The organism is Neorhizobium phenanthreniclasticum (assembly GCF_040066075.1).
Taxonomy (GTDB): domain Bacteria; phylum Pseudomonadota; class Alphaproteobacteria; order Rhizobiales; family Rhizobiaceae; genus Neorhizobium; species Neorhizobium petrolearium.
In genome coordinates, this window is the sequence record NZ_JBEAAL010000026.1 from 56,528 (window position 1) to 103,543 (window position 47,016).

Consider the following 47,016-nt stretch of genomic DNA (forward strand, 5'->3'; position numbering starts at 1 on the left):
TCGATCGCATGCGGGTCTTCATGACCCGCGACAAGGATCGGCCGCGTGTCATCGTCGCGCTCGATACCGACGACGGGCTCACCGGCTGGGGCGAATGCTATAACCATGGGCCGGACAAGGCCTTGCCGCCGCTCTTGGACTATCTCTACGGCTTCATCGCAGGGCAGGACCCGACGCGGGTGGATTTCCTGGTCAACCTGATGATTCAGCAGAGCCGGTTTCCGCCGGGCGCGCTGGGTCTGGCGGCGATTTCCGGGCTCGACCATTGCCTCTGGGACCTCGCGGCGAAGGCGGCGGGCGTGCCGGTCTACAAGCTTTTGGGCGGCGAGGTGCGCGACCGGGTCAAGATCTATGCCGGCGTCTACACCGCGCCGGACGTACCGGCGGCGAAGGAGGAGCTGGACCGGCTGAACGAGGAATGGGGCTTCACCGCCTTCAAGCTCAGCCCGTGGCGGATCGATATCCACGCCAATCGCTGGGGCGAGGTGGTGCGGAGCTCGGCGGAATATTTCCGGACTTTGCGGGAGGCCGTGCGGCCGGAATACGAGATCGCCTTCGACGCACATGCCAAGATCTACGAGCCGGCGGCGGCCCGCCAGCTCGGCAACGCGCTGGCGCCCTACGACCCGCTATTCTTCGAAGAGCCGCTGCGCCCGGAAAACATCGACATGTGGGGCGACCTGAAACAGGGCCTGAACTGCACGCTGGCGACGGGGGAATCGCTCTATAACCGCAACGAATTCCTGCGGTTGCTGCAGGTGAAGGGCGCGGACCTGATCCAGCCGGATATCTGCGTCGTCGGCGGGATATCGGAGATGAAGCGGATCGCGACGCTGGCCGAGGCCTTCTTCGTGGGCGTCGCGCCACACAATCCGATGGGGCCGCTCGCGACGGCGGTCAACGTGCATTTTTCCGCCGCGCAACAGAATTTCAAGATTCTCGAATACCGGCTGCCGAAAGGTCAGGCCTATGTCTATGGCGGCACGGAAGTCGAAAAGCGGGAAGGCGAAACGCGTTATGTCGTCGATCCCTACCTGCCGAAGGACGGCTATCTGGAACTCCGGCCGGATCGACCCGGCTGGGGCGTCGAGCTGGACGAGAAGGCGATGCAGGAAGAGGGCTATATCCACTGGCAGCGGCGCGTGCCGAAGCGCCCGGACGGGTCCTATGCCTTCGCCTGATTGGCCCGGGAGCTGGACAAGCATAAGGAGCGGGCCTCTTGACGCCCGCTTCCTCCCCGAAAATGGCGGACGGATGACCCATCTCGTCCACGAACGGTTCGGCGACATCCTCATACCGACCACCGGCCCGGAATTCGATCCGCTGAACTGGCCGAAGGCCGGCGCCTATCCACTGTTCCCCTATCATAACCGGCTGGTCGGCGCTGCCTTCGAGCATGAGGGCAGGCACTATGAAGTCCTGCCGCATCCAGCACTTGGGAGCGATGCACAGCACGGGCCGGCCCACCGTCGGCGCTGGCATGTGGTTTCGCATGAACCAGACCGGATCGAATTGGCCCTGAACTATGAAGCGGATGCCGACTGGCCTTTCGATTTCCGCGCCGTGCAGCGCTTCGTACTCGCCGACGGCCGGCTGGATGTGGAACTCGCGCTGACGAACACGGGAAATGGCACCATGCCGGGTGGTTTCGGCTGGCATCCCTATTTCGCGGCCGGCCTCGGGAATGCTGTCTCCTGCGTTGCGGCAGAAATCTGGCCGGTAAGCTCGATGGGCATCCCGAGCGGAGCAGCACCGCAAACGCGCGACGCCAACAAGCCGTTTCCTAGCGAGGGCTTTACGGTTTTCCTGTCGGAGTGGGGGGCTGCGACGGCCACCCTTGATGGCGGCGCCGAGATCACGCTCACCGCCGGTCCGGAACTGCCGCATCTGGTGGCGCACCGCATGCCGGCCTATGTCTGTCTCGAACCCGTCTCGCATGTTGCCGGGGCCTTCGGCTTCCCGCCGGAAGCAAAGGCGGCCGCGGGCCTTTTTGTCCTGCAGCCGGGGGGAGAGCGGTCGGCCCGCCTTTCGCTTGGCGTCACCGGCAGCACTGCCTGATATCCATCGCCCTCCGGATCAAACCTTTTCCGCGGCGTTGGCCGGAGCTGCCTGCTTGAACGATGCAAGATCGTTCTCGTCCAGCGTCTCCCTGTCGAGCAGCAGCCTTGCGGATTTCTCCAATGCGCTTCTGCGCTCGGTCAGAATGGCAACCGCCCGGTCGAAGGTTTCGTCGACGATGCGACGCACTTCCTCGTCGACCGTCGTGGCGGTCTCGTCGGAATATTCATGCTCCTCCGGTCCGTAATAGGGCTGATCGGTGGCGAGGAAGGAGCGCCGGTCCCTTTCCAGCGCCACGTGTCCGAGCTTTTCGGTCATCCCGTAGCGGGTGACCATGGCGCGAGCGATGTCGGTCACCTTGACGAGATCGTCCGCAGCACCTGTCGAAAGATGATGATAGATGATCCATTCCGCCGCCCGCCCGCCGAGCAGCACGGCCATCTTGTTTTCGAGCTCTTCGCGGGTCATCAGGAAACGGTCCTCGGTCGGGCGCTGGATCGTGTAGCCGAGCGCGCCGATGCCGCGCGGGATGATCGAGACCTTGTGGACGGGATCGACTCCCGGCAGCGCCATGGCGACGAGGGCATGCCCCATCTCATGGTGGGCGACGATCTCGCGCTCCTTGGGGTTGAGCAGCCGGTTGCGCTTTTCCAGCCCCGCGACGATGCGTTCGATGGCGTTGTTGAAGTCCTCCATGGTGACTGCGGCCGCCTTCCGGCGGGTGGCGAGCAGCGTCGCCTCGTTCACCAGATTGGCGAGGTCTGCGCCGGTAAAGCCGGGTGTCAGCGCGGCGATCTCTTCGACATTGACTTCCGGTGCAAGCTTCGCCTTCTTGATATGCACGTTGAGGATCTGGATGCGTCCTACCTTGTCGGGACGGTCGACGAGCACCTGGCGGTCGAAGCGTCCGGCCCTAAGGAGGGCCGGGTCGAGGATTTCCGGCCGGTTGGTGGCCGCAAGCAGCACGAGCCCGGTCGAGGAATCGAAACCGTCGAGTTCCACCAGAAGCTGGTTGAGCGTCTGCTCCTTCTCGTCGTGGCCGCCTGCAAGCGGGCCGATGCCGCGGGCGCGCCCCAGCGCGTCGAGCTCGTCTATGAAGATGATGGCCGGGGCCTTGGAGCGTGCCTGTTCGAAGAGGTCACGTACGCGGGCAGCCCCGACGCCGACGAACATTTCCACGAATTCGGAGCCGGAGATCGAGAAGAACGGCACCGCGGCCTCGCCCGCGACGGCCCTTGCCAAAAGTGTCTTACCGGTCCCGGGCGGGCCGACGAGCAGAATGCCTTTCGGCATGCGTCCGCCGAGCCGGCCGTAGCCGACGGGGTCCTTGAGGAAGTCGACGATCTCCTTCAATTCGTCCTTGGCCTCGTCGACGCCAGCCACGTCCTTGAAGGTCACGCCTGTATCGGACTGGACATAGACCTTGGCGCGGCTCTTGCCGATCTGCATCAGGCCGCCGCCCAGGCCGCCGGCACCCATGCGCCGCAGCATGAACATCCACACGCCGACGAAGAGCGCCACGGGAATGACCCAGGAAAGGAGGTCTCGCAGGAAGGTGTTTTCCATTTGGCCGGTCACCACCACGCCGTATTGCTGGAACTGCTGGGCGAGGTCGGGTTGAACGCGCGTGGTGATGAAATAGGGGCGTTCGTTCTGCGGTTCCTTGTATCGCCCCTGGATATAGTTGTCGGAGACCGACACTTCGGCGATCTTGCCGTCCTTCAGGTCCGTCTCGAACTGGCTGTAGGGTATCTGCGCAACCTGCGTCGCGGTCGTGAAGAGGTATTGGAACAGCATCAGCCCGAAGAAGGCGGCGACCCAATACCAGACGTGGAACTGCGTCTTCTTGTTCATAAGCATCCTCGCTCCGGAATCCGATTTCATGACTGCCCACGGCTTCCGCCACCGCGGATTAATCTAGGGCCAGTGAGCGCCATTATCCACAGCAGCCGAAACTCCGGTAGACTCTGCCGGGTAACCTCTGGTTCTGGAAAATCCCCTACCGGAAGGTGGTGCGCCGTCCTTTGATCTATGTCATGAATGGGGAAGGGAGGCAGTCTCCGCATTTGGCTTGCTCGGAAGGCCAGACCGGCGAAAACATGTGTGATAGGATTGCACCGGCCCATCCGCAGCGGAAGAGATCGCATGCCCGTCCAGCGTATCAGTTTCTATGTGCTCCTCGTCCTGGTGAGCATCGCCTTCATCGCCATCGTCCTGCCTTTCTATTCCGCGATCTTCTGGGCCGTCGTTCTTGCGATCATCTTCTTTCCCCTGCATGCGAGGCTTGAAGCGGGGCTGCACGGGCGTTCGAATGTTGCCGCGGCCATCTCGGTCCTTATCTGCCTTTGCCTCGTTATCATTCCGGGATTGATCGTCCTCAGTTCCCTCGTTCAGCAAGGCAACAACCTCTATCAGCGCATCGACAACGGAGAAATCGACGTCCGGCGGCTTCTCCAGCAACTGCAGGGCGCGTTGCCTCTATTCGTTCAGGATTGGCTTCACAGGCTGGAGTTGAATGGTTTCGGCGAGTTGTGGACTCGCGTCTCCGGCGCGCTCATGCAGGGCGGCGGCTTTTTTGCCGGCAGGGCTCTAAGTCTCGGGCAGAACACGCTTCAGTTTTTCGTCGCATTCGGTGTGATGCTGTATCTGCTGTTCTTCCTGTTTCGGGATGGACGTTCGCTGGCGCGTGTCGTCGGACGTGCGCTTCCGTTGAGCGACGCGCATACCCACCGGTTTAGTTCAAAGTTCATTTCTGTGATCCGGGCGACGGTAAGAGGTAATGTCATCATCGCACTTATCCAGGGATCGATCGGTGGCGTCGCGTTCTGGGCACTTGGGGTTGAGCCGGCCTTGCTCTGGGGTGTGTTGATGAGCCTTCTTTCGTTGCTTCCGGCGGTGGGCGCCGCGCTGGTCTGGGTGCCGACTGCAGCCTACCTCGCGCTCTCCGGGTTCTGGATCAAGGCGGCGATACTGGTGGCGATCGGTGTCCTGGTCATCGGCCTTGTCGACAACCTGCTGAGGCCGCCACTTGTGGGCAAGGAAACCCGCCTGCCGGACTATGTCGTATTGATTTCCACGATCGGCGGGATTTCCCTGATGGGAATAAATGGTTTCGTGATCGGCCCCCTGATCGCGGCGCTCTTCATGGCGGCCTGGGGCATCTTTGTGGAAGAGCAGGACAGGTCCGACACCGAGAGTGGCTGACGCGGAAATAGGCCCGGCTTCATGGAACCATGGATCGGCATCCTTGTTGAGGGATCGCCGGCCTGATCGACAGGCCGCATGATGCATGGAGGAACAGGACATGGCTATGACGCTGACGAGTCCGGCCTTCGCCGAGGGCGAACGTGTGCCGGACAAATATACCCGGCTTGGCGAAAACCAGATGCCGCCGCTGAAATGGAGTGGGGCACCGGAGGGCGCCGGGAGTTTCGCGCTGATCGTCGAGGATCCCGATGCGCCGCGCGGAACGTTTCGCCATTGCGGCATGTTCAACATCCCGAAGGATTGGAGCGAACTGTCGCGGGGCGTCCATGTGAAGTCGAAGGGCGGCGTGCGCTTCTCCCGCAACGACTTCGGCAATACCCGTTATGACGGGCCGCAGCCTCCGAAGGGGCATGGCACGCACCATTACCGTTTCCGCATTGCCGCTCTCGATGTGCCGGAGCTGGAAATGTCGGATATGGCGGACGCGAAATCCATGTGGGATGAGGTGCGCAAGCACACGCTGTCGGAAGCCTCGCTCACCGGCACTTTCGACGTGCATTGAAACACCTCGTCTGAAAACGGCGACCGGCGTTTCACTGACGGCATGCGCAGACCAACCGGCCCAGGCCCGCTGCCGGAATCCGATTGAAGAAAGCGGGCTTCAGCGCAGCTTGTAGGGCGTGGTTTCGCGTATGTTGTGGTCGACGGCGATCTTGCGGCGGAAGGGGGGCACCGCTCGGCTCGTGCAGTTCGGCCGCTCGCAGATGCGGCAGGATATGCCGATCGGATCGAAGCCGGCGCGATCCGCAAGGTTCAGGTCGTCGGCATAGACGAAGGCTTCCGCATAGGAAATCTCGCAGCCGAGCGCCAGCGCGTAGACCGGCTGGTGCGACCGGAAGCCGCCGATGCCCTTGCTCACCTGCGTGGCGAGACAGAGGTAACGCACGCCGTCCGGAGTTTCGGCAAGCTGCCGGATGATGCGCCCCGGCGCCTCGAAGGCCTGGTGCGCGTTCCAGAGCGGACAGGCCGCGCCGAAACGGGCGAACTGCAGCTTGGTGGCGCTGTGCCGCTTAGTGATGTTGCCGGCCCGGTCGATCTTGGCGAAGAAGATAGGCACGCCCTTGAGGCCCGGCCTCTGCAGGGTGGAAAGCCGGTGGCAGACCTGCTCCAGCGAGGCACCGAAGCGCGCTGCCAGAAGCTCGATATCATGCCGGAGCTCCCGCGCCGCCTTGAGGAACGTCTGGTAGGGCATCAGCAGCGCGCCGGCGAAATAATTGTGGAGGCCGATGCGACAGATGTCCACCGCTTCCTCGGTCCGGAAACCCGCATTGCGGGCGATCGTATCGGCGATCGTTCCCGCATGGAGCTGGGCGATCTCCACCGCCACCTGGAAGAGGCGGGTCTGAGCCGGCGCATAGGGGTTCAGCGTCAGCACCCGGGAGGCCGGATCGTAATGGCGGATGGCATGCGCCGCCATCGGCCCGTGCACCACGCGCACGCCGAATGCCTTTTCCAGGTAGTCCGTCAGCAGCGGATGGCTGTCGGCGGCCGGGAAACCGAGGTCGAGCGCCAGTTTCTCTGCGGAGATATCGAGTTCGTGCAGATAGTTGTCAACGAAGTGGAAGAAGTCGCGCACCTCGTCATAGGGCGTGGTTTCGGCCGCAGCCGTCCGCCCCAGCCGGTCGTCCATGCCGGCGAGCTGCTCGCCGTTGCGGCGATAGGCCTGGTGGCAGGTGATCAGCGCGTGCGCCAGCCCCGGCGCGTTCTGGGTTACCAGCTTCAGTTCCTGCAGGCTCGGCTGGTAGGTCTCGAACAGCGGGTCGGACAGCGCCTCGGAAAGAGCGGAGAGAAGCCGGTCCGTCTCTCCGGTCGAGATCTCGGCAATGTCGAGCTGGAACTTGTCGGCGAGCGCCAGAAGCACGGCCGCCGAAACCGGCCGCTGGTTGTTCTCGATCTGGTTGAGATAGCTGGTCGATATGCCGATGCGTTCGGCGAACTGGCTCTGGGTCGCATTGCTCGCGGCCCGCAATTCCCGTACTTTCCTGCCGATAAAGAGCTTTCCGATCGCCATGTTCGCAAATTCGCATTTTCAGGTTTGCGATTTTATAATTCCACAAATGCACGCGTTCAACGGTTTTCTGGAATGGGCCGACGGAATAAGGGAAGAGCGAACGCATTCGGGAGTAGTCATGCGCGCAGTTCTGAACGAGGTGGAGAAGCGACGGGCGGAAGCACGGCTCGGCGGCGGCGAGAGACGCATCGCCGCACAGCATGCCAAAGGCAAGCTGACGGCCCGCGAGCGTATCGATGTCCTGCTCGACGAGGGCTCCTTCGAGGAGTTCGACATGTACGTCACCCACCGCGCGGTGGATTTCGGCATGGCGGAACAAAAGGTGGCGGGCGATGGCGTCGTCACCGGCTGGGGCACGATCAACGGCCGCCAGGTCTATGTCTTCTCCCAGGATTTCACCGTGCTCGGCGGCTCGCTCTCCGAAACCCACGCTCAGAAGATCTGCAAGATCATGGATATGGCGGTCCGCGTCGGCGCGCCGGTGATCGGGCTCAATGATTCCGGCGGCGCCCGCATCCAGGAAGGGGTCGCCTCGCTGGCAGGCTATGCGGAAGTGTTCCGCCGCAATGCCGAGGCGTCGGGCGTGATCCCGCAGATTTCCGTCATCATGGGCCCCTGCGCCGGCGGCGCGGTCTATTCGCCGGCGATGACGGACTTCATCTTCATGGTGCGTGATTCATCCTACATGTTCGTCACCGGCCCGGACGTGGTGAAAACTGTGACCAATGAGATCGTCACCGCTGAAGAACTCGGCGGCGCCGGCACTCATACGAAAAAATCCTCGGTCGCCGATGCCGCCTTTGAAAATGATATCGAGGCGCTGGAGGCGGTGCGTCAGCTCTTCGACTTCCTGCCGCTCAACAACCGCGAAAAGCCGCCGGTCCGGCCCTTCCACGACGATCCGGCCCGGGTGGAGATGCGGCTCGACAGCCTCATCCCCGACAGCCCGACCAAGCCCTACGACATGAAGGAACTGATTTTCGCGATCGCCGACGAGGGCGATTTCTTCGAGATCCAGGAAGCCTTCGCGAAGAACATCGTCACCGGCTTCATCCGGCTTGAGGGACAGACGGTCGGCGTCGTCGCGAACCAGCCGATGGTGCTCGCCGGCTGCCTCGATATCGACAGTTCGCGCAAGGCCGCCCGTTTCGTCCGCTTCTGCGATGCCTTTTCGATCCCCATCCTGACGCTCGTCGACGTGCCGGGTTTCCTGCCGGGCGTCGCGCAGGAATATGGCGGAGTCATCAAGCACGGCGCCAAGCTGCTCTTCGCCTATTCCGAAGCGACCGTGCCGATGGTGACCCTGATTACCCGCAAGGCCTATGGCGGCGCCTATGACGTGATGGCCTCCAAGCATATCGGCGCCGATATCAATTACGCTTGGCCGACCGCGGAGATCGCGGTGATGGGCGCCAAGGGTGCGACCGAAATCCTTTACCGCTCCGAGCTTTCCGATGCGGAAAAGATCGCCGCCCGCACGAAGGAATACGAGGAGCGGTTCGCCAACCCGTTCGTGGCGGCCGAGCGCGGCTTCATCGACGAGGTGATCATGCCGCATTCGTCCCGTCGTCGCATCGCCCGCGCCTTTGCCTCGCTGAGGGGCAAGCAGGTGACGACGCACTGGAAGAAGCACGATACGATCCCGCTTTAGAGGACGGAGGAATAGCCATGGCCACTCTTCCCGACATGACGAAGCATCGGGGCTTTCCCTCCGGCATGCCGGGCACGGGAATCCAGTTCGTCATCCGCCGCGCGAACCCGAAGGGCGTGACGCCGATCAAGGCTCTTCCCCGCCGTGCCCGGCCGGGCTCCCAGGAACATCAGGTCGACGCGGCCTTCCTGCATGCGCTCTGGCACCATTTCGGGCCTGAACCGTTCGAGCGCGGCAACCTCGATGCCGCGCGTCTCAGCCTCCTCTTCGGCCGCGAGGTCGTGCCGGCAGAGAAGGATTTCGGCCCGGCCTCCTATGAGGCGTTATTGATGATCAACGAGAAGACCGCGCGCCAGAGCTTTCCGGAATCTTTCGAAGACGTGATGGAGGTCTAGGGCGATGCGGGAGAAAATCGTCGTCGCTCATCCCCTCAAGGCGAGCATGAGCAGGCTTTTCGATCCGGAGCGCTGGCTCCGGAAAAGGCTGGAAAGGCAAAGGGCGCACCATGCGTTTGGCGATGATCGTCGCAAGCCCGAGTTGACGCCGGAGGAAGTGCGCCGCGATCATTGGCAGATGCTGCGCTTCATGGGCCTTCATGCGCTTGCCGGCGCGCTCATCGGCGCGGGCGTCGGCACTGCGCTCATCCTGTTCGACATTGGCGGTCTTGGCACACTGGTTGCGCGTTCGGCCAATCCCGTCCTTCCCGTTCTCCTTGTGATCGTCCCCTTTGCCTCGATCTTCGGCGGCGCGGCTGCCGGTTCCGCCATTCTCACCCTTCCTTATGAAAAGAAATACCGCGAGGACGATGATCGCGGTCCGGGAAACTGACCTGATGTTCAAGAAAATCCTTATTGCCAATCGCGGCGAAATCGCATGCCGGGTCATCAAGACGGCCAGGAAGATGGGCATTGCGACGGTCGCCGTCTATTCGGACGCCGATCGTGACGCGCTGCATGTGCGCATGGCCGACGAGGCGGTTCATATCGGTCCTGCGCCGTCGTCCCAGTCCTATATCGTCATCGACAGGATCCTTGATGCGATCCGCAAGACGGGTGCGGATGCCGTCCATCCAGGTTATGGCTTCCTGTCGGAAAATGCCGCTTTCGCCGCAGCGCTCGAAAAGGAAGGCGTCGCCTTCATCGGCCCGCCGGTGAAAGCCATCGAGGCGATGGGTGACAAGATCACCTCCAAGAAGATCGCCGCGGAGGCGGGCGTCAACACCGTGCCCGGCCATATGGGCCTGATCGAGGATGCCGGCGAGGCGGTGAGGATCGCCTCTTCGATCGGCTATCCGGTGATGATCAAGGCGTCGGCCGGCGGCGGCGGCAAGGGCATGCGCATTGCCTGGAACGATCAGGAGGCACGCGAGGGTTTTCAGGCTTCGAAGAACGAGGCGAAAAGCTCCTTTGGCGACGACCGGATCTTCATCGAGAAATTCGTCACCGAGCCGCGCCATATCGAGATCCAGGTGCTCGGCGACAGGCACGGCAGCACGCTTTACCTCGGCGAGCGCGAATGCTCCATCCAGCGCCGCAACCAGAAGGTCATCGAGGAGGCGCCGTCACCCTTCCTCGATGCTGCCACCCGGCGTGCCATGGGTGAGCAGGCAGTGGCGCTGGCAAAGGCGGTCGGCTATTTCTCCGCCGGCACGGTGGAGTTTATCGTCGACGGCGCTCGCCAATTCTACTTCCTCGAAATGAACACCCGCCTGCAGGTGGAGCATCCGGTGACCGAACTCGTCACCGGCATCGACCTCGTGGAACAGATGATCCGCGTCGCCGCCGGCGAGAAATTGTCCTTCGGCCAGGACGACGTGAAGCTGAATGGCTGGGCGATCGAAAGCCGGCTCTATGCGGAAGACCCGTATCGCAACTTCCTGCCGTCGATCGGCCGGCTGATGCGCTATCGCCCGCCGGTGGAGGGCCGGCAGGATGACGGCACGGTGATCCGCAACGATACCGGTGTCTTCGAGGGCGGCGAGATCTCCATGTATTACGACCCGATGATCGCCAAGCTCTGCACCTGGGCTCCCGATCGCGAAAAAGCGATAGACGCGATGGGTGCTGCGCTCGACGATTTCGAGGTGGAAGGCATCGGCCACAACCTGCCCTTCCTCTCGGCGGTCATGGGGCAAGAGCGGTTCCGCTCCGGCCGGCTGACGACCGCCTATATCGCCGAGGAATTCCCGGACGGTTTTGCGGGCATCGAGCCGGATGCATCGTCGGCCCGGTCGCTTGCGGCCATCGCGGCATTGATCAATCAGGCGCTTCAGGAAAGGGCGGTGCAGATTTCGGGCACGATCGGCAATCACCGCCGCGTCGTCGGCCGGGAATGGGTGATGGCGCTCGCCGGCCTTACGGAGGCCGTGACGCTCGAAACCGGCCCGGATGGCGCCTCCGTGATCTTTTCCGATGGCGAACGGCTTTCGGTGGCGAGCGGCTGGGTGCCGGGCCAGAGCCATGCGAGTTTCCATGTCGGCAGCGAGTCGATGGGCGTGAAGGTCGATCTCGCCGGCTCCGCCATCCGCCTTCGCTGGCGCGGCATGGACGTGACCGCCCGTGTCCGCTCCCCGCGTGTCGCCGAGCTTGCCCGCCTGATGCCGAAAAAACTGCCGCCGGATACGTCGAAAATGTTGCTGTGCCCCATGCCTGGCGTCATCACGTCGGTTGCGGTCAAGGTGGGCGATTCCGTGGAGGCCGGTCAGACGCTGGCGACCGTGGAAGCCATGAAGATGGAAAACGCGCTGAAGGCGGAGAGACAGGGCGTGGTCAAACGCGTCGCCGCGGTGGTCGGCCAAAGCCTCGCGGTCGACGAACTGATCATGGAGTTCGAGTAGCCAGGGGCAAGTACGGGAGACGAGGACAGAAATGGAATGCCGGATGATAGAATCAAGGACTTGTGGGAAATTTAGCCTCTCATTATCCCCATGATCATGTCCGGTGCCATGCTGTGTCCGTCCCGCATCGGATACACCGGAAGGCGTTCCGGCGGTCCGAAGGACGGGCCGGCGCGGGCGGTGAGGGTAGGACGCGAAACCTCATCGTCCGGGTCCGCGGAAAATGGTCTCCCTCCGGCGACACGGGGGAAGCGAAAAGGTTACGGACCGGCCTTTCGCTTCTGGTGCTCGAACAGCGTGCCGGGCGTGCCTGTGCGGCACACATAGTGGCCCGACGGATGGTTTCGCCGGATTTTTGTCCGTCCGAACACATCGAGAAACCGGCGGCAAAAGACCGTCCGGAAGGGCCAAGGCAGAGGGACCGGAGTCGCGGGCACAAACCGCCGAACGGGGCGCTGAGAGGTGTCACCTAAACTAAAAACTTAAGAGGCAGCTTTCAGCGCCCCGTCCGAACACTAGATAAACCACGGATCGAAAGATCGCGTGTCCAAAGGCGCATGTCGAGGAGCATTCGATGTCCAGGAAGACCGTAAAAGACTGGGAAACACTGGCCGAAAAGGAGCTGAAGGCGTCGCCGGAAACGCTCGTCTGGCACACCGCCGAGGGCATCGACGTCAAGCCGCTCTATACCGCTGAGGACCTCGAGGGCATCGAGCATCTGAACTCGCTTCCCGGCTTCAAGCCCTTCGTACGCGGGCCGCGCGCCACCATGTATGCCGGCCGCCCCTGGACGATCCGGCAATATGCCGGCTTTTCGACGGCCGAAGAGTCCAATGCCTTCTATCGGCGCAATCTCGCCGCCGGCCAGAAGGGCCTTTCCGTCGCCTTCGACCTTGCCACCCATCGCGGCTACGACTCGGACCATCCGCGCGTCGAGGGCGATGTCGGCAAGGCGGGCGTGGCGATCGACAGTGTCGAGGATATGAAGATCCTCTTCGACGGCATTCCGTTGAAGGAAATGTCCGTCTCCATGACCATGAACGGCGCGGTGATCCCGATCCTCGCCTCCTTCATTGTCGCCGGCGAGGAACAGGGCTGTTCGCGGGCCGAGCTTTCCGGAACCATCCAGAACGACATTTTGAAGGAGTTCATGGTCCGCAACACCTATATCTACCCGCCGGAACCCTCGATGCGGATCGTCGCCGACATCATCGAGTATACGGCGAAGGAGATGCCGCGCTTCAATTCGATTTCCATATCCGGCTACCATATGCAGGAAGCGGGCGCGACGCTGGTGCAGGAGCTCGCCTTCACGCTCGCCGACGGCCGCGAATATGTGCGCGCTGCCCTCGCCAAGGGTCTGAACGTCGATGATTTCGCCGGCCGGCTTTCCTTCTTCTTCGCGATCGGCATGAACTTCTTCATGGAGGCGGCGAAGCTTCGCGCTGCGCGCCTGCTCTGGTCGCGCATCATGGAGGACTTCAAGCCGCAGAAGGCGTCATCCCTGATGCTGCGCACTCATTGCCAGACGTCGGGCGTGTCGCTGCAGGAACAGGACCCCTACAACAACGTCATCCGCACCGCCTATGAGGCGCTGTCGGCGGCGCTTGGTGGCACGCAGTCGCTGCATACCAACGCGCTCGACGAGGCGATGGCGCTGCCGACGGATTTCTCCGCCCGCATCGCCCGCAATACGCAGCTCATCCTCCAGCACGAAACAGGCGTTACGAAAGTGGTCGATCCGCTGGCCGGCTCTTATTATGTCGAAAGCCTCACCAACGAGCTTGCGGAAAAGGCCTGGGCGCTGATCGGGGAAGTCGAGGCGATGGGCGGTATGACCAAGGCCGTCGCCGAAGGCCTGCCGAAACGGATGATCGAGGAGGCGGCTACCCTTCGCCAGGCTGCCGTCGACCGTGGCGAGGAGATCATCGTCGGGGTCAACAAATACCGGCTGGAGAACGAGGACGAGCTCGACATTCTGGCGATCGACAATACCGCCGTGCGCAAGGCGCAGGTGAGGCGGCTGGAAGAGGTCCGCCGCCGGCGCGATCCGAGGAAAGTCGAAGAGACGCTTGGTGTGCTTTCCGAGGTCGCCCGTACCGGCAAGGGCAATCTCCTCGAAGCGGCGGTCGAGGCGGCTCGCGCCCGCGCCACCGTCGGCGAAATTTCCGACGCCATGCGAAAGTCCTTCGGCGATCATTCCGCAGTGCCGGAAGTGGTGGGAGATATCTACGGCCCGGCCTATGACGGGGATCCCGAATACAAGACGCTCGTCAGCCGCCTGAGCGGCTATAGCAAGGCGTCCGGCAGGCCGAAGGTCATGGTCGCCAAGCTCGGCCAGGACGGCCACGACCGCGGCGCCAAGGTGATCGCGTCCGCCTTCGGCGACATCGGCTTCGACGTGCTGGCCGGCCCGCTCTTCCAAACACCGGAGGAGGCGGCCGATCTCGCGGTGAAGGAAAAGGTGCAGGTGGTCGGCATGTCCTCGCTCGCCGCCGGTCACAGGACGCTGGCGCCGCAGCTTGTCGAGGCGCTGAAGAAGAAAGGGGCGGACAATGTGATCGTCGTGGTCGGCGGTGTCGTGCCCCGCCAGGACTATGATTTCCTTCTGGAACACGGTGTTTCAGCCGTCTTCGGCCCCGGCACCAATGTGCTGGACGCCGCCAACAAGGTCCTCGACCTGCTTGAGGGCAAGCGGAGGAACATCTGACGGCTCGAGCGGGATGCCGAAAAGTGTGGGCGGTTTTCGGTTAAGATCCCGCTCTAACTTTTTGATCTATCGCGCCAGCATGGCGCGGGCGCTGCCGGCATCGGTGATCAATACGTTGATCAGGCCGCTTTCCGCCACGGCGTGCAGGATCCTGTGTTTGTGCGCCCCGCCGGAGGCGACGATCCGGCAGTCGATCCTGCGGAAATCCGTGAGTTCCGGCGAGAGCACCTGGCGGTTCAGCGGATGGTCGATCTCCCGCCCGGAAGTGTCGAGATAACGGCCCATCAGGTCGCCCACCGCGCCGGCATCTCTCAGGATCGCCTCGTCCATGCCTTCCGGCAGGCCGTAGCGCACCTGCAGCGATTGCTGCGACACGTCGCCGACGCTAAGGTAGGCGACATCCACCTCGCAGATCTGCTTGAACGTCTTCTGGAAGACGCCCTGCGAGATGATCGCGTCGCGCGATTCCGCGCTGTCGGCATAGATCGGCGCTGCAAAATAACGGCATTGGGCGTTCAGCACCTGGGCAAAGCCGCGGACGATCTCGAACGTGTTGATCTCCGAGCCGTGGGTCAGCCCGCCCATCATCGAACGCACCCTGATCTGCGGCTCGTTGAGCGAAGGCATGTGGTGGATTGTCTCGCGCAATGTGGAGCCCCAGCCGATCCCGATCGAGGCGGGCTTCTGCGTCTGGATCAATCTGCCGAGAAAACCCGCGGCACCCCGCCCGAGCACGGAATGAAGCAACCCCGGATCGCTTGGGCTCGGCACCACCACGGCGTCCTTCAAACCAAACCGTTTCCTGAGCTTGGCTTCCAGTTCGACGCTTTCGGAAAGCACGGCATCGAAGCTGATCCGCACCACACCTGTTTCCAGTGCTTCCGACAGAATTTCGTTGACCCGCCGCCGGGTGACGTTCATCCGCTCGGCGATCTGCTGCTGGGTCAACCCTTCCACGTGGTAGAGCCAGGCCGCTCGCACCATCAATTCGCGATTTTCCATCTTAAAGCCCCATTGTGCTCATATGTCACATGCGTGTAACATATGTAACGTAACCCGCTCGTGTCATGGCTAACCCAGAGCGGGAAAAATGGCCAGAACCTAACAGAGGCGGGCCACGCAAGGGGCCCAGGAAACCCAAGGAACCGAAAACATGGCTTCGACATATGTGAAATCGGTGGCCGGCCTGCTTGCCGCCGGCGCGCTGCTGATGGGCGCGACGGGCGCTGCGGCTGCGGAACGCGTCAAGATCGAATGGTGGTATGCGATCTCCGGCAAGCTCGGCGAGACCGTTCAGCAGCTCATCTCGGACTTTAACAAGTCGCAGGACAAGTACGAGGTCGTCGGCACCCACAAGGGCAATTACGAAGAGACGATGGCGGCCATGGTCGCCGCCTACCGCGTCAACCAGCAGCCGGCTATCCTTCAGTCGGCCGAACGCGGCTTCATGACCATGCTGAATTCCGGGGCCATCATTCCGGCCGACGAACTGATGGCCAAGCAGGGCTACAAGATCGACTGGAACGATTTCGTCAAGCCGGTTGCCGGCTTCTATATCGTCAACGGCAAGCCGGCGGCTCTGCCCTTCAACTCGTCGACCCCAATCCTCTGGTACAATGCCGATGCCTTCAAGGCAGCGGGCTTCGATGCACCGGCCGACACCTGGCAGGATCTCGAAAAGCAGCTCTATGCGCTGAAGGAAAAGAAGGTCACCGATTGCCCGATGGCGCTTCCGGGCGACTACCAGTGGAGCCTGATCGAGAACTATTCGGCGATCAATGATCAGCCCTTCGGCACCAAGGCCAACGGTTACGGCGGTCTCGATACCGAATTCGTCTACAACAAGACCTCCGTGGTTGGTCAGGTCGCGCGGCTGAAGAAGTGGATCGACGACGGTGTGTTGAAGATCGCCGGCCAGGGTGTTTCCCCGATCAGCCTCTACACCTCGGGCACCTGCGCCTCGATCATCAATTCTACGGCCAGCCATTCGGCCGTCGAGGCGGATGCCAAGTTCAAGTGGAGCGCAGCTGTCATGCCGCATGAGGAAGGCGTCCAGCCGAAGAACAGCACGATCGGCGGCGCTGCGCTCTGGGCGATCAAGGGCAAGCCGGAGGAGGTTCAGGCCGGTGTTGCAGCCTTCTTCAACTATGTCGCCCAGCCGAACGTTCAGGAATGGTGGAGCAAGTCGACCGGCTATGTTCCGGTGACCAATGCCGCCTACGCCAAGATGAAGCAGGAAGGCTATTTCAAGGATCATCCGACCCGCGAGATCGCCATCGAACAGCTTTCGCGCGGCGAGCCGAACGACAATTCGCGAGGTTTCCGCTTCGGCAACCATAACCAGGCGACGGCGATCCTGCTCGAGGAGATGCAGGCGGTCTGGACCGGCAAGAAGACGCCGCAGGAGGCTCTGGACTCTTCGGTCAAGCGCGGCAATGAAATCCTGCGCCAGTACGAGAAGCTCCATGCCGGCAAGTGATGCCTTGAGACTGGACGAGGGCGCGGCGACGCGCCCCCGTTTTCCGTTGCTGCCCTGGTTGGGTTCGCTTGTCGGGTCGTCCGAAACCGGGCTCAAGGCATCGCATTTCCGGCGGCCCTGGCTGGCGGCGGGCCTGGTTGCTCCGCAACTTCTGATCCTGCTCTTTTTCTTCTTCATTCCGACTTGGAAGGCGCTGTCGCTTGCCTTCGTGCAGGTCGATCCGTTCGGCGGGACGATGATCTTCGTCGGGCTGGATAATTTTACGACCCTGTTTTCGAGCCCGGAATATCGCGACAGCGCGGTGCTTACCCTCTGGTTCACCACCGTCCAGTCCGTCGTCACGCTTCTGGTCGCCGGTCTGCTCGCCTTCGCCACCGATCAGGTCATGCGCGGCAAGGCGATCTACAAGGGCGTCATCCTCCTGCCCTACGCCATCGCGCCGGCAATTTCGGGCGTGCTCTGGGCCTTTCTCTTCAATCCGACGGTCGGCCCGCTGGCGCACATGCTGCATGACCTGGGCTTCGCCTGGGACCCGAACCGCCGGCCCTTCGATGCATTGCTGCTGGTCTCGGTGGCGGCGGTCTGGAAGCATATCTGCTACGACTACATCTTCCTTGTCGCGGCCTTCCTCGCCGTACCGGCTTCCGTCATCGAAGCCGGCGCGATAGACGGCGCCCGGCCGGTAAGGCGCTTCCTGACGATCACGCTGCCGATGGCCGCGCCGACGATCTTCTTCCTGATCGTCATGAATTTCGTCTACGGCCTCTTCGAGACCTTCGGCATCATCGACACGATCACCCATGGCGGCCCGGCCGGCAGCACCAACACCCTGGTCTACAAGGTCTACCAGGATGGTTTCCGTCAGCTCGACCTCGGCTCGTCGGCCGCGCAATCCGTGGTGCTGATGGCGATCGCCATCCTTTTCACCGTCCTGCAATTCCGCGCCGTCGAGCGCAAAGTCAATTACCAGGTGTGATCATGGTCGAACGTCACATTGGTCTCTCCATCTTCTGTCATGTGGTGCTGCTGCTTGGCGCCGCCGCGGTCGGCATGCCGCTCTATTTCGCCTTCGTCGCCGGTTCGCTGACGGTCGGTGAGGTGCAGCAGGTGCCGTTCCCGCTGCTGCCGGGTGAACATTTCGTCGAAAACACCATAGGTGCCTGGAATGAAGGTGATTTCGGCCAGCTCTATATCAACTCCCTCATCGTCACGGTCGGCATCGTTGTCGGAAAGCTTGCGGTCTCGATCATCGCCGCGTTTGCGGTCACCTACTTCCGCTTTCCCTTCCGCATGACTGCCTTCTGGCTGATCTTCATCTCGCTGATGCTGCCGGTCGAAGTGCGCATCATCCCGACCTACGAGGCGGTGGCGGATGCCGGCGGGCCGCTCCGCTCCTTCTTCCAAGCGATCGGCCTGACCGGTTTTCTTGCCAACACCACCGGTTACCAGCTGGATGCGGCGTTGCAGTGGAACATGGTCAACACCTATGGCGGTTTGATCCTGCCGCTGATCGCCTCGGCCTCGGCGACTTTCCTGTTCCGCCAGTTTTTCCTGACCGTGCCGGACGAGCTCTGCGAGGCGGCGAAGCTCGACGGTGCCGGGCCATTGAAATTCTTCCGGGACGTGCTTCTGCCGCTCTCCAGCGCCAACATCGCGGCGCTGTCGATCATCCTCTTCCTTTACGGCTGGAACCAGTATCTCTGGCCGCTGCTCTTCACGACCGAGAAGGAAATGTACACGGCGATGATCGGGCTGAAGGACCTGATCCCGGTGGCGGATGCGCAACCGGCCTGGAACATCGCCATGGCGGCTTCCTTCTTCGTCATGGCGCCGCCCGCCCTCGTCATTCTGCTGATGCAACGCTGGTTCACCAAGGGTCTGGTGGATTCAAGCAAGTAAGGAGGTATTTCCGATGCCCACACCCATCATCGTCGGCCATCGCGGCGCCCGCAATCTCTGGGCCGAGAACAGCCTCACCGGCTTTCGCAATCTGCTTGCGCTTCCGGTGGAATCCGTCGAGTTCGACGTGCATCTGACCGCCGCGGGCGAGCTTCTCGTCATCCATGACGCGACGCTCGACCGCACGACGGAACGCACCGGCCGCGTCGCTGATCTCGCCGCCGGCGAATATCGCTCGGTCATCCTCAAGGGCACGGACGAGCGCATCCCGACGCTTGCCGAAGTGCTGGAAATCTACGCCCCGACCGGCCTCGAACTGCATGTGGAGCTGAAGGCCGATGCCGATGGCAAGCCCTACGAAGGCCTCGAAACCGCCGCTGCTGCGGAGATCGACCGCTTCGGTCTTGCAGACCGTTCCTTCCTGACGAGCTTCAACAGCGACGTCCTGAAGAAGGTCGGCGAGGTAGCGCCACATATCCGCCGGCTCTCCTCGCTCAGCCACAAGTCCGTCGAGGCCCGAGGTCTGCGGCAGTCGGTCGAAGCCATGCTGCGGGTCTCGGATGTGCTTGCCGTCGAAAAGGCATTGCTGTCCGAGGAATGGGATCTGCTCTCGGCGCTGATTCCTGCTGAAAGGCTTGGTGCCTGGGTGCCGAACGACCTGGACGACCTCTCATTCTGGCTGAAGCAGCCGATCCGCCAGATCACCACCGACCGGCCGGATCTGGCCGTCAAGGCACGCGAAGGACTACTTGATGCTGCGCATTGACCGGCGGAGCTTCCTGGCAAGCGGACTGGCAGCGGCGGCCGTCTGGCGGCCGCTCGGGTCCGCGCGTGCGGAAAGCTTCAAGATCGATCCGTTCGCGCTCGGCGTCGCATCGGGTTCGCCGAGAACCGATAGCATCGTGCTGTGGACCCGGCTGATCCTGGAGGATGCGTCGGCGGCCGTATCCGCCGATCCCTTCGCGCCGGCGCCGCAGTCGGTCGCCGATCCGATCGACGTGGAATGGATGGTGGCCGAGGACGAGGCGTTTTCCAAGCCTGTCCAGTCCGGCCTCGTCCGTGCCGTGCCGGAATTCGCCCATTCGGTGCATGTGGAGGTGAAGGGGCTGCAGCCCGGCCGCTGGTATTTCTACCGGTTCCGTTCGGGAGATGCGGAAAGTCCGGTCGGTCGCACCAAAACAGCGCCCGAAAGTACCGATGCCTTCCGTTTCGCCTTCGCTTCATGCCAGCAATACGAGCAAGGCTTCTACAGCGCTTATGGCGACATGGCGGGAAAAGACCTCGATCTTGTCGTGCATCTCGGCGATTACATCTACGAGCGGAGTTATGGCGTTGAACTGGTGCGCAAGCACGGAACCGGCGTGCCCTCCATGCTCTACGAATACCGCGACCGCTATGCGCTCTACAAATCGGACCCGCAATTGCAGGCGGCGCATGCAGCCTTCCCCTGGCTTGCGGTCTGGGACGATCATGAGGTCATCAACAACTATGCCAATGATCGCGCGCCGGACGCGCCGGCTTCGACGGCCTTTCTTGCCCGTCGCCGCGCCGCCTATCAGGCCTGGTTCGAGCACATGCCGGTACATCCAAGCCTTGGCAATGGCTTCGACGCGCTGCGCATCTACGATCACCATCGCTTCGGTAATCTGCTCGGACTGACGCTGCTCGACACGCGGCAATATCGCTCGCCGCAGCTCCAGGGGGCTGCCGCCGGGGATCGACCTGAACGAACCATGCTCGGCCCGGTGCAGGAGGAATGGCTCGGCAAGACGCTTGCCGGTTCCCAGGCAAAGTGGAACGTCATCGCCCAGCAGACCCTGCTGTCCGAGCGCGACACCAAGGCGGGTCCTGAGACGGGCTACAATCTGGATGGCTGGGATGGATATCGCGCGGCGCGCGGCCGTCTCCTCGATGCCGTGCAGTCGTCTGCCGTTCGCAATCCCGTGATCATCGGCGGCGACCTGCACGCCTTTTATGCGGCTGACGTGAAGCGCGACTTCGCGGACGAAAAGGCAACGCCCATCGCCACCGAGTTCGTCGGCGGCTCGATCACGTCCGATGCACCGTCCGAAAAGAGCCTTGCCACGGCGCTTGCCGAAAACCCGCACCTCAAGTTCGCCTCGGACAAGCATGGCTATGCCATCATGCGCTTGAATGACCGGTCGACCGAGGTGGATTTCGTCGGCATCGCAGACCGCAAGCAGCAGAATTCTCCGGCCAGCGTTTTCCAGAGCTTCGCCGTCGCCGACGGTGCAGCCGGCGTCAACCGGCTCTGACGCACCACTGAAATTGGACTCCCATGCAGATTGATCTTCTGATTTTCGATTGTGACGGCGTGCTGATCAACAGCGAGCCGATCGCCAGTCGCACGCTTGCCAAAGCCTTGCAGAATGCCGGCGCTTCCATCACCGCGGAAGAGGTCCTGATCCGCTTCACCGGCAATTCGCCGGATGTCATCCGCCGCATCTGCGCCGATGAACTCGGTCTTGAAAACCTCGATGCGGTGTTTGAGGCCTGGCATCTCGACATCTATCCGGAATTCGCCCGCTCATTGGAGCCGATGGCGGGCATGGAAGAACTCGTCCGGTCGCTGTCGTATAAAAAATGCGTCGCTTCCAACAGCTCGACGGACCGGCTGTCGAAGAGCCTCGGCCTGCTCGATCTCTGGCACGCATTTGCGCCCTCGGTCTTCAGCTCCGACAGGGTGGCACGGCCAAAACCGGCGCCCGACCTTTTCCATTTCTGCGCCAAGGCCTTTGCCGTCGATCCGAAGAATTGTGTGGTGATCGATGACAGCAGCCACGGCATTACGGGGGCGAGGGCCGCGGGTATGGTGCCGATCGGCTTTGTCGATCCTGCCGACCCGCGGCCTGACCGTGCCCAGGTTCTCAAGGAGGCGGGGGCTGCTCTGGTGGCGACCGGAGCCGGGGAACTGGAAAAGGCGCTCGCCCGCCTCGAGGCGCTGCAGGCCGTCTAGGCCAGTTCGAAAACAAACAACGCCGCTGTCATCCGCCTGTAAAACTCGCGCCTTAAGAAATCGCCAGCAAGATTGCACGGCTGTGCAAGAAGGGGTTTCGATGGAGCGGGGCGGATTTCTGGAATTGCGCGGTGTTGCGAGCCGTTACGGTTCCACGCAGGTCCTGGCCGACATCGACCTGTCGATTTCGAAAGGCGAGTTCGTGGCGCTGCTCGGATCGTCCGGCTGCGGCAAGACCACGCTTCTGAGATTGTTAGCCGGCTTCATCGGCCCGTCGGCCGGCGAGGTGAAGGTGCGCCATCGCGACGTGACGCACCTGCCGCCGGACAAGCGCGGCATGGCGCTGGTCTTCCAGTCCTATGCGCTCTGGCCGCATATGACTGTTGCCCAGAACATCGGCTACGGACTGAAGCTGAAGGGCGTGCCGCGCACCGAGATCGCCACCCGCGTCGCCGCGATGCAGTTGCTGCTCGGCCTCGACGGGCTGGAGGCGCGCAAGCCTTCGGCGCTGTCGGGTGGCCAGCGTCAGCGCGTAGCGCTTGGCCGGGCGCTCGCCGTCGATCCGGAAATCCTGCTGCTCGATGAGCCGCTGTCGAACCTCGATGCCCGCATCCGCCTGACGGTCCGTCACGAACTCCGGGCGCTGCAGAAGCGGCTCGGCATCACGGCGATCCACGTCACCCATGACCGCGAGGAAGCCATGGTCATGGCCGACCGCATCGTCATCCTGAACGCCGGGAAGATCGCACAGCAGGGAACCCCGGAAGAGGTCTACAACCGTCCGGCCTCGGCTTTCGTCGCCGCCTTCATGGGGGTCGAGAACGTGATCCACCTCGATGGAGTGCGGGTGGGCGGCCAGTTCGTGATCGCCGAAGGAGCGGCCAACGCAGTGGCCGGCGTGCCGATTCTCGAGCGCTCGCTGACCTCCGGCCCCGTCGAAGCCCGGTTCCGCCCGGAAGCCGCGCGCCTCCTTGCGGAAGGCGAGATCGCGACGGTTGGTTCCGGCATTACATTTCGGGGCGAGGTCGCTGCCGTCAGCTATCCCGGCGGCCATTGGCGCCATGTGGTCCGGATCGGGCAGACCGAGATCATGGCCGATGGGACCCAGGCCTTCGAGCCGGGTGCCCGCGTCGCCGTCCATGTCCCGGCGGAAGCGCTTTTCCTTTTTAATGCGCCGGCGAATGAGCCGGCCTCCACCGTTTCCCGGGCACCGTCCGGGAAAGTTTACGCCTGACTTTTTGAAACTCGACTTTTCAGCTCACGGAGAACACCCATGAAGAGAATGTCTTACGCGGCCTTTGCCGTCGCTTTCGCAGCCCTTCCGCTCCATGCGGAAGAGCTGACGGTCGCGACCGCCGGCGACCAGAACATGGTCGATTACATCAACCAGTATCTTGGGCCCCTTTTCGAGAAGACCTATCCGGGCAATACGGTTCGCGCCGTCGGCACGGGCCCCGGCGATGCCGGTTCGCAGAAGATCCTCGAGCGCTTCGACGCCCAGGCTGCCGCCAAGGCGGAAAAGTGGGATGTCGACGTTGCCGTCGTGCACGAGAAGTTCGCCGGCCCGATGGTTGCCAAGGACTATCTCGCCAAGTATCGCGGTGACATCGACACCGGCAAGCTCGTCACCCGCGCCAATGCGAAGATGGCGCTCGGCGCCAATGTCGACGGCTATGTCATGCCGATGTTCAACAGCCAGACGGCGATCGCCTACAATCCCGATCTTGTTCAGAATCCGCCGAAATCCTATGCGGAACTGGCCGAATGGGCGAAGGCCCATCCGAAGCAGTTCGGCTACAACGGCATCAAGGGCGGCGCTTCGGGCGTCAGCTTCGTCATGGGCTGGATCTATGCCTTCGGCGGCGGCGATGCCAACACGCTGATGAACGGCCCGTTCAAGGAAGAGGAAACGAAGAAGTGGGATGCGGCCTTCAAGAGCCTCGCCGACTTCACCACCAATGCGACGCTCACCCCCGGTAATGCCGGAACGCTCGATCTGCTCTCCCGCGGCGAGATCGCCATGGGTCCGGTCTGGGTCGACATGTTCTATTCCTGGCAGGCGAACGGCCAGCTTCCGCCGACGCTGAAGCTCATGCTGCCGGCTCCGGGCATGCCGGGCCAGCCGATGCACTACGTCATGCCGGAAAAGACGGCCCACAAGGACCTGGCGGAAAAGTTCATCGCGCTTGCCACCAGCCCGAAGGTCCAGGCCGAAGGCATCGTCAAGCGCTTCAACTGGTATCCGGGCATCGATGCCGACAAGGTGAAGGCCGAGCTCGACGACGCCACCTGGAACAAGCTCTTCGTGGACATCACGCCGGAAGACCTTGCCGTCAAGGGCAAGCCCTTCCCGATCGCGCCCTATAACAACGCGATCCTGGAAGCCTACGAAAAGTCGGTCAAGTAAGCGGCGCAGCGTTCGGCCTATGCCCCTCACCCTAACCCTCTCCCCGCAGGCGGTGAGAGGGGACTTGCCCCGCTCGAATGTCGAGTGGGCCGGAGAGGGCGCCGCGTTGGTCCTTCTCCCCGCTCGCGGGGAGAAGGTGCCGGCTGGCGGATGAGGGGCAATTCCATCGAGTTCGAAAAATGTCCAGACGCCTTCTCGGTCTCCTCCTCGTGCTGCCCGCGCTTGCGGTGATCGTCCTCCTGTTCATCCTGCCGCTCGTCATGTCGGCGGTCGGCGCCTTCCAGGTGGAGGGGGCATTCGGCTGGGGCAATTTCGCCAAGACCTTCGACCTCTACACGAAGGATATCGTCTTTTCCGTCGTCATCATCACGCTGTCGACGGTGCTGATCGGCATCGCCTCGATTGCGATCGGCGGTTATCTGACGCTCGGCGAACATCCGGTCGCGGTGGCGATCCTGCGCTTTCTCTATCGCTGGCCGATGTTCATTCCGTTCATCGTCGTCGGGCAGATCCTCCGCACCTTCCTCGCCAAGAACGGCATGATGAACAACACTTTCATCAGTCTCGGCCTGCTGACCCCGCTCGATGCCCAGAGCTTTCTCGACTGGCGCGGCATCGTCATCGCCTTCGTCTGGAAGCAGACGCCTTTCGTGGCGCTGCTCGTCGCCGGCGCCATGGCTTCGGTCAACCGCGATACGATCGAGGCGGCCCGCAATCTCGGCGCCTCGCGCTTGCGCGTTCTCATCGAAATCCTCGTGCCGCAGGTAGCGATGACGCTGACCGTCGGCCTCATCCTCTCCTTCGTCACCATGATGTCGGTGCTTTCCGTGCCTCTGATGATCAACGCCCAGTCGCCGACCATGCTGACCGCCGACATTGCTTTCCGCGTCAATTCCTACGGGGATTACGGTGTCGCCAATGCGCTTGGCCTCGTCTCGCTCGTGCTCGCCTCGTCCGTTGCGTGGATTTACCTGCGCGCCAGCCTCAAGGAACGCGCATGACCGCCTCCGTCGTGACCGGCCGCCGCAATCCTCTCGCTGCCCTCTGGTGGGTGCCGCGCGGCATCGTCTTCGGGCTGATGGCCTTCTTCATCTTCGGCCCGCTTTTCAACATGCTGCTCTGGACGGTGGCGGAAAAGTGGTATTTTCCCCATAGCTTCCCGTTGGAATACGGTTTCGGCTCCTGGGCAAAAGTGTTCGCACCGCGCGGCGGGGCGGTGGAGTCGCTGACCAATTCGCTGATCGTCGCGCTTCTGACCGTCGTCGTCTCGTTGCTTCTGGCAATTCCGGCCGGCTATGCACTGGCGCGGCTGAAGCTGCCCCTGAGAGGGTTGATCCTGCTTGCCTTCCTGATCCCGCAGGCGTTCCCGAACCTGACGGTCTACGTCAATGTCGCGCGCATCTTCTACGAAATCCGCTTGAACGGCACGATACCGGGCGTGGTGCTGGTGCATGTCTCGCATGGTCTCGTCTATGCGGTCTGGATCGCAACCGCCGCGTTTTCCGCCATCGACGTGGAGCTTGAGCAGGCGGCGCGCAACATCGGCGCCGGTGCGATGCGCACCTTCCTGGACGTGACGCTGCCGCTTGCCGCACCCGGCCTGATGGCAAGCGCCATCTTCGTTTTCCTGGAATCGCTCGATGAATTCACCGGCAGCTATTTCGTCGGCGCACCGGACGTGAACATGCTGCCCTTGCTGCTTTATACCGCAGGCGCCGGCGGCAATTACCAGATCGCGTCGATCACTGCCCTCCTGTTGCTCGTTCCGTCGCTGGTCTTCATGGCTGTCGTCGAGCGCTTCCTGAAGGCGGACGTCCTTTCGCGCGTGGGACATTGAGGAGAGCATGAAGGACGAAAAGAGAATGCGCTTCGTCAGCGCCGAACAGGTTGCCCGGCTCGCCGGAGTGTCCCGCTCGGCGGTCTCCCGCACCTTCACGCCGGGCGCCAGCGTGGCGCCTGCGACGCGCGAAAAGGTCCTGCGTGCGGCCGATGAGCTGGGCTACCACGTTAACGACCTGGCGCGCGGCGTGCTCGCCAACCAGAGCCGGCTGGTGGGCATCGTCGCCACCAAGCCCGAACTCGGCTTCCGAGCCCATCTGACCGCAGCGCTCGCCAAGGCGCTGATCAGACGCGGCAGCATTCCGATCCTCATCAATACCGGCCAGGCGGAGGAGGAGTTGCTCGCCGCCCAGAAGATGCTGATCGGCCATCGCGCCGAGGCGACGATCATTCTCTCCGGCTCGCCGCCGGCGAGCTTCTTCGAGCTTGCCCAGCGAAACGGCCAGCCGCTCGTGGTCATCGGCCGCTCGGAACCCGACGCCGACCATGTCCGTGCTGGCAATTCCGAGGCCTCGCGCAACGCCGCCACCGCCTTCTTCGCCGCCGGCCGCCGCCGGCTCGCCGTGATCGGGTCCGGGTCCGGCACGCCGAGCATCATGGAACGCGAAAGCGCTTTCCTTTCCGCGGCCCGTGCGCTGGGCGCCGAGGTGACGGTGGCAAGGGGGCCGGATTCGGACTACGACAGCGGCATTGTCGCGGCCCGTGAGCTGTTCCTGTCCGATGAGAAGCCGGATGCGGTCTTCTGCGCCAACGACCAGATCGCCTTCGGCCTGATGGATTTCGTCCGCACCGAACTTGGCCTGCGGGTGCCGGATGATGTGGCGGTGATCGGTTTCGACGACGTGCCGGAGGCGGCCTGGCTGAGCTACGGCCTCACGACTTTCAGGCAGGACCCGGCGACCATGGCGACCCGCGCCGTCGAGCTTCTGGAGCGTCGGCTTGAAAACCCCGATGCCGCGCCGGGCTACGAACGGGTCATTCCCGAGCTTGTGATCCGGAAGAGCTTTGTCCCGACCTAAATCTTCAAAAGCTTGCGGGCGTTTTCCTTGAGGATCAGCGGCCGCACCTCGTCCTTGATGGCGATATTGGCGAAGTCGGACAACCAGCGGTCCGGCGTGATCGCTGGCCAGTCGGAACCGAACAGCATTTTGTGCTTCAGCAGCGAATTGGCATATTGCACGAGGATCGGCGGGAAATATTTCGGCGACCAGCCGGACATGTCGATATAGACGTTCGGCTTGTGGGTCGCGACAGAAAGGGCCTCCTCCTGCCAGGGGAAGGAGGGGTGTGCCAATATGATCGGCATGTCGGGAAAATCGACCGCCACATCGTCGAGATGGATCGGGTTGGAGAATTTCAGCCGCATCGCCATGCCGCCCCGAAGCCCGGCGCCGACGCCCGTCTGGCCGGTATGGAAGAGCGTGATCGCGCCTTCCTCCTGGATCGCCTCGTAGAGCGGATAGGCCATCCGGTCGTTCGGATAGAACCCCTGCATGGTCGGGTGGAACTTGAAACCCTTGACGCCGAATTCGCGCACCAGCCGCCGCGCCTCTCGGGCGCCGGCCTTGCCCTTGGCGGGATCGATCGAGGCAAACGGGATCATGATGTCGCTGTTTTCGGCGGCGATCCTTGCCACTTCCTCGTTGTCGTAGCGGCGGAAGCCGGTTTCCCGCTCCGCGTCGACCGGAAAGATTACACAGCCGATCCTGCGCTCGCGGTAATAGGCGGCGGTTTCCTGCACGGTCGGCAACATGCCCTGCGCTCCGGCGGGATTCCTGAAATATTTCGCCATGCCGGCCTGGAACTCGTCATAACCGTCGTCCCGCGGGCCGCAGCAGGGCTCCTCGGCATGGGTGTGGATGTCGATGGCGATCAGATCGTCGATATTCAAGCTTCGCTCCTCCCGATCCTTCGATTTGTCTGCCGATGTTCAGCCCAGGCCGACGAATTTCCGCAACAGGGCCGTCAGTTGCCGGCGTTCGGCGGCGTTGAGATTTTCCCCGACTGAATCCTCATAGGTAAAGAACCAGTCGCCGGCCTGTTCCACCATCGTTGCGGCCGCGGGCGTCAGCGTGATTTCGACAGCACGGCGGTCGTCGTCGGGGATACGGCGTGAGACGAGGCCCTGATCCTCCAGTGAGCGGATTAGCTTCGTCATATGGGCCCGCTTGATCATCAGCCGCTGGCCGAGCACGCTTTGCCGGATCCCCGGATTGTGAAGGAGAACCCAGAGAACCGAAAATTCCCCCGGTTTCAGGTTGTGATCGCCGACCTCTTCGAAAAAGCGCTCGTAGATCTTGAGCTGGGCAAGCCGCATCAGGAAGCCGAGCGCCGTGTCGAGACGATCGAGATTCACCTCGTCAGTCGTGCGGATCGGCATGTCCATCCGAAAACTCCTCTCAGGCCGAACCCGGTGTCTTCAGCCGCGCGGCGCGTTTTTCGAGGAAGGCGCGCAGCCGCTCCTCCGCCTCGGGGCTCGTGGCGGTGAAGGAGGCGATGAAGGATTCGACGAAAAGCCCGTCTTCCTTGGCCATGTCCTGGATGCGCGGCAATGCGTTGATGACCGCGTAATTGGAGATTTCGGCGTTGCTGGCGGCCGCTTCCGCAAGCTGATGCGCCTTCTCGCGCGCCTGGCCCTTCTCGACGACATATTGTGCGAGGTTCCAGCGCTCGGCTTCTTCCGCCGAGGCAACCCGCCCGGTCAGCATCATGTCGGTCATGCGCGCGACGCCCATAAGCCGCGCGGCACGCACCGAACCGCCGCCGCCGACGAAAATGCCGCGCTGCCCTTCCGGCAGGGCGAAAAAGGCGGAGCGGTCCGCGACCCGGATATGGGTCGATGCCGCAAGTTCCAGCCCGCCGCCGACGACGGCACCGTGCAGGGCGGAAATCCACGGAATCGTGCCATGTTCGATGCCGGCGAACACGGCGTGCCAGCGGCGCGAGCCATGCACGCCCTGGATCGGCGTCTTCTTGACGTGTTCGGCAAGATCGAGCCCGGCGCAGAAATGGTCGCCATGCCCGAACAGAACGACGGCTTTCGCTTCGCTTTCGGCGCGCGCTACCGATTCCGCAATCATTTCAACGAAGCGATCGCTGATGGCATTGCGTTTTTCAGGGCGGTTGAGACCTATATGGGCGACCTTGCCCTTGAGCTCATAGGTCACGAAGCTGATTGCCGTCTGGTCGGCCATTCTTGTCTGCTCCCTCCAGCAACGGACGCTCCCCCGCCCGTTTTGAGTTTTTGATCGTTTACATGGAGATTGTTTCTTTGTAAACAAATTTTGGGAGGAGCCGTTGCGGCTCTCATTAGAATTCATGTGATTGACGTCTGGGAGGAGACTCATGAGCGGGAAATCCGTCCGCAATGTAAAGCTCTGGTCGCCGGTGGTGCGCTGGGAGGAAAGGCCGAACGGCGAGTTCCTCGTCCGGCGGGAGGACCGGCTCGGTCCCTATCCCGGCAAGATCAACGAGCGGCTGGTGCATTGGGCGAAGACGAGGCCGGATCGTGTCTGGATGGCCGATCGCGAGGGCACGGGTGAGTGGCGCAAGGTGACCTACGGCCAGGCTCTGGACTGGGTGCGGCGCATCGGTCAGTTCCTGCTCGATCTGGGGCTTTCGGCCGAAAATCCGCTCGTCATTCTCTCCGAGAATTCGATCGACCATGCGCTGATGGCGCTCGGCGCCCAGCATGTCGGCATCCCTTCCGCGGCGATCGCGCCGGCCTATGCGACCATCTCCTCCGACTTCGGCAAGCTTGGCGAGATCGCCGCCCAGATCACGCCGGGCCTAGTGTTCGCCGATGATGCGGCTGTCTTCCAAAAGGCTGTCGATACGGCCTTCGGCGCAGACATGCCGTTTGCCGCGATCCGCAACCTGCCGGATGGCCGTCCCAATACCCATCTCTTCGACGACATCCTCAGGACCGAGCCGACCGGGGCGGTGGACGCGGCTTTCGATGCGGTCGGGCCGGATACCGTGGCAAAATTCCTCTTCACGTCCGGCACGACAGGCTCTCCAAAGGCGGTCATCCAGACGCAGCGCATGCTCTGCTCCAACCAGGAAATGGTAGCGGATTGTTATGCCTACTTCCGAGAGGAGCCGCCGGTCCTGGTGGACTGGTCACCATGGAACCACACGGCAAGCGGCAACAAGTGCTTCAACCTCGTGATCTACCATGGCGGCACCTATTACATCGATCGCGGCAAGCCGACGCCGAAGCTGATCGGCCAGACCATCGCCAATCTCCGGGAAATTTCGCCGACCTGGTATTTCAACGTTCCGGCGGGATACGAGATGTTGGTCCAGGAGATGCGCGAAGATGACAAGCTTCGCCAGAGCTTCTTCAAGGATCTGAAGATGATGATGTATGCCGGCGCCGGCATGGCCCAGCATACCTGGGATGCCCTGATCGAACTTGCGGAAATGACCGTCGGCGGCTACGTGCCGCTCGGCACCGGCTTGGGCTCCACGGAGACGGCGCCGTTCTCGCTCTTCTGCACCGATCCGCAGGAAAAGCCCGGCAATATCGGCATCCCGGCTCAAGGGGTCACCATGAAGCTGGTGCCGTTCCAGGACAAATACGAGCTGCGCCTCAAGGGCCCCAATATCACGCCCGGCTACTGGCGCAACGAGAAGCTGACCGCCGCGGCCTTCGATGAGGAAGGGTTCTACAGGATCGGCGACGCGGTGAAGTTCGCAGTCCCCGGCGATCCGCGCAAGGGTTTCTATTTCGACGGACGCACGGCGGAGAACTTCAAATTGCAGACCGGCACATGGGTGGCGGTCGGCGTGCTGCGCGCCCAGATCGTCAACCAGTTCGGCGGACTGATTCGCGACGCGGTGATCACAGGCGAGAACCAGGCGGAGCTCGGCGCACTTGCGGTGCCCTTCATGCCGGCATTGCGGGAACTCGTTCCGGGCGGAAGCGGCCTTTCCGACGAAGAGGTGGTTGCCCATCCGACGGTCAAGGCGGCGATTGCGGCAAAGCTTGCCGAGCACCAGCGGCAGGCAAGCGGTTCGGCGACGCGCATCATGCGCATCATGCTGATGACGACTCCCTTGCGCTTCGAAAAGGGCGAGGTGACCGACAAGGGCTCGATCAACCAGCGTGCCGTGCTTGCGCATCGCAGCGATCTGGTCGAGGCTCTCTATGAGGATGGACCGGATGTCATCCGGGTCGGAAAGGAGCTTGCTGCATGAGGATCGAGGGATCGAGCGCAGTCGTCACCGGCGGCGGATCGGGGCTTGGCGAGGCGACGGCCCGCCTGCTTGCAAAGCTTGGCGCCATCGTTCACGTCTTCGACCGCAATGGAGACGCAGCCGAAAAGGTCGCCGGTGATATCGGCGGCGTGGCAATTTCGGGCGACGTAACCAGCGAGGGCGATGCGGCAAAAGTTATGGACGTGGCCGCCAAGGCCGGCGATGGCCTGCGCATCCTCGTCAATTGCGCCGGCATCGGCATGGCCGGCCGCATTCTCGGCAAGGAAGGGCCAATGCCGCTTGCGGATTTCGAGCGTGTGATCCGCATCAACTTGGTCGGCACGTTCAACATGATGCGGCTCGCCGCCGAGCGCATGGCGACAACAACCGAACGGGAAGACAAGGCACGCGGCGCCATCGTCAACACCGCTTCGGTTGCCGCCTTCGAAGGACAGATCGGTCAGGCCGCCTATTCCGCCTCCAAGGGCGGTATCGTTTCCATGGCCCTGCCGGTAGCGCGCGAACTTTCCCGCTTCGGAATCCGCGTCAACACGGTGGCGCCGGGCATTTTCATGACGCCGCTCTTGAAGGGCCTGCCGCAGGAAACGCAGGATAGCCTTGGCGCTGCCATTCCCTATCCCTCGCGGCTCGGCGAACCGGCGGAATTTGCCGATGCGGTGCGCTTTCTGATCGAGAACCAGTATGTCAACGGCGAGGTGATCCGTCTCGACGGCGCCATCCGCATGCAGCCGCGGTGAGGATCCATGTCCTTTTCGGATCAGGCAGACCGGACGCTTGAACTCCTGTCCCTGACGCCGGGCTGGCACAGGCTGCGGGATCTCAGGCAGGATTGCGACGACGAGACGGTGACGGCGATCGTCGGGGAGGCCGCCAACTTTGCGGAAGGCGTGCTTGCCCCTCTGAATGGGGTCGGCGACCGCGCCGGCGCGCAGGTCGTCGACGGGCGGGTGAGGACGCCGGAAGGTTTCGCTGCGGCTTTCAGGCAATATGCCGAAGCCGGCTGGCTCGGCATGGACGTGCCGGAGAAGTTCGGCGGACAGGCCGTGCCGCTGACGCTGCATGCCGCCTGCGCGCCGCTTTTCGAGCGCGGCTGCGTGGCGCTGATGATGGCGGCCGGCTCCACCCGTGCCGCTGCGCATCTCCTGGCGGAAGCGGCCGACGAGGAAACTGCGGCCGGATGGGTGCCGAAGCTTTCGTCGGGCGAATGGGCGGCGACCATCTGCATCTCTGAGCCGGAAGCCGGTTCCGATGTCGGCCGGCTGCGGACGAGGGCGGAGCTTCGCGGCGGCGAGTGGTTCGTGACCGGACAGAAGATCTGGATCTCCTTCGGCGATCACGACATGGCCGAACGTATCGGCCACTGCCTGCTTGCCCGAACCAACGATCAGCCGGGCACGCGCGGCATCAGCCTGTTTCTCGTGCCGAACCTGATCGACGGAAAGCCGAACGGCGTATCGGTCGACCGGATCGAGGAGAAGATGGGCCTGCACGGCTCGCCCACCTGCGCCATGCGCTTCGAAAATGCCGGCGCCGTCATGGTCGGCCAGGAGGGGCGCGGCTTGCCGCAGCTCTTCACCATGATCGAGCTGATGCGGTTGCTCACCGGCTGCCAGGGGCTTGGCATCGCCTCCGCCGCGGCCGATATCGCCGAGGACTATGCGAAAGAGCGCCGGCAGGGTGGCCGGCCCGATCAGCCGCCTGTGCAGATCGTCACCCACCCGGACGTTGAGCGGCAGCTTTATGAAATCCGCTCTTCGACGGAAATCCTGCGCGCCGCTATTCTGGAGCTCGCGACCGTCATGGATCTGGCGCGGCTCGGTACCGAGCCGGGGCTGGAGGATTTCACCGGCTGGATGCTGCCGCTCGTCAAGAATTTCGGCGCGGAGGCGGGCTTCAATGCGGCGAATGCGGCAATCCAGGTGCTGGGCGGCGTCGGCTATACGAAGGACTGGCCGCTCGAACAGCACCTGCGCGATTCCCGCATCATGGCGATCTACGAGGGCACGACCGGCATGCAGGCCCTGGACTTCCTGACTCGCCGGCTCTGGCGCGACGAGGGCAGGGGCTCGGCGCTCTTCCTTGAAAAGGCGCGCGACGAGATCGACGCGTATATGTCCGAACATCCGGCGGCTTCGGACGCCGTCCTTCGCATTCTCGACGGTTTCGAAGCGCTGAGCGGCAGGATGACGGCAATGCAGGGCGATCCCGATGCGGCGTTTTACCGCGCCGATGCCTATATGCGCGCGGCCTGGACGGCCGTCTCCGCCTGGATGGCGCTGCGGATTTCCGAAACCCGCGCTGTCAACGGACTTGCCGCACAATTTGCGTTTCATTGCGCGCGTTGCGATTGACCATGCGGGCAGTCTTTCTCGATTCGAGAAAAGTGAGCGGCCTGTTCTAAGCATTCCCCACCGCTTCTGGAATTGTTAGCCTCTCCGGAGGTGATCGGTATCGGGAGGAGGAGGCCTGAGGATGACCAGGAGACAATTGCGTAGCAATTTCGAACCGGGTACGTCGCGCTGGGCGGTGCGGCGGGCGCAATGGCGGGCCCTCGGCCTTACCGACGAGGACATGGAAAAGCCGAAGATCGCGGTGGTGAATACCTCTTCGGAACTCTCTATCTGCTTCAGCCATCTCGATCAGGTTTCCGCCCGTGTGAAGGAAGCGGTGCGCGCCGCCGGCGGCATTCCCTTCGAAATCCGAACGATCGCGCCGAGCGATTTCATCATCAGCGCCGGCCGGGCCGCGACCTATATCCTGCCGAGCCGCGACCTCATCACCAACGATATCGAAGTGGCGGTCGAGGGCGCCCAGCTTGATGGCATGATCTGCCTTGCCTCCTGCGACAAGACCACGCCGGGACAGATCATGGCGGCCGCCCGCATCGACCTGCCGACGCTGGTCGTGCTGTGCGGCTATCAGGCGAGCGGAAAGTACCGCAACCATCACATGGATATCGAGGAAGTCTTCCTCCATGCCGGCCACCATGCCGCGGGCAAGATCAGCTTCGAGGAATTGAAGGAGATGAGCGAGAATGCCATCAAGAGCCCCGGCGTCTGTTCGGGCATGGGCACGGCCAATTCCATGCACTCGGTTTGCGAGGCGCTCGGCATGGCGCTGCCCGGCGGTGCGCCGGTGAGAGCGATGAGCGAGAAGATGATGGATTATGTCGACCGTGCCGGCCATCGCATCATCGACATGGTCTGGGAAGACCTGCGTCCGCGAAAGATCCTGACGCCCGGCGCCTTCCGCAATGCCGCTGCAACCGTGCTGGCCGTGTCCGGTTCGATCAACACGATCAAGCATTTGCAGGCGATTGCTGTCGAGGCGGGCCTCGATGTCGATGTCTACCGGATTTTCGAGGAGTTGAGCGGCGAGGTGCCGATCCTCGCCGCTGTTCGGCCGATCGGCTCGAACTCGATCGAGGAATTCGAGGATGCCGGCGGCGCGCGCGGTATCATGAAGCGGCTGGAGCCGCTCATCGATCGGTCCGCCATGACCGTCACCGGCAGGACCTGGGGCGAGGAACTGGAGGGTGTCGGGATTGCTGATCCGGACGTCATCCGTCCGCTCGACAAGCCCTTTGGAGTCAAGCCCGGCATCGTGCTCCTGCGCGGCTCGCTGGCGCCGGATGGCGCGATCGCCAAGGTTGGGCTGCGCGGTCCAGGCCGGCCGATGAGTTTCGACGGTCCGGCGCGTGTCTTCGACAATTCGCCGTCCGCCGAAGCGGCATTGAAAGAAGGCGTGGTGAAGCCCGGCGACGTGCTGGTTCTGCGCGGCATGGGCGTCAGGGGCGGCCCGGGCATGGGCGGCGCCTCCCGCCTCGTCTTTGCGCTCGATGGTTCCGGCCTCGGCCCCGAGGTTGCGGTGGTGACCGACGGACAGTTGAGCGGCCTCGTCAATGTCGGGCTGGTGATTGGCGAGGTGAAGCCGGAAGCCTTCACCGGTGGCCCGCTCGGCCTCGTGAAGGATGGCGATCGCATCACCATCGATATCGACAGTCGCTCGATCGAACTGCACGTGCCGGAGGCGGAGCTTGCCGCTCGGGCTGAAGCCTTTGTTCAGAAGCCGCTTTCGGCCGAGAAGGGCTGGCTCAATCTCTACGGCAGCACGGTCACGCCACTTGAAAAGGGAGCGACGCTGATCGGGAAATGATCGCAGGTTATGGATTGTCTCAAGGAGTTGCAGAAACGGCGAAAATATGCGCCTGATGCCGGTTCCCATTTTTTCCGAAACGAGAAAGACAGTGAACATACTTCTCGACATCGGCGCATTCCTGGCGACCGCCCGCGCCGGCAGCTTTTCCGCCGCCGGCCGTGATCTGGGCGTCGCGACCTCCGTCATCACCAAGCGCGTCAAGCGGCTTGAGGAGCACCTGACCACCCAGCTCTTCGTCCGCACCACACGGCGGTTGGCTCTGACGGTGGATGGCGAGCGGCTGAGGCCGCGCCTGCAGCTTCTGGTCGGCGAGATCGAGGATACGCTGGCGACACCCAGCGCCCAGGAACTGGGGCTGACGGGTTCCTTACGCATCAAGGCGCCGACGACGCTCGCCTCCATGTTCTTCGGCGATATCTGCGCGGCCTTCCAGGCGAGGAATCCGCGGGTCAAGATCGAGATCGTGCTGATCGACCGTTCGGTCAATCCGCTGGAGGAAGGGTTCGATGTCGCGGTGGGCGCACTGCCGCAATCCTATGCATATGTGATCGACTACCCGCTCTGTGCTTATCCGCGGGTGCTCTGCGCCGCGCCCGAATATTTCGCAAGCCGCAAGCGGCCGAAGGATCCGACAGAACTCGTCGGCCACGAGTGCATCACGTTCCACACGATCGGCACGACCTGGACCTTCCAGATGGAGACGAGCCCGCTCAACGTGGAGATCACGTCGAACTTCACCGCCAATGACAGCCGCATCCTGCTCGCCGCCGCCCGCCAGGGACTGGGTCTCGCAATCCTGCCGCGGTTCCTGGCACAGTCGGATCTCGACAGCGGCAGACTTGAAGAAGTCATGCCCGAATGCCCCGTCGAGCCATTGTGGGTAAAGGCCCTGGTGCCGCGCATCAAGATGAACAAGAACGTGGTGGCCGAGTTCATATCCTACACGCAGAAGCGTCTCGCAGAAGGCATTCCGGATCAAGCCATCCCCGCGTTTTGAGCGAAAGCCAAGACCGGATTACCCTTCCAGCTTTCGCGAAACACGAAAACTGATCGCATGACTTGCCGGGTTCAAGGCTTGGCGGCTTGGGTTACGATCCGCCGATGTGCGCCGCGAGGCGCGGGCGTTGCAAGGGAGGACTTTATGGCGGAAACGCTGAGCCGAGAAACGCGCATTGTCAGACGCGAAAAGGACACGCCGTTCCGCAAGCTGAAGGCGGATATCTGCGTCGTCGGCGCGGGCATCGCGGGCATTTCCGCAGCTCTTGAAGCAGCACGCCTTGGCCGCAAGGTCGTGATCGTCGATGGACAGGCTGCGCTCGGCGGCCAGGCGGTCAACTCGATCATCGCCACCTTCTGCGGCCTCTTTTCGAACGGAACGCACGGTTATCAGTTCACCTATGGCGTCGCGGACAGGCTGCTCGCTCATCTGGAATCCCAGGACAAGTCGATCTACTACCGCCACGGGCCGAACACGACGGTCGTCTATTACGACGAAGTGGTTCTTAGCCGCTGGATGGAGCAAAGCGTGCTCGAAGCCGGTATCGAGGTCGTGCTCGGCGCGACGATCCTCGACGTGCATGTGGAAGGTCGCCGCATCGTGGAGACGGATTTCATGACCCGCTACGGCGGCGTCTCGGTCGAGGCGACCGGCTGGGTCGAGGCGAGCGGCGATGCGGCGCTCGTCTGGCAGGCGGGGTTTGCCTGCCGCCAGCCGGAAAAGGGCGGCGTGTTCGGCACACAGATGGTGGTGCTGGAAAACATCGACGAGGCGAAACAGCCGACCCGCTACGAGATTGCCGACCGGATGAAGGAGAAGGCCGCGGATTACGGCCTGCTACGCCGCGAGGGCCTGGGGTTCACCATCCCCGGCCGCGGCATCGCCGCCATGAATATGACCCATGTGGAAACGCCGCTCGACCCGGTCGAGGCATCGCGGAAGGCGCTGGAAGGCAAGGACCAGGCGGCGCGCGCCGTCGAATTCCTGAAAAAGGAGTTTCAGGAATGTTTCGGCAATGCCCGTATCCGTTCGTTCGGTCTGCCGGGCATCCGCCAGACTCGCTGGATCGCCGGCAGTCATCACCTGACGGTCGACGAGATCCGGGCCGGCACGAAATTCGACGATGCGGTTGCCCGCACCGCCTGGCCGATCGAGTTGCACGATCACGGCGATGGCCACCACTGGATCACCTTCGATGAGGACCACGCCCATTATATCCCGCTCGGCAGCCTGACACCGGACGAGTGCGACAACGTCGCCGCGGCAGGGCGTTGCATCGATGCGGATTCGGCTGCGCTCTCCAGCGTGCGCGTCATGGGGCCCTGCATCGGCATGGGCATGGCGGCGGCGAATGCGTTGGACCTTGCCGGCACCGGCAGCGTGCACCAGATCGACCTTGCGGCATTGCGGGAGCGGGTTTCCGACAATGTCGAAAAGAAGCATTATCGATGGACGGACGAAGAGATGCGCGCCGCATCGTGAGGAGGACGCGATGAAGCTGACGGATTATGAAAAGGCCATGTATGACGGCGAGCACGGCCGCGCCAAGGCGCGCGCCATGGACCTGCTCGTCCGTTACGGGGAGGCGCTCGGCGCCGAGCGCCTGGTCGAGACCAACAATGTCGCCGGCGCGTTCAACGCCTCCACGCCCTCGGTGCAGCCGATCGCGCAAAAAGGCATGGAGCACGTCTATTCGGAGCTCAACCTCGACAGCGACGAGGTGGTGGAGGTGCCGCATATGGTGGCCCATACCTGCCAGCTCATTACCGGCATCGATAACGAAAATTGGGAACTGCAGGGCGTCGATAAATCTCTCGTCGATATGCAGCGGGAAAACGAGAAATTCCTCGGCCGCCGCGGGGTCAACATGTTTGCCACCTGCACGCCCTATCAGGTGGGCAACGTGCCGGTGAAGGGCGAGCATTGCGCCTGGATGGAATCGTCCGCCGTCATCTATTGCAATTCCGTGCTCGGCGCCCGCACCAACGTGGAGGGTAAGGAAAGTACGGGGGCGGCGGCGCTGACGGGCCGCATTCCCTATTGGGGTTTCCACATCACTGAAAATCGCTGCGGCACCCATCTGATCGAACTCGACATCGAGGTTGACGACATGATGGATTGGGGCCTGCTGGGTTATTACATCGGCGAGGTGATCGGCGAGGACATTCCGGTGCTGAAGGGCACCAGCCATCAGCCGGACCTCGTCAAGCTCAAGCATTTCGGCGCAGCCGCCGCATCCTCCGGCGGGGTCGAGATGTACCATATCCCGGGCATCACGCCGGAGGCGGACACGATCGAGGAAGCCTTCGGCGGTCGTAAGGTGAAGGATGCGTTCCGGTATGGCGCGGCGGAGCGCCGCGAGGCCTATGAGAAACTGCAGAGCGCGACCGAGAAAAAGGTCGATTTCATCATGTTGGGCTGCCCGCACAATTCCATCGATCAGGTGGCGCTGATCGCCCATATGCTGGAAAACAGGAAGATCCATCCGGACGTGCAGCTCTGGGTACACACGCCGCGTGCCATCAAGCAGGTGGCCGAGCGCAATGGTTATCTCGATGCCATCAAGGAAGCCGGCGGGGTCGTCATGAGCGATACCTGTCCCGCCATTTCGAGGCGCCTGCCGCAAGGAACCCGCGTCATCGCCACCGATTCCGCCAAACAGGCGCATTACCTGCCGGCGATCACCGGCGTTGAGGGCTGGTTCGGTTCGGTCCGCGATTGCGTCGACGCCGCGTTGACGGGGACATGGAACGGGAGGGCCTGATGGAGATCGCAACCGAAACAAAATCCGAAACCATTGTATTGAAAGGCCGCAAGGTCGTCGCCGGCCGCGCCGAAGGCGAGGCGCTGGTGACATCAGAGACGATTTCCGGCTGGGGCGGCATCAACGAGCGCACCGGCACCGTCATCGAGCGCCGGCACGAGATGCGTGGCGTCTCGTTTGCCGGTAAGATCCTCGTCTTTCCCGGTGCCAAGGGCTCGTCGGGCTGGTCTGCCTATTTCCACATGACGCGGTTGAACGGTGTCCAGCCGGCGGCGATGATCTTCACGCGGATGACGACCAAGATGGCGCTCGGCGCCGTCGTTACCCGCGTTCCGGCGATCACCGAGCTCGATCAGGACCCGCTCACTGTGATTGAAACCGGCGACTGGGTCGTGGTCGATGCCGATGCGGGAACGGTCACTGTGACCAAGAAGAGAAGCTGAGTTCACTTCCAGGCGCCGCGCGCCGCGGCGTCTTTCACGTAACCGGCAAAATCCTTCGGCGAACGGCCGAGCGCGCGCTGCACGCCGTCGGTCAGATATTCGTTGCGGCCGTCGAGCACGACGGTGAAAAGCTCCACCAGCAATTCGGCCAGATCTTCTGGAACCTCGGCAGCCTTCAGTCCTTCCACGAACTCTTCATTTGAAATCGTCTGAAAGACGACCTCCCGTCCGCTGGCCTTGCTGATCTCGGCGATTGCTTCGGCGAAGGTCAGAAGTCTCGGCCCGGTCACTTCGTAAAGCTCACCGATATGCCGCAGGTCGGTGAGCGCCGCGACGACCACGTCGGCGATATCGTCCGCATCGATGAAGGGTTCGCGCACCCCGCTTACCGGTAGCGCGATCACGCCTTCCAGGATCATCGGCTGGAACTGCCCCTCGTCGAAATTCTGGTTGAACCAGCTTGCGCGGACGATCGTCCAGTCGGCGCCGGAGGCGATCAGCCGCTTTTCGCTTTCCTGTGCTTCCGGTTCGCCGCGGCCGGAGAGCAGAACCAGCCGCTTGACGCCGAGCGACACTGCCAGTTTGGCGAGCGCTTCGATGTCGTCCGGCGCGCCCCTTACCGCGAGGTCCGGATAATAGGTGATGTAGGCAGCGCAAGCGCCTTGCAGCGCAGTCGCCCAGGTCGTGCGATCCGTCCAGTCGAAGCCGGTGGAGCGTGAGGCAAAACGAACCGGTTTGTTCAGCGCATGCAGGCGCTCGGCGACGCGCGAACCTGTCTTGCCCTTGCCACCAATGATGAGAATTGGCTTTTCCATGTTTCCATCTCCTTTAATGCGAGGTTTCCTCATGTTTTAAATGTGATAAATCCTCGTGTTGCGGCTGTCAATAAAAAATGCGAATATTCCTCGCGTTGAAAGTCAAAGCATGGAAAGACAATGGAAATTTCTGCATCGACGCCCCGCCAGCCACAGCAGAAGCGCAGCCGCGAGCGGGTGGAGCGCATTCTGGCGGCGGCCAAGGAACTGATTGCCCGTGGCGGCAGTGATACGATGAAGATGGGCGAACTGGCCGAGCGGGCAGGCGTGCCGATTGGTTCGCTCTACCAGTTCTTTCCGGACAAGAGTTCGGTGGTGCGCACTCTCGCCGAGCGCTACAACGAAGAAGGACGGGCCTGCATCCGCGAAGCGATCGAGCCGGCACGTGACGCTGCGGCCTTCTCCGAAGCCTTCAAAGGCCTCATTGATACCTATTACGGCCTGTTTCTCGCCGAGCCGGTCATGCGCGATATCTGGTCAGGAACCCAGGCCGACAAGACGTTGCAGGATGTCGATCTCACCGATGCCAAGGAGAACGGCGCGATCGTCGCCGCGGCGTTGCGGCATATCCATCCGGACGCCGACCCGGAAGGCCTGCTCAACCGAGCCATGCTGGTGATGTATCTCGGCACATCGACCATGCGGCTGGCGATCTCCGTCGGCCGCAAACAGGGAGATGTGATGGTGGAGACTTACAAGCGCCTCGCGCTCAGGGAACTGCTGGCGGAAGCTTGAGGCATTAATCCAGGCACTTGCCCTCGACGAATGCGCCGGCGGGCGACTATAAGGCGGCTTCGACCAAACGAGGAGGATTATCCGATGTCGAAAGTGGCGATCGTGACCGGAGCGGGTTCCGGAGTCGGCCGGGCCGTGGCTGTCGGGCTTTTGAAAGCAGGCTATCGAACTGTCCTCGCCGGCCGTCGCGAGAGCGAACTCAGGGGCACGGCCGAGCTTGGTGAAGGGGAATCGCTGGTGGTGCCGACGGATGTCACCGATCCCCATGCGGTCGACCGGCTGTTTGCCGCGACCGAAGAGGCCTATGGACGCCTCGATCTTCTGTTCAACAATGCCGGCCGCGGTACGCCGGCCGTACCGATGGACGAACTGCCGCTGGAGACCTGGCGGGAGGTCGTCGACCTCAACCTGAACGGCGCCTTCTATTGCGCCCGCGCCGCGTTCGGTCTGATGCGGCGGCAGAGCCCTCGCGGCGGCCGGATCATCAACAACGGTTCGATCTCGGCCTACGTTCCGCGCCCTTACCAGGCGCCTTACACCATGACGAAGCATGCCGTTACAGGGCTCACCCGCCAGATCGCGCTCGACGGACGCCAGTTCGATATCGTCTGCGGCCAGATCGATATCGGCAATGCCGATACGCCGATGACGGTTCGGATGAGGGAGGGAACCATTCAGGCGGACCTTTCGACCGCGGTCGAGCCAGTCATGGACCCGAAGCACGTGGCGGATGCGGTGCTTTACATGGACGGCCTGCCGCTCGAAGCCAACGTGCTCTTCATGACGGTGATGGCAAGCCAGATGCCCTATGTGGGCCGGGGCTGAACATCGCCTGACAAGCGGAGCGAATATTGGTCTTGATCTTGCCCAGAAGCTCCGCCAACCAAAGAGAAGACGTGAACGAGGATAGTTCGATGCAGCAGGCTCTGGTGCTTGAGAAGAAAGGTGTCCTTTCCTTAAGGGAAATCGATCTGCCGGCCGAGGCTGGTCCCGGTGAGGTCAAGATCGAAATCGACACGGTCGGCGTCTGCGGCAGCGATGTGCATTATTATACGCATGGTGCCATCGGCCCTTATGTGCTGCGGGAACCCATGGTGCTCGGTCATGAGGCGGCTGGGACTGTCGTCGACGTGGGCTCCGATGTCAGGAACCTGAAAGTCGGCGATCGGGTCTGCATGGAGCCCGGGGTGCCTAATCTTTCGTCGCGGGCTTCCAAGCTCGGGATTTACAACGTCGATCCGGATGTCCGCTTCTGGGCGACGCCGCCGATCCATGGTGTGCTGACGCCGTTTGTCATCCATCCGGCGGCCTTCACATACAAGCTGCCCGACAATGTCTCCTTTGCGGAAGGCGCGATGGTCGAGCCGTTTGCGATCGGCATGCAGGCAGCGACCCGCGCCCGCATCCAGCCGGGCGATGTCGGCGCGGTGATCGGCGCCGGCCCGATCGGCATCATGGTGGCGCTGGCAGCACTTGCCGGCGGCTGCGCCCGCGTCTTCATATCCGATCTCAGCGCCGACAAGCTGAAGATCGCCGGCCAGTATCCGGGCCTCATCCCCGTGAACATCACCAAGCGGCCGTTTGCCGACGTGATCGCGGAGGAGACCGGCGGCTGGGGCGCGGATGTGGTCTTCGAGGCGAGCGGCAGCCCGAAGGCCTATCAGGGCATGTTCGATCTCGTTCGGCCGGGCGGTGCCTTCGTGCTGGTAGGACTGCCGGTGGAACCGGCCCAACTCGATGTCGCAGGCGCGATCTCGAAGGAAGTGCGCATCGAAACGGTGTTCCGCTATGCCAATATCTTCGACAGGGCGCTGGAATTGATCGCCTCGGGCAAAGTGGACCTGAAACCGTTGATTACCGGGACGTTCGATTTCAAGGATTCGATCAAGGCCTTCGAGCGTGCCGCAGCCGGACTTCCGTCGGACGTCAAGCTGCAGATCAAGATGAAGGAATAGCCCGTCTTAGGCCGCGCGAACCAACCGGCTCGAAGCCGAAGCCGGCCTGTGGAGCGGCACGCGCCGGAGCATTTCAAGCGCGAAGAGACGGGCGTTCTGCCGGGCCTTGTCGAGATTGCTGATGCGGCTTTCGTCCATGGTGTAGAGTGTGCCGCCGAGATCGAATATGTCGCGGAAAGCGGCGCGTTCGATGATCGGCGTGTCGAGCACGTCCACGTTGCGCTGCGCGAGCAGCATCTTGACCGCCAGCAGCGCCCGTGTCGTGACCATCGAGTTGACGCGGGTCAGCACGACGGAATGCGGAACGCGAAGATTGGCCTTGTCCTCAAGATAGCGCAAGAGTTCCAGCACGTTCGCTCCGCCCTGCGCATCCATGGCGCAGCCCTGGATCGGGATCAGGACATGGTCGGAAAGACCGATTGCCTTGGCAAGCAGCGGGCTCTGCGCACCCGGCAGGTCGAGCACGAAATAATCTGTTTTTTGTCGGTTTTCCGAAATGTGGCGCTCGATCGAGGCCTGGGTTACGTAGGAGATGACGCTGAGCTTCTCGTTCGGCGGTGAGAGCTGGTGCCAGCGGGAGATCCAGTATTGCGGATCGGCGTCGAGGATGGTGACACGATAGCCTTGTTCGACGAGTTCGGTCGCGAGAAGGAGCACCGCGGTGGTCTTTCCTGCTCCGCCCTTGGTATTGGCAAAGGTAATGACTGGCATCCTGGGTCCCTGTCCGGCACAGCATCGGCGTGAAGATCGGGAACCGATTTCCGGCAGGCACGATGCGTGGATTCGATGAATTGGAGCGCAAATCGCTCTCTCACCGCATCCTCATGATGCGTTACCTCATTCTTGCCAAACATGGTTAACGAGGCATGAATTTCACGCTGCCAGATTTCACCGGCGGCGATCGGCTGCAAGGATTTCCCGGGCGATCTGCTCAAGCGGGACGACCTTGTCGACTCCGCCATGGGCGATCGCTTCCTTGGGCATGCCGAAGACGACCGACGTCGCCTCGTCTTGCGCCACCGTATAGGCGCCCGCCTGATGCATCTCGTTCATGCCGCGCGCGCCATCATCGCCCATGCCGGTCATGATCACACCCATCGCGTTGGCGCCCGCGGATCGCGCGGCCGAACGGAACAGCACATCGACCGAGGGGCGATGGCGGCTGACGAGCGGGCCGCTGCGGATCGAGACCTCGTAGCGCGCGCCGCGCCGTTCGAGCAGCATATGCCTGTCGCCGGGCGCAATCAGCACGTGGCCGCGCAGCACGGGGTCGCCGTCCGCCGCTTCCTTGACCTCGACTTCACAGAGCCCGTTGAGGCGCTTGGCGAAGGCAGCGGTGAACCTCTCCGGCATATGCTGAACGATGACGATGCCCGGCGAATTGGCCGGCAAGGCTTCGAGAAGTTCGCGGAGCGCCTCGGTGCCGCCGGTGGAGGCGCCGATGCAGACGACCATTTCCGTCGTTTTCGCCATGGCGCCGACCTTCGGCGGCGGCAGGACCGCATCCGCCGTCAGCTTGGCCGTCGTGCTTCCTCCTGCCACGCGGGATGCGCGCAGCTTGCCGACACGTGCGCGTGCCGCTCCCTTCACGGCGGTGCGGATGCGATCGGCAGATTCGGCAAGGTGGTCGGCGGCGCCGATCTTCGGCTTGAGGATGATGTCGACCGCACCGGCCTCCAGCGCCTGCATCAGCGTTTCCGAACCGCTCTCGGTCAGCGATGAGCACATCACGACCGGAATGGGATGCTGGACCATCAGCTTGCGCAGGAAGGTGATGCCGTCCATCTGCGGCATTTCGACATCGAGCGTTATGACGTCCGGAATTTCCTCTCGGATTTTCCGCGCCGCCATGAACGGATCGTTGGCGACCCCCATGACCTCGATATCGGGATCGGCGGACAGGATGGCGGCTAGGGTCTGGCGGACGCTTGCTGAGTCGTCGATGATCAGAACGCGGATCTTGCCGCCCATGATATCATATCCGCTTGAAGACGGTGTTTGCCACCTGCCTGATCGGCAGATCGAAACCGGTTACGGTTTCCGAATGGCCGATAAACAGATAGCCCCCGGGGAGGAGATTGTTGCAGAGCCGCGTCAGCACGTGGCTCTGGGTTGGCTTGTCGAAGTATATCAGCACGTTACGGCAGAAGATGATATGCATCGGATCGCCGACCGGATAAGCCTGATCCATGAGGTTCAGCCGGGCAAAGCCGACGCGCGAGCGCAGTTTCGGGCTGATGCGCATTTCCTGCCGCCGGTTGTCGGAAGGCTGCATCACGTATTTCTGCATCATCTCCGCCGGAACGGGCTGAAGAAGATCGCTCTGATAAATGCCGCGCTGGGCCTTCTGCAGCACGTCGGTGGAGAGGTCCGTGGCCAGCACGAAATAATCCCGCTCCGGGGCGTTCGCTTCGAGAAAATCGGACATCACCATGGCTATCGTATAAGGTTCGGCGCCGGTCGAGCACGCGGAGCTCCAGATGCGGATGCGCCGTTCGCCAAAGGTCTGCAAAATATCCGGAAGCGCTCTCTGCATCATATAGTCGAAATGCTTCGGCTCACGGAAGAAATCCGTCTTGTTGGTCGTGACGGCGTCAATGAGGAAGATTGCTTCGGTTTCGATACCGCCATGTTTGAAGAGATAATCGCAATAGCTGTCGAAGGTCGGCAAGCCGGTCACGCGCAGACGCCGGCGAAGCCGCCCTTCCAGCATGGTCATCTTCGTCTGCGGCATCTTTATGCCGCTGTAATTGTATATGTATTTCGATAGAAGCTCGAAATTGCGCTTGCTCAGCCGGTCATCGAGCGGCTGACTCCTCACCATCATGTTCACCCGAGCATCTCCGTATGCATTCTTGCCAGCCACCGGGCTTTCCTATCGCCTAGGCCACCTGAGCCTGTGGTCCGACATCGGCGAGAACCGATCCGGAATCGGAGAACAGCCGCGCGAGGTCGATGATGACGACAAAACCGCTATCCCGCCTGACGACGCCGGCGATGTAATCGGAGCGCCAGCGCACGCCGATATCCGGAGCGGTCTCGACCTGGTCGTTGCGGAACGGCACAACCTCGAAAACCCGGTCTGCCACAAGGCCGAGAGCGAGCATCCGGTCGGCGACGGGCACATCGAGCACCAGGATACGTGTATGCGGTGTCTTGACGGTCCTCGACATGCCGAGCCGCAGGCGCAGGTCGATCACCGGCACGCCTTGGCCGCGCACGTCGCGCAGACCCAGAAGATATTCCGGGCCGTGCGGGATCTTGAACGGTTCCTCGTGGTCGAGGATTTCGCGGACCACTTCGACAGGGACCGCGAAAACCTCATCGCCAAGGGAAAAAGTCACGAATTGAGCTTCGGAGGATATGCCTGCCATCATGCGCTCTCCCTGAAATCGTTGTCATCGGCATCCGGACCGCCGACCGACATGTCGAGGGCAAAGCCCCTGGCACGGGCGTGCTGCGCGGCAACGGAATGATCTACCAGCGGGCGGGCGCCAGTGGCTTTCGCAGCGGGCTTGGCCGCCTGCTTCGGCACAGCAGGCCTTGTTGCCGGCTGGCGTGTCTGGATGGTGCTGGCCCTGTCGACCTTGAAGAAGGTGATGGAAGCCTGCAGTTCCTCGGCCTGTGCGGCCAGTTCCTCTGATGTCGAAGACATCTCCTCCGACGCGCCGGCATTCTGCTGGGTTACCTTGTCGAGCTGCTGGATCGCCTCGTTGATCTGTGAGGCGCCGATATCCTGCTCGCGGCAGGCCGCGGAGATCTCGGAGACCAGCTCGGCCGTCTTCTGGATAT

At 62.7% G+C, this 47,016-nt stretch carries 42 protein-coding genes and 1 pseudogene (1 of these 43 running past the window's edge); 31 read left to right on the plus strand and 12 right to left on the minus strand.

Annotated elements, in window-relative coordinates; genetic code table 11:
* Both ABK249_RS26070 and ABK249_RS26075 read left to right on the plus strand, forming a co-directional pair.
* Positions 1-1,181: the 3' portion of a galactarate dehydratase gene (locus ABK249_RS26070; protein WP_037152381.1), read on the plus strand. The gene continues 7 nt to the left of window position 1, outside the view; 1,181 of the gene's 1,188 nt are visible here — the last part of the coding sequence; the start codon falls outside the window, past its left edge; its stop codon occupies positions 1,179-1,181.
* Between the two features lie 73 nt (positions 1,182-1,254).
* Positions 1,255-2,058 (plus strand): aldose epimerase family protein, encoded by an 804-nt coding sequence (locus ABK249_RS26075; protein ID WP_348864467.1) that lies wholly within the window; start codon positions 1,255-1,257, stop codon positions 2,056-2,058.
* Between the two features lie 18 nt (positions 2,059-2,076).
* Here ABK249_RS26075 and ftsH read toward each other — a convergent pair whose 3' ends face one another.
* The gene (ftsH, locus tag ABK249_RS26080) at positions 2,077-3,918 is read right to left on the minus strand and encodes an ATP-dependent zinc metalloprotease FtsH (protein WP_200883963.1); all 1,842 of its coding nucleotides are present in this window, start codon (positions 3,916-3,918) and stop codon (positions 2,077-2,079) included.
* A 285-nt stretch (positions 3,919-4,203) separates the two neighbouring features.
* Here ftsH and ABK249_RS26085 point away from each other — a divergent pair, with 285 nt between their 5' ends.
* Complete coding sequence (locus ABK249_RS26085; protein ID WP_227704802.1) at positions 4,204-5,262, plus strand: AI-2E family transporter; 1,059 nt, start codon at positions 4,204-4,206, stop codon at positions 5,260-5,262.
* A 100-nt stretch (positions 5,263-5,362) separates the two neighbouring features.
* Positions 5,363-5,827 carry a YbhB/YbcL family Raf kinase inhibitor-like protein gene (locus tag ABK249_RS26090; protein WP_037152388.1) on the plus strand — a complete coding sequence of 155 codons (465 nt, stop codon included), beginning with the start codon at positions 5,363-5,365 and terminating at the stop codon, positions 5,825-5,827.
* A gap of 99 nt (positions 5,828-5,926) precedes the next feature.
* Here ABK249_RS26090 and ABK249_RS26095 read toward each other — a convergent pair whose 3' ends face one another.
* Complete coding sequence (locus tag ABK249_RS26095; RefSeq protein ID WP_037152390.1) at positions 5,927-7,336, minus strand: helix-turn-helix domain-containing protein; 1,410 nt, start codon at positions 7,334-7,336, stop codon at positions 5,927-5,929.
* Between the two features lie 118 nt (positions 7,337-7,454).
* Between ABK249_RS26095 and ABK249_RS26100 the strand changes: the two genes are divergently transcribed.
* From ABK249_RS26100 to scpA, 5 genes are all read left to right on the plus strand, one after another.
* Entirely contained in the window at positions 7,455-8,987 is a 1,533-nt protein-coding gene (locus ABK249_RS26100) for an acyl-CoA carboxylase subunit beta (protein ID WP_227704804.1), read from the plus strand.
* A gap of 17 nt (positions 8,988-9,004) precedes the next feature.
* A complete protein-coding gene (locus tag ABK249_RS26105) occupies positions 9,005-9,382 on the plus strand; it encodes a hypothetical protein (RefSeq protein ID WP_348864468.1) in 378 nt (125 codons plus the stop codon).
* 4 nt (positions 9,383-9,386) lie between these two features.
* The gene (locus tag ABK249_RS26110; RefSeq protein WP_227704806.1) at positions 9,387-9,815 is read left to right on the plus strand and encodes a DUF3482 domain-containing protein; all 429 of its coding nucleotides are present in this window, start codon (positions 9,387-9,389) and stop codon (positions 9,813-9,815) included.
* Positions 9,816-9,819: 4 nt separating this feature from the next.
* Positions 9,820-11,823 (plus strand): acetyl-CoA carboxylase biotin carboxylase subunit, encoded by a 2,004-nt coding sequence (locus ABK249_RS26115; protein ID WP_227704807.1) that lies wholly within the window; start codon positions 9,820-9,822, stop codon positions 11,821-11,823.
* A gap of 574 nt (positions 11,824-12,397) precedes the next feature.
* The gene (gene scpA / locus ABK249_RS26120; protein ID WP_348864469.1) at positions 12,398-14,533 is read left to right on the plus strand and encodes a methylmalonyl-CoA mutase; all 2,136 of its coding nucleotides are present in this window, start codon (positions 12,398-12,400) and stop codon (positions 14,531-14,533) included.
* Between the two features lie 66 nt (positions 14,534-14,599).
* Here scpA and ABK249_RS26125 read toward each other — a convergent pair whose 3' ends face one another.
* Positions 14,600-15,535 (minus strand): sugar-binding transcriptional regulator, encoded by a 936-nt coding sequence (locus tag ABK249_RS26125; protein ID WP_227704809.1) that lies wholly within the window; start codon positions 15,533-15,535, stop codon positions 14,600-14,602.
* A 151-nt stretch (positions 15,536-15,686) separates the two neighbouring features.
* Between ABK249_RS26125 and ABK249_RS26130 the strand changes: the two genes are divergently transcribed.
* The 11 genes from ABK249_RS26130 to ABK249_RS26180 all read left to right on the plus strand — a co-directional run bounded on the left by ABK249_RS26130 (position 15,687) and on the right by ABK249_RS26180 (position 27,153).
* Entirely contained in the window at positions 15,687-17,012 is a 1,326-nt protein-coding gene (locus ABK249_RS26130) for an extracellular solute-binding protein (RefSeq protein ID WP_415926487.1), read from the plus strand.
* Positions 16,999-17,988: an ABC transporter permease subunit gene (locus ABK249_RS26135; RefSeq protein WP_348864470.1), complete on the plus strand. Its 990-nt coding sequence runs from the start codon at positions 16,999-17,001 to the stop codon at positions 17,986-17,988. Before ABK249_RS26130 ends, ABK249_RS26135 begins: the two co-directional genes overlap by 14 nt.
* A gap of 2 nt (positions 17,989-17,990) precedes the next feature.
* Entirely contained in the window at positions 17,991-18,911 is a 921-nt protein-coding gene (locus ABK249_RS26140) for an ABC transporter permease subunit (protein ID WP_037152409.1), read from the plus strand.
* A 13-nt stretch (positions 18,912-18,924) separates the two neighbouring features.
* The gene (locus tag ABK249_RS26145; protein ID WP_348864471.1) at positions 18,925-19,677 is read left to right on the plus strand and encodes a glycerophosphodiester phosphodiesterase family protein; all 753 of its coding nucleotides are present in this window, start codon (positions 18,925-18,927) and stop codon (positions 19,675-19,677) included.
* The gene (locus ABK249_RS26150) at positions 19,664-21,187 is read left to right on the plus strand and encodes an alkaline phosphatase D family protein (protein WP_348864472.1); all 1,524 of its coding nucleotides are present in this window, start codon (positions 19,664-19,666) and stop codon (positions 21,185-21,187) included. Before ABK249_RS26145 ends, ABK249_RS26150 begins: the two co-directional genes overlap by 14 nt.
* A gap of 23 nt (positions 21,188-21,210) precedes the next feature.
* The gene (locus ABK249_RS26155) at positions 21,211-21,888 is read left to right on the plus strand and encodes an HAD family hydrolase (RefSeq protein ID WP_348864473.1); all 678 of its coding nucleotides are present in this window, start codon (positions 21,211-21,213) and stop codon (positions 21,886-21,888) included.
* Between the two features lie 100 nt (positions 21,889-21,988).
* Positions 21,989-23,122 (plus strand): ABC transporter ATP-binding protein, encoded by a 1,134-nt coding sequence (locus ABK249_RS26160; RefSeq protein ID WP_348864474.1) that lies wholly within the window; start codon positions 21,989-21,991, stop codon positions 23,120-23,122.
* 39 nt (positions 23,123-23,161) lie between these two features.
* Positions 23,162-24,295, plus strand: a complete 1,134-nt coding sequence (locus ABK249_RS26165; RefSeq protein WP_037152421.1) for an ABC transporter substrate-binding protein — start codon at positions 23,162-23,164, stop codon at positions 24,293-24,295.
* A gap of 179 nt (positions 24,296-24,474) precedes the next feature.
* On the plus strand, positions 24,475-25,296 hold the full coding sequence (locus ABK249_RS26170) for an ABC transporter permease (protein ID WP_037152424.1): 822 nt from the start codon (positions 24,475-24,477) through the stop codon (positions 25,294-25,296).
* Positions 25,293-26,132, plus strand: coding sequence for an ABC transporter permease (locus ABK249_RS26175; protein ID WP_081952861.1), 840 nt, complete (start codon positions 25,293-25,295; stop codon positions 26,130-26,132). The genes ABK249_RS26170 and ABK249_RS26175 overlap by 4 nt, the downstream gene beginning before the upstream one ends.
* A gap of 7 nt (positions 26,133-26,139) precedes the next feature.
* A complete protein-coding gene (locus ABK249_RS26180) occupies positions 26,140-27,153 on the plus strand; it encodes a LacI family DNA-binding transcriptional regulator (RefSeq protein WP_348864475.1) in 1,014 nt (337 codons plus the stop codon).
* Here the strand turns inward: ABK249_RS26180 and ABK249_RS26185 are convergent.
* The 3 genes from ABK249_RS26185 to ABK249_RS26195 are packed head-to-tail and all read right to left on the minus strand — an operon-like array spanning position 27,150 to position 29,328.
* A complete protein-coding gene (locus ABK249_RS26185; protein WP_037152429.1) occupies positions 27,150-28,025 on the minus strand; it encodes an amidohydrolase family protein in 876 nt (291 codons plus the stop codon). The two genes, ABK249_RS26180 and ABK249_RS26185, sit on opposite strands and share 4 nt — an antisense overlap.
* A gap of 39 nt (positions 28,026-28,064) precedes the next feature.
* The gene (locus ABK249_RS26190) at positions 28,065-28,520 is read right to left on the minus strand and encodes a MarR family winged helix-turn-helix transcriptional regulator (RefSeq protein WP_227704815.1); all 456 of its coding nucleotides are present in this window, start codon (positions 28,518-28,520) and stop codon (positions 28,065-28,067) included.
* 13 nt (positions 28,521-28,533) lie between these two features.
* Positions 28,534-29,328: a crotonase/enoyl-CoA hydratase family protein gene (locus tag ABK249_RS26195; protein ID WP_348864476.1), complete on the minus strand. Its 795-nt coding sequence runs from the start codon at positions 29,326-29,328 to the stop codon at positions 28,534-28,536.
* A 151-nt stretch (positions 29,329-29,479) separates the two neighbouring features.
* Here ABK249_RS26195 and ABK249_RS26200 point away from each other — a divergent pair, with 151 nt between their 5' ends.
* From ABK249_RS26200 to ABK249_RS26235, 8 genes are all read left to right on the plus strand, one after another.
* Positions 29,480-31,336, plus strand: a complete 1,857-nt coding sequence (locus tag ABK249_RS26200; protein WP_348864477.1) for a feruloyl-CoA synthase — start codon at positions 29,480-29,482, stop codon at positions 31,334-31,336.
* Positions 31,333-32,094: an SDR family NAD(P)-dependent oxidoreductase gene (locus tag ABK249_RS26205; protein WP_348864478.1), complete on the plus strand. Its 762-nt coding sequence runs from the start codon at positions 31,333-31,335 to the stop codon at positions 32,092-32,094. The genes ABK249_RS26200 and ABK249_RS26205 overlap by 4 nt, the downstream gene beginning before the upstream one ends.
* Before the next feature lie 6 nt (positions 32,095-32,100).
* Complete coding sequence (locus ABK249_RS26210) at positions 32,101-33,708, plus strand: acyl-CoA dehydrogenase family protein (protein WP_348864479.1); 1,608 nt, start codon at positions 32,101-32,103, stop codon at positions 33,706-33,708.
* Positions 33,709-33,829: 121 nt separating this feature from the next.
* Positions 33,830-35,512, plus strand: coding sequence for a dihydroxy-acid dehydratase (ilvD, locus tag ABK249_RS26215; protein ID WP_348864480.1), 1,683 nt, complete (start codon positions 33,830-33,832; stop codon positions 35,510-35,512).
* 91 nt (positions 35,513-35,603) lie between these two features.
* On the plus strand, positions 35,604-36,512 hold the full coding sequence (locus ABK249_RS26220) for a LysR family transcriptional regulator (RefSeq protein WP_348864481.1): 909 nt from the start codon (positions 35,604-35,606) through the stop codon (positions 36,510-36,512).
* Between the two features lie 144 nt (positions 36,513-36,656).
* Positions 36,657-37,994, plus strand: a complete 1,338-nt coding sequence (locus tag ABK249_RS26225; RefSeq protein WP_348864482.1) for an FAD-dependent oxidoreductase — start codon at positions 36,657-36,659, stop codon at positions 37,992-37,994.
* Positions 37,995-38,004: 10 nt separating this feature from the next.
* Positions 38,005-39,276, plus strand: a complete 1,272-nt coding sequence (locus ABK249_RS26230; protein ID WP_227704822.1) for an aconitase X — start codon at positions 38,005-38,007, stop codon at positions 39,274-39,276.
* Positions 39,276-39,719: an aconitase X swivel domain-containing protein gene (locus ABK249_RS26235; RefSeq protein ID WP_348864483.1), complete on the plus strand. Its 444-nt coding sequence runs from the start codon at positions 39,276-39,278 to the stop codon at positions 39,717-39,719. Before ABK249_RS26230 ends, ABK249_RS26235 begins: the two co-directional genes overlap by 1 nt.
* 2 nt (positions 39,720-39,721) lie before the next feature.
* Here ABK249_RS26235 and ABK249_RS26240 read toward each other — a convergent pair whose 3' ends face one another.
* Positions 39,722-40,534 (minus strand): NmrA family NAD(P)-binding protein, encoded by an 813-nt coding sequence (locus tag ABK249_RS26240; RefSeq protein ID WP_348864484.1) that lies wholly within the window; start codon positions 40,532-40,534, stop codon positions 39,722-39,724.
* Between the two features lie 120 nt (positions 40,535-40,654).
* Between ABK249_RS26240 and ABK249_RS26245 the strand changes: the two genes are divergently transcribed.
* The 3 genes from ABK249_RS26245 (at position 40,655) to ABK249_RS26255 (ending at position 43,224) form a co-directional block, all read left to right on the plus strand.
* Positions 40,655-41,269 (plus strand): TetR/AcrR family transcriptional regulator, encoded by a 615-nt coding sequence (locus tag ABK249_RS26245; RefSeq protein ID WP_037152458.1) that lies wholly within the window; start codon positions 40,655-40,657, stop codon positions 41,267-41,269.
* An 84-nt stretch (positions 41,270-41,353) separates the two neighbouring features.
* Positions 41,354-42,094 (plus strand): SDR family oxidoreductase, encoded by a 741-nt coding sequence (locus ABK249_RS26250; protein ID WP_037152460.1) that lies wholly within the window; start codon positions 41,354-41,356, stop codon positions 42,092-42,094.
* A gap of 89 nt (positions 42,095-42,183) precedes the next feature.
* Positions 42,184-43,224: an NAD(P)-dependent alcohol dehydrogenase gene (locus ABK249_RS26255; protein WP_348864485.1), complete on the plus strand. Its 1,041-nt coding sequence runs from the start codon at positions 42,184-42,186 to the stop codon at positions 43,222-43,224.
* A 6-nt stretch (positions 43,225-43,230) separates the two neighbouring features.
* Here the strand turns inward: ABK249_RS26255 and ABK249_RS26260 are convergent, their stop codons facing one another.
* The 5 genes and pseudogenes from ABK249_RS26260 to ABK249_RS26280 all read right to left on the minus strand — a co-directional run.
* Positions 43,231-43,935: a ParA family protein gene (locus tag ABK249_RS26260; protein WP_227704826.1), complete on the minus strand. Its 705-nt coding sequence runs from the start codon at positions 43,933-43,935 to the stop codon at positions 43,231-43,233.
* A 177-nt stretch (positions 43,936-44,112) separates the two neighbouring features.
* Entirely contained in the window at positions 44,113-45,195 is a 1,083-nt protein-coding gene (locus ABK249_RS26265) for a protein-glutamate methylesterase/protein-glutamine glutaminase (protein WP_227704827.1), read from the minus strand.
* A 4-nt stretch (positions 45,196-45,199) separates the two neighbouring features.
* On the minus strand, positions 45,200-46,051 hold the full coding sequence (locus ABK249_RS26270) for a CheR family methyltransferase (protein WP_227705263.1): 852 nt from the start codon (positions 46,049-46,051) through the stop codon (positions 45,200-45,202).
* A gap of 55 nt (positions 46,052-46,106) precedes the next feature.
* Entirely contained in the window at positions 46,107-46,598 is a 492-nt protein-coding gene (locus ABK249_RS26275; RefSeq protein ID WP_227704828.1) for a chemotaxis protein CheW, read from the minus strand.
* A pseudogene (locus tag ABK249_RS26280) lies at positions 46,598-47,016 on the minus strand (methyl-accepting chemotaxis protein); the annotation flags it as partial. The pseudogene ABK249_RS26280 and the gene ABK249_RS26275, both read right to left, overlap by 1 nt.

Coding starts and splice junctions, on each gene's coding strand:
- ABK249_RS26095 (WP_037152390.1), bottom strand. CDS start 7,336: ATGGCGATCGGAAAGCTCTTTATCGGCAGGAAAGTACGGGAATTGCGG.
- ABK249_RS26180 (WP_348864475.1), top strand. CDS start 26,140: ATGAAGGACGAAAAGAGAATGCGCTTCGTCAGCGCCGAACAGGTTGCC.
- ABK249_RS26250 (WP_037152460.1), top strand. CDS start 41,354: ATGTCGAAAGTGGCGATCGTGACCGGAGCGGGTTCCGGAGTCGGCCGG.
- ABK249_RS26275 (WP_227704828.1), bottom strand. CDS start 46,598: ATGGCAGGCATATCCTCCGAAGCTCAATTCGTGACTTTTTCCCTTGGC.
- ABK249_RS26115 (WP_227704807.1), top strand. CDS start 9,820: ATGTTCAAGAAAATCCTTATTGCCAATCGCGGCGAAATCGCATGCCGG.
- ABK249_RS26240 (WP_348864484.1), bottom strand. CDS start 40,534: ATGGAAAAGCCAATTCTCATCATTGGTGGCAAGGGCAAGACAGGTTCG.
- scpA (WP_348864469.1), top strand. CDS start 12,398: ATGTCCAGGAAGACCGTAAAAGACTGGGAAACACTGGCCGAAAAGGAG.
- ABK249_RS26195 (WP_348864476.1), bottom strand. CDS start 29,328: ATGGCCGACCAGACGGCAATCAGCTTCGTGACCTATGAGCTCAAGGGC.
- ABK249_RS26255 (WP_348864485.1), top strand. CDS start 42,184: ATGCAGCAGGCTCTGGTGCTTGAGAAGAAAGGTGTCCTTTCCTTAAGG.
- ABK249_RS26100 (WP_227704804.1), top strand. CDS start 7,455: ATGCGCGCAGTTCTGAACGAGGTGGAGAAGCGACGGGCGGAAGCACGG.
- ABK249_RS26160 (WP_348864474.1), top strand. CDS start 21,989: ATGGAGCGGGGCGGATTTCTGGAATTGCGCGGTGTTGCGAGCCGTTAC.
- ABK249_RS26165 (WP_037152421.1), top strand. CDS start 23,162: ATGAAGAGAATGTCTTACGCGGCCTTTGCCGTCGCTTTCGCAGCCCTT.
- ABK249_RS26090 (WP_037152388.1), top strand. CDS start 5,363: ATGGCTATGACGCTGACGAGTCCGGCCTTCGCCGAGGGCGAACGTGTG.
- ABK249_RS26150 (WP_348864472.1), top strand. CDS start 19,664: ATGCTGCGCATTGACCGGCGGAGCTTCCTGGCAAGCGGACTGGCAGCG.
- ABK249_RS26265 (WP_227704827.1), bottom strand. CDS start 45,195: ATGGGCGGCAAGATCCGCGTTCTGATCATCGACGACTCAGCAAGCGTC.
- ABK249_RS26200 (WP_348864477.1), top strand. CDS start 29,480: ATGAGCGGGAAATCCGTCCGCAATGTAAAGCTCTGGTCGCCGGTGGTG.
- ABK249_RS26190 (WP_227704815.1), bottom strand. CDS start 28,520: ATGGACATGCCGATCCGCACGACTGACGAGGTGAATCTCGATCGTCTC.
- ABK249_RS26225 (WP_348864482.1), top strand. CDS start 36,657: ATGGCGGAAACGCTGAGCCGAGAAACGCGCATTGTCAGACGCGAAAAG.
- ABK249_RS26075 (WP_348864467.1), top strand. CDS start 1,255: ATGACCCATCTCGTCCACGAACGGTTCGGCGACATCCTCATACCGACC.
- ABK249_RS26145 (WP_348864471.1), top strand. CDS start 18,925: ATGCCCACACCCATCATCGTCGGCCATCGCGGCGCCCGCAATCTCTGG.
- ilvD (WP_348864480.1), top strand. CDS start 33,830: ATGACCAGGAGACAATTGCGTAGCAATTTCGAACCGGGTACGTCGCGC.
- ABK249_RS26230 (WP_227704822.1), top strand. CDS start 38,005: ATGAAGCTGACGGATTATGAAAAGGCCATGTATGACGGCGAGCACGGC.
- ABK249_RS26170 (WP_037152424.1), top strand. CDS start 24,475: ATGTCCAGACGCCTTCTCGGTCTCCTCCTCGTGCTGCCCGCGCTTGCG.
- ABK249_RS26270 (WP_227705263.1), bottom strand. CDS start 46,051: ATGATGGTGAGGAGTCAGCCGCTCGATGACCGGCTGAGCAAGCGCAAT.
- ABK249_RS26125 (WP_227704809.1), bottom strand. CDS start 15,535: ATGGAAAATCGCGAATTGATGGTGCGAGCGGCCTGGCTCTACCACGTG.
- ftsH (WP_200883963.1), bottom strand. CDS start 3,918: ATGCTTATGAACAAGAAGACGCAGTTCCACGTCTGGTATTGGGTCGCC.
- ABK249_RS26245 (WP_037152458.1), top strand. CDS start 40,655: ATGGAAATTTCTGCATCGACGCCCCGCCAGCCACAGCAGAAGCGCAGC.
- ABK249_RS26085 (WP_227704802.1), top strand. CDS start 4,204: ATGCCCGTCCAGCGTATCAGTTTCTATGTGCTCCTCGTCCTGGTGAGC.
- ABK249_RS26135 (WP_348864470.1), top strand. CDS start 16,999: ATGCCGGCAAGTGATGCCTTGAGACTGGACGAGGGCGCGGCGACGCGC.
- ABK249_RS26175 (WP_081952861.1), top strand. CDS start 25,293: ATGACCGCCTCCGTCGTGACCGGCCGCCGCAATCCTCTCGCTGCCCTC.
- ABK249_RS26260 (WP_227704826.1), bottom strand. CDS start 43,935: ATGCCAGTCATTACCTTTGCCAATACCAAGGGCGGAGCAGGAAAGACC.
- ABK249_RS26110 (WP_227704806.1), top strand. CDS start 9,387: ATGCGGGAGAAAATCGTCGTCGCTCATCCCCTCAAGGCGAGCATGAGC.
- ABK249_RS26205 (WP_348864478.1), top strand. CDS start 31,333: ATGAGGATCGAGGGATCGAGCGCAGTCGTCACCGGCGGCGGATCGGGG.
- ABK249_RS26155 (WP_348864473.1), top strand. CDS start 21,211: ATGCAGATTGATCTTCTGATTTTCGATTGTGACGGCGTGCTGATCAAC.
- ABK249_RS26105 (WP_348864468.1), top strand. CDS start 9,005: ATGGCCACTCTTCCCGACATGACGAAGCATCGGGGCTTTCCCTCCGGC.
- ABK249_RS26210 (WP_348864479.1), top strand. CDS start 32,101: ATGTCCTTTTCGGATCAGGCAGACCGGACGCTTGAACTCCTGTCCCTG.
- ABK249_RS26140 (WP_037152409.1), top strand. CDS start 17,991: ATGGTCGAACGTCACATTGGTCTCTCCATCTTCTGTCATGTGGTGCTG.
- ABK249_RS26235 (WP_348864483.1), top strand. CDS start 39,276: ATGGAGATCGCAACCGAAACAAAATCCGAAACCATTGTATTGAAAGGC.
- ABK249_RS26130 (WP_415926487.1), top strand. CDS start 15,687: ATGGCTTCGACATATGTGAAATCGGTGGCCGGCCTGCTTGCCGCCGGC.